The organism is Sphingobium sp. BHU LFT2 (genome assembly GCF_018604485.1).
Lineage (GTDB): Bacteria > Pseudomonadota > Alphaproteobacteria > Sphingomonadales > Sphingomonadaceae > Sphingobium > Sphingobium yanoikuyae_A.
On sequence record NZ_JAFCGW010000011.1, the window covers coordinates 1 to 57,671 of the forward strand.

Below are 57,671 nucleotides of genomic sequence, written 5' to 3' on the forward strand. Positions count from 1 at the left end.
ATGCGTGGTTTTGTCACTCACATCCAGTCCTGCATAGATCGACATGGTCACCCTCCTTAATCGAAGCGTTCATGCGATTTTGTACCATGTAGGAGTGCGCCTACATCAATTACGCGGTGTCCCATCCTCAGCCAAAAGCTGACAGGTAATCCGGGTCGCACCATCCAGATAAAAAATGGCTTCCGACGATCATCGAAAGTCGGAAGCCATCTTGCCCTTGGAAACGCCTTTCCACGGACGGGTCGCGTATAGCTCCGTAGAGGTCGGCAGAGATTTAGTCGATCTCCCAATTTTACTTTTTGAGGAAAAAGACCGGCTACATGTCATTCAGCCAATCTTCGCGAAGAATTGCTCTTCGAAGGCCATTGCTCGAGATATTCAGCCCACCGCGCCATAAGGCTTCGGCGTTTGTCGAAGAAATCTGTGCGACGGTACGCTGCTTCAACCTTGTTCGAAAGCTTGTGGGCCAGCGCCTTGTCCGCGACTTCTTTGGGGAAGCGGGTCCGCTCAGCGGCCCAGTCGGTGAAAGCTGATCTGAAACCATGCACCGTCACCCCTTTGATACCATCGTCTCTGAGTAGTTTGGTCATGGTCATATCGCTGATCGGCTTTTCGCCATCGTTGCTGAAAACCAGACCGGTGTCGCTGCTCCGCTGGTTCCAACGATTGCGTAGCAATGCGACGGCCGCCGGTGACAACGGCACAACATGGGTGTCACCCGCCTTCATCCGCTCTCCTGGTATGGTCCAGACAGCCTTCTCAAGATCGAACTCGCTCCAGACCGCGAAGCGCGTCTCATTCGAACGCACGGCATTGTAGATCGTGAAGCGCAGCGCATCGCGCCCGGTCGTTGATGCCGCCGTCGCCAGCCGGTGCATAAGAGAGGGTACGTCGGCATATGGCATGGCTTCTAGGTGTCCGGCCTTTTCCGCCTGACGCGGAAGTCCCTTCCGGACCGAACGAAGGGATACCTCTTCTGGAAGCCAGCCTTTGATGTGCGCGAAATCCAGAACGGCTCCAATACGCTGCAGGATGCGGCGGGCAGTGTCCGGTATGTCCAACCAAATCGGAGACAGCACTTCCACAACAGTAGGGCTGTCTACTTCGTTGATGGGCCGGGCGCCCATCAACGGAAAGACGTGGTTCTCGAGGCTTGCGATCCAGCTGGCGTGCCGCTGGTTCTTCCAACCCTCTTTCATCGCTTCGTAGCAGTCCCGCGCGGCCGTCTCAAAACTAGGCACAACTTTTCGAGACCTGCGTTTCTCCGCTACAGGATCGACGCCTAAACGCACCTGACGGCGCAGTGCCATCGCGGCATCACGCGCTTCAGCAAGTGACACGTCGAATGTCGAGCCCAAACCGTAGTCGCGACGACGCCCATCCTTCTGCATCCGCAAAACCCAAGATCGCGCACCACTTGGTTTGACGACCAGGCATAATCCCCTACCATCGACATGACGGCCCGGCTGGGCGTTCTTCACTTTCAAAGCTGTCAGAGCCATCGGTTCTAATTCCCGCCTGAAATGGTCCCACAATCGATCCCACACATTGATGGGATTTCAGGCAAATTAGGGCGACCGACCGCGAATACCCTACAAGACAAATCTCTGAAATTACAGAGGACTTAGGAACGTCCTGAACCTGCCTGAGATTTAAGTTATACGCCCGTAGGGGTCACCATTTCGGCGATTTTCCGCAGATTTGCGAGAAACTCCGGCAGGTACGCCCATATCACGAGGTCAGGCGGTCCATTTAGGCGGTCCATATGAGCACTCGATTGCTCTCCCCCCTTAAGGCGCAAAAACTCCTCGCAATATCGGTTCCGCATGGTCGTACCGCCCCATTATCGGGGGTAGGTCGGCAAGGCAGAAATCAAGCAGTCACTCTGCACGGACGACCTCGGCGAAGCCCGACGACTGGGCACTGCTCGCCAACATGACTGGCTGAAAAAGTTCGAACTGATCGAGCTTGGACTCAAGGCACGGGACACGCTTGCCGGCACGGATACGATCGATGGCTATCTAACAGACTGTCCGTCGAGTTGGGCAGTATGGACAAAGCCATTTCTCACGAACGCGATGGGATCGCTCTGGCTGAAACAGACCATCTGAAATGCCCTATGACGGAGGAATTGGGTCTTCAGTCCGGTGATAGCCATCCTCTGGCGGGCAGTCCCTACCCTGCCTATCGCCACCCATAGATGCAGCCGCTCATCAATTCACGGCACAATGCGACGACCGCGATGCGGAAAGGCGCAGCTTCCGGCAAGGGTGTACGAGGACTGGGCCGCCAAGCAGCCCGCTTCGGCGCGAAAGCGTTGCGATGAATGGCGCGTTTCGATCCGTCGTTTCGCCAAACTATTCGGCGACATCGATGTCGCCGATGTCTACCGGGACATGGTCATCGATTTTCGCGAGGCGATGGCACGGCTGCCAACGCGGCCGAAGAAGCATGTGGCATGCTTGCCGCTGCTGGATCAGATCCGGCCGGGCCTACATGACGCTGGTTCGTTCGGCGCATAAATTTCTGGTCCATCGGATGCTGCAAAATCTTAAGCGGCATCTCGATGATGCGGACGCGATCTGAGAGCCTGAATCGGCCTCCCTACTCGCCACGACCGAGATGCGCTGCTGAACCGCCTCATGGCCGACGTTTGCGCCGCGCGAGGTGGGACGTTATTCGGTCTCCTCGACCGTCGACGCATGCTGGAGGGTGAGAGGCGGCAATTGAATGCCCAGCGCGTTGAGAGTGCCCGCGCAGTGAACCACGGTGAGCGTAAGCATGGCATCGCGATGGAATGATTTCGTATAGCTCAGTACCCGCTGCGCCTGCGCCAGCCAGGCCAGCAGCGAAAGCTCGTCACGGCCGAGCCAGGTAGTACCGGGCACATTGACGCGCATGCCAGCGCGGTGCGCCAGATCACGGAGCCGACCAAATTGCGCCTCGTAAAGGAACAGGGCCTGATCGTCGGTCTGGTCTCCCCGCAGCATGCGGATGACGCGCTGTTCGATAAACGAACGGCGCTTGAGCGCCATCGCCGTTCGACGCGGCGATCCTCGGGCGATTGTTGTCAATGCGACACTCTCCCAATGAGGGTTTTCAGGCCCAATGAGGGTTTTCAGGACATGAAAAATTCGACGGGAACCACCAGTTCGATGCTGTCGCCCTTCACCTCTTCAGGCGGTCTGGGCAGCGGCGAGGCCCGCTTGGGCAGGCTGAGAGCCTCGTCGTCGAGGGAGCGGACGCCCGAGGACCGCTCCAGCCGGACAGACAAGACCTTGCCATCGCGGTTCATGACGAAGCGGATATAGGGCACGCCCTGCTGGCGCCGGAACGCCGCCTCGCGCGGATAGCGCTTCACCTTGTTGAGCGCGCCCAGCACCTGGCCTTCCCAACTGGGTTTGGCATCGCTGGCCTTCTGCGCGGGCGGCGCCGGCTTGGTTTCCGGCGCCATGGTCTTTTCGATCGGCGGGCCGGGATCGATGACAGGCTTGGCCGCAACCAATGTGACCGGGTTCTGGCTTGGGATCTCGATTTCGGGAACCTCGATCCTGGGGCGATCGGGCTGCAGCTGCGCCTTTTCCTTCTGGACCTGTTCGGGGCCTGGAGACACCTGCCGCTGTGGTTCGGGCGGTGCGGCGGGAGCCGCAATGTCGAACACGCTGAGCGCGGGCGTTGGCTTTACTGCAGTGTAGACCTGCCAGGACAAAAACAGGCCAGCGGCTATGACCATGGCGACGCAGCAAACCCCGGCCATTCCGAACAGCCGCGTCTGAAGGCTCATGGGCTGGTCCGCGTAGCGACCGGATGGCCGCCATGCTGACGCTGCTGATATCGCCCCCATCTCGACGAGGCCCGTCTGGCGGGCAGGATCGTCCGACGCATCATAGGCCAGAGGAGCCACCCGCGCGCTGCCGCGATTGACCGTCATGCTCTCATTTCCTCACCCAACGGGCTCGGTCGCTTGCCCTCGGCAGGCTGATCTCATCATGTTCGACGATCGCCTGATGGCCGGGCCCTACGTCGAACAGGACATAATAGGGGCCTTTGGGCCGCGCGAAGGTCAGCGTGCCATCCTTGCCCAGTTTTCCGGCCAGCAGCCTCCTGTCAGCATGATCAATTACCTCAAGGCGCTCCCCCTGTGCTGTCTCCCCTTCGGCGTAGCCTCCCCGGCACCGGACAGTCGCCGGGTCCAGCAACACGCATTTGAGGATCGGTTCATGCGCCAGCGCAGGCATCGAGAAACCACCGGTGATGACGGCCAGCCCACAGGCTAGAGATCTTCTCACGGCTGTCATTTCGTGCGCTCCTGATTGGCGAACCAAGTGACGGTCGCAGGCGAGACGGCGGCCATCGGCCATGAAGCCTGATGGACGGCGCCGTCCTTGCCCACAACCGTCATCCATAATTCACTCCTGGCCGTGAGATTGGAGGGCAACTGGATCTGTGCCGAACGCTCCCAGCGCGCGCCCTCGAACGCGACGCCCGAAGCGCGCATGGCGCGTGGGCGATTGACCTTGAGGGTGACGCGCAGGATCTGGCTGTCGCAGCTTTCGCAAAAGCGCAGGCGATAGGCTTTCATCGGCACATCCATGTCGACCAGTTCCGGGGCATCACGGTCAGTCTCGGCAAAAGTGAAAGTCCAGGGGCCGACCTGACCATGTATCGCATCCTCGCGTTGCAAGGGCTTGGTCTCCACCTGAGCAAAGGCAACGACGAAGATCGCAGCGGTCGCAGCCAGCAGAAGCCAGCCGATCCAACGCCGCGATTGGCGGATCGGCTCTTCGGTCACCAGCGCGGTCTTCTTGCGCGGGCTACGCTCCGTGCTGGCCTTGACCGGCGGCTGCCACGGCCATTTCGGCAGGGCGAAGACCAGTGCGACCGCAGCGAGGCCAATCCATCCGGTCCAGATGGCAATGCCAACTCCGGCCGTCACAAGCCCGGCGATGCCAAGCGCCAGTGCGCCTGCCAGTAGCGCCCAGCCACCAGTTCGCGCGCCCAGGCGCCAATGCGGCGCGGGCACGATGCGCAGCAGATGTTTGGCATGGCGCTCCATGCCCACGGCCAGCGCCACGAAGCCAAGGAAGCTCAGCGCCAGCATGGCGAGATGCACGCCGCTCACGCTGCACCTCCCGCACCGAGCAGCCATGCCGCCGCGCTCAGCAATGCCGTGCCGCCCAGCACGACGCCCCAGATCCACCGCAGGCGACGGACATGGAAGGCCCAGATGACGAACCCCGCATAGAGCGCAAAGCTCAACATGGATGCGCTCAGCACCGCTTGCGCCTTGGGAAGCGGCCAGACGAGCGCGAGCAGCACGGTTGCGGCAGAGATCAGCGCGTAACCGCCCAGAAATGCGCCTGCGACCCGCGATGCGACCGCCAGGCGGTAGCCAACGGAAACGGACTTGCCCCGGCTCATGCCTGCACCGCCCGCAGCACGGGTTGCCGCGCCGGAACCGTCACTGGGCGCAAGCGCCGCTGCACCTTGCGGGCTGTGAAGGCGAAGGCACCGGCGAGGCCCAGCATGGTGAGATCGAACCCGGCGAACACCCAATCTCCCTCGCCCAGCGAGACCGGCAGACCCCGCCCGGTCGTCAGCGCATTCAGCAGCGGCACGCAGGCGAAAGCGGCGCAGCTTGCCCAGAGCAGTTCAACCCACGCCCTGCGCAGCGGACGGCCTAGTGCATAGAACAACGTGCCCAGCCACAGCGCGAACAGGCTGTGATATTCCCAGGCCGCACGGTCCATCATGTCGATCGGAAGCAGTCGGTTGGCCCAGAAGAAGCCCGCTACCGCCAGCGGCAGGCCCGCAATCGTGGCGACGTTCAGGCTCTCGACCAGACGCACGCCGAACTGCTCCTGATGCCCGCGGTCTTCGTTCAGATGAAAGCGGCGCCGCTTGACCGACCACAGCACCAGCCCCGTACCGACCATCGCGCAGCCAAGCAGGCCAGACGCAAAATAGGCCCAGCGCCCCCAGATATCGGCGTAGAGGCCTTCGTGCAGGTTGAACAGCACGCTCTGCGTCACGCCCGGCGCGCCGCTGGAGGCCGGCTCATCGGGCAGGCGCTGGCCGGTGTCGGCGTTGAACCGCATGGTTGCCGCATCATTGCGCCCAAGGCCCATCGGGACATGGGTGAGTTCCACTGCCGGCCCCTCGCCTTCCATCCGCTCGACGGTGATCCAGGCGATCTGGTCCATGCCCCACGCCTTGCCGGCCTGTGCGATCATGGGCGCGAGCGGTGCTGCCGGGCGGCCTATCGGCGCATGCTTATGCTCGCCGCCTTCGTACAGTTCATCATAATAGGCCCCGCTCGTTTCCGGGTCGGTGCCGTAGATCACGTCCTTGCCGGCGGGCATGTAGGCGAAGAGAAAGAAGACCAGCCCGCTATAGGTGATCATCAGGAAGAAGGGCAGCGCCATCACGCTGACCACATTATGCGCGTCCAGCCAGGAACGCTGGCCCTTGCCGGGGCGGAAGGTGAAGAAGTCCTTGAAGATCTTCTTGTGGGTGATGACCCCGCTGACGATTGCCAGCAGCATCAGCATCGTGGCTATGCCAACGATCCGGATCGCCCAGTCATAGGGCAGGTAATGCAGTGCATAGTGCATGCGGTAGAGGCCAACGCCGCCCGCCGTCTCTCGCGGTTCGGGATCGGGCGGCAGGACGGCGCCGCTGGCCGGGTCAAGGCGCTCATTGCTGCTAGCGCCATAGTCATGCGTCCCGCTCGGCATTTCCTCCCAGCGAATGGAGAAATTCTGCCAGTCGCGGTCCCCCTGTTGCCGGTAGGGGAAGATGATCTGCCAACTCGCGGCGACCGGTGCGACTGTGGTCAATCGTTCGATGGCCCGGTCGGTCAGGATCGTGCGATCGACCTCGACCGGCGCCACCGTGACCACCCGCTCAGGCTGCATCCAGCGGCTAATCTCCTGCTGGAAATAGCCCACCGTGCCGGTCACGAAAACGAAGAACAGCAGCCAGCCTGCCACCAATCCAACCCAGGTGTGCAGCCAGGCCATCGACTGGCGGAATGCGTCTTTCATGCGATTGCTTTTCAATACCGTTTGGAGAGCGTCTGTCAGTTAGACGTTTGACCGCTGCGGATTTTCACATTTTCTCTCGCAACGTGACAGGGTTCATGCCCGCGCGTGGCTTGCTTGACCGAGCAGAGCGGCCTTTGGAGCGGGGCCTTCGCCGCCATATCCCGCGCGAAACCTTCGACTGGGAATGTCGGAGGTTTCGCGCGGGTCATCGGCTCAGTAGGTTCCGCGCAGCGTCACCATGAAGTTGCGGGGATTGCCATAAGTCGCCGCGCTGCTGGTGGAAACGCGATACGTCTTGTTTGCCAGATTATCGAGGTAGACACCCAGCGTCAGATGCCGGTTGATCTCGTAATCAGCACTGGCGCCGATCACGGCATAGCCCTTGCGCAAGTCCGAGTTGCCGAACACGCGGACGCCGGCACCAAGGCGCAGCCCCTCCAGCGCATCAGGAAGCTGATAGGTGCTCCACACCCGCGCCGAATGCTTGGGTGCCCAGAGCAGGATCGGGCCGCCTTCGTCGTCTTCCTTGTTCTTGGTCACGTTGAACGTGTATCCGGCGGAAACCTGCCAGCTCTGCGTCAGCGCGCCTTTCAGTTCGGCGTCGAACCCCTTGCTGGTCTGAAGCTTCGCCACGCGCTGCATATAGGTGGTGCCATAGCCGGGGATGACGACTTGCCCCTGCGTTTCATCATTCACGTAGACGTTGTTCTTCTCGATGTAGAACACCGAAAAGGCCGCCTGCAATGCACCTCCGTTGAGGTCACCCTTGACGCCGCCCTCGAAGTTGCGGCCGGTGGTCGGCTTGTCCGAAAAGCTGATCTGCGTGGCATCCTCGTGCCACTGACCGATCGGCACGATGTTCTGCATCGGCTCGAAGATTTCGGAGTAGCTGGCATAGGTCGTCCAATCGGGCGAGACGTCGTAGGTGACGGCCGCGTAAGGCACGAACTTGCCGATCGTCTGCCCCCGGAAATTCTCGTTGCGGCTGTAGCGCCCACCGATAATCACCTTGACCGGATCGGCAATATGCATGCCCAGCGTGCCCCAGAATCCGTAACGGCTCGTGACCCAGCCGTCTTCGCCATAGACGCTGCCCCAAGTGCCGTAACCGCTCCAGGTGGCGATTTCGGCCTTGGTCGGCTTGGCGTAGCGATAATAGGTCAGATAGTCTTCGACCGTCACGCCGGCGATACTGCCGATCGGGTTGGTCGAATTGGCGTCGCTGCGCGACCAGTTCGCGCCGACGGCAACGTCGTGCTGTCGGCCGAACAAGGTGAACTTGCCCTTCAAATTGGCGTCCGCCATCGTCTGGTTGGAATAGCCGTGCGACATCCAGCGCATGAAGAAACCGCTGGGGACTGCCGCATCGGAATTGATGCCGATGCCATAATAGCCATAAAGCTCGTCAGAATCGACTTCGCTGCGGGTGACGTTTACGGTCAGGTTCCAGTCGGGGCTGAAATCGTGGCTGGCCTTGGCGAAATATTGCAGGGTCTGCGCCTTGTCATAGGACCATTCGGGCATCCAGGAATCCCGCTTCGACAGGATCGGCAGATTCTCCGGCGTGCCGAGACTGCCCGAACGCCATGCCAATGTGCGTTCATATTTCTGCGTGTTCAGATCGTCATAGCTCAAGCCCGCCGACAGCGTCGTATGCGCGCCTGCGTCCCATTCAATGATGCCATAGCCGAACTTGTCCTTGGTATAGGCGCCGGTGAAATAGGAATCCGCGTCCTGCCAGCCCGCCACCACGCGCGCCCGCAATGTGCCCGAAGCATTGAGCGGCCCGCCCACGTCAAGCTCGGCGCGGTAATTGTCCCAGCTTCCCGCATAGGCGGCGAACTTGATCTGGCGCTTGGTCGTCGGGCGCTTGCGCACAAGGTTGACCGTGCCGCTGGCGTCCCCGTTTCCCGAATAGAGCCCATCCGCACCGCGCATCACCTCGACATGGTCATAGGCGAGCAGATTGGGCAGGCCGACCCCGTTGATGATCGATTGCAGGCCGTCATGCATGCGCATGGGGCTACCGCCGTCTATCGTCAGGTTCTGCATCAGAAAGCCGCGCGAATAGAATACGGGGGTACGGGCATTATAGGAGGCCACGTAGACGCCGGTCACCTGATCGAGCGCGGCGGTCACGGTGGTGATATCCTTGTCCTCGATCTCCTGCGCGGTCAGCACCGTGACGCTGCGGGGGATGTCGCGCAGGCGCTGCGCCGACTTGCCACCGACCTGTGCATATTGCCCGGCAAGGGACTTCGTCCCCTCGGTCATCGTCAGGGCAAGGTCCGCGCCATCGGTGCCGTTGGCCGTCATGGTTGCAGTTGCGCCCTCTACCCTCACCGGCCCCAGCTGGACCGCCCCTTCAGCCGACCTGGGCGCTCTTTCAAGTGTATAGGAGCGCGCACCGCTCTGCCGGAAGGTGAGGCCTGTTCCGACCAGCAGGCGCGATAGCGCCTCGGCCGGGCCATAGCTGCCCTGAAGGCCCGGACTGGCAATGCCGTTCGTCAGGTCTGCATCATAGATGATTTCGATATCGGCTGCCTCGCCAAGGCGGTTGAGCGCAACGGCCAGCGGCCCGGCAGGTACATTATAGCTGCGCCCCTGGGCATAGGCGCTCGTTGGCATGACGATCCCGGCGCCCAGCGCGGTCGTCGCGAGCAACGTTGCCGGAATGACAGTGCGAAATCCCGCCACAGCAGCCTTGCCGGCCTCTACAATCTTCACGTCTTAACCCCCAAAATTCAGGCATCTGATATGAATGGCAATTCGCTAATGCGAAGCGCCTTCAGGAACATGACGTCTCAAATCTCGAAGTGAGAACCGGGGAGCCGAATTTTTTTGTGGGTTCAGCCGTGAATGAAAATCACCCGGTCGGTGAGACGGATGGAAGCCAACTTCAAGGATGCCTGGAGTGTGTCGAGCGCGGCGACGGGATTGTCGGTGCGGAAAATCCCGCTGACGCGCCGGTTGCCCAGATCGGTGCCGATGATGCCGATATATCCCGGATGATAGCGATTGAGTTCCGCCACCACGGCTCGCAGCGGCTGGTCCACGAAGACAAGCCGTTTGCGGGTCCAGGCGGAGACCGCATTTGCATCGACTATGCGAACGGAACCAACGCCGTTCCTGTCATATCTGACGGACTGCCCTTCCTTCACGATCGCGATGGAGGCCCCGGCGCCCGGCGCTGCCACGCGAACGCTGTGCAGGGTAACGGTAACCTGCGTCCTGTCGGCATGACGATCGACGATGAACCGCGTGCCCAGCGCCGTGATCGTTCCGCCTTTCGCTTCGACCGAGAATGGGCGCCGGGGATCGCGCGCCACCGAAAAGGCGGCTTCGCCTTTCAGCACATGCACGATCCGGCGATCCGGCTGGTAATCGATGGATATGGCGCTGTCGGTATTGAGCTGGACCTGCGATCCATCGGCAAGGGTCATGGTGCGCTGTTCGCCCGTCGCCGTCATCGCATCGGACCGCAGCGCTGTCGGCCAGTCCCCGATCGCGCCCGCGACAAGAAGGGCGACGCTGGCCGCGACGGCCGGCGCAGTCCATTTTCTTTTGCCTTCCGGTCGGCCGACCGGCGGATAGCCCGGCAATGGCGGCTCGCTGAGCCTGCGCTGCGTCACTTCCGAACGAATGGCCGGATGCCCCATGAAGCGCCACGCCGCACGGGCCTTCTCAAAGGCCGGCGGGTGACGGGGATCGCTGCCCAGCCATTGTTCCAGAGCCGCAATGCCATCATCGGTCAGGCCGGCATCCTGTTCGACCGCCCAGCGCGTCGCGGCATCCTCGATCGGATCCGGAGCATCGTCGTCAGCGCCCATAATGCATTCCGATCGCTTCTCCCGCCTCAACCATGGAAATTTCACACTTTCCATAATCATTGACGTTCGAAAGCGGCATCCGGACACTCCGCAAGCCAACAAATCGCCTCATTCACTTTCCCCTAGTCGGGTCATGCAATGCTGCAAAGCCTGCTGGAGATGTCGGACGACCATGCTGCGGGAAATCCCGATCCGATGCGCAATGTCGTCCAGAGTAAGCTCGTCAAATTTGCGCAGGATGAAGATTTCTCTGGTTCGCGCGGGGAGTTCGTCGATGGCGGCCATCGTCACGGCCAGACGCTGGCGATCGGACAGTTCGGTATCGGCTCCAACCATGTCGGCCGGGATTTCCTCGGGGAGCGTATCGGCGGCGTGGAACAGGGCAGCATATCTGCCGTCCGCCCTGATGCGATCCTTCGCAAGATTGGCGGCCAGCCTGAACAGATAGGCCCGCTTGTTCAGGATTGGCGGATCATCCTCGATACGCTGCACCCTGAACCAGAGGCTTTGCGTGACGTCCTCCGCTGCCGGCCGATCGCGCAATATGCTTTCGACAAGTCGCAGGAGCGACGTGCGCTCTTGCAGGAGCAGGCGCGTAAGGGCGGCGGCGTTGTTGAGCATCGCTATCTGCCGCCGCATTACGTGCATTGATAATCGTTCGCAACAACTCATGTGCCGCTTGTTCATGACTGCTAACGGGGCGGTGTGTTCAGCACCTGAGCGTCAGGGACAGCCGCATACCGGCCGTCCAGGCATGACCAAATTCCACGTTCTACGAATTTCTTGCTATCCTGTTCGATAGCCCATAGTTCCCAGCCCGTCCCCTACCGGGGGACAAGATCGCGTTGGTGCTTCGAAAGAGGCTTAAAAGGGAACGCGGTGGAGGGGTACTGCCCCTGAAGCCGAGGCTGTCCCTGCAACTGTAAGCGGATAGCGCGATGCATATCTCGGCAGGCCAAGGATGCCTGTCGCAGCCACTGGGCCGGACGCTAACTCCTGCGAGGCCTGGGAAGGCCGTGCATCGTGCAATGACCCGTGAGCCAGGAGACCTGCCAGCGTCCGGTCGCTCTTGCCTTGGTCCAGGGGATGGCCGCGGCACGGTGTATTCCGTCTGAGCGACGAACTTGCGGCCAGGCCGCAACGGTGGGTTCCGCCGGTCGCTCGTTTGCGCCCGGTCTCCACCGCTGCGCCCGTGCGAGGAGACGTCCTCCTGCGCGGGAACCTGTCCGTTCGACTGGAAAACGCAACGGGGGTTACACATGAATACACGATCGCTTCTTTCCGGCCTGATCCGTTCCGGCGCATCATGTTGCGCACTGGCGGCAAGTGTCACCGCAACGCATGCTCAGGAGACCGCCGACGCCGCGCCCGGTGGCACGGAGAACATCGTCGTCACGGCGCGCAAGGCCGGCGTCCTGCAACTTGGCCAGCAGGCCGATGCCTCCAGCCGCCTTGGCCTGACGCCTATGCAGACGCCCGCAAGCGTCGATGTCATCACCAAGGAGATGATCCGCAGTCTTGGTGACCGCACGGTCGTTGCGGCGGCGGCGCGCGCGCCGGGCCTGATCAACAATTCCTCGGCATTCGCCTATTCCCTGAGTTCGCGCGGGTTCACCGGCTACACCTCGGTGATGCAGCTCTATGACGGCATGCGGGTCTATACGACGACCACGCAGACCTTCCCCGCCGATCCCTGGATGGCCGAGCGCATCGAGGTGCTGCGCGGCGCAGCGTCCGTGCTCTATGGCGAAGGCGGCATCGGCGGCGCCATCAACGTTGTGCGCAAAAAGCCCAACACCGAAGAGTTCGAAGGTGAACTACGCCTCAGCGGCGGCTCTTTCGATACATATGCAGCGGCCGGCGGGATCGGCGGGCCAATCGGGGACAAGCTGTCCTACCGCGTGGATCTCAGCTACAACCGGTCGGACGGCTGGATGGAGCGCGGACGCTCCCGTAGTCTCGCCCTGTCGGCCGCGCTGCGCTACCAGGCCAATGACGATCTAGTGCTGACCCTGACGCATGACCGCGCCGATCTCGATCCGACGATCTGGTATGGTACGCCGCTGCGGGATGGCAAGCTGGTCCGCGATATCCGCAAGAAGAACTACAATATCGCCGACCGCTCGTTGCGCTTCGACGACGCCTGGACCCAGGCCAAGGCGGAATGGACGCCGGCGGACGGCGTGGCGATCACCAACGTCGCGTACTATCTCACCGGTTTCAAGCACTGGCGCAATGCGGAGGGCTATGCCTGGTCCGGCGATCAGATCCGCCGGTCGAGCTATCTGGAAATCTTCTACAAGACCAAGCAGTGGGGCGACCGCTTCAACGCTGTGTTCGACCACACATTGCTGGGCATGAACCACCGCCTAAGCCTGGGCGGAGAGTATAACAGCGGATCGCTGCTGCGTACCGACAGTTCGCCCAATTCCCGCTCCGATCTGGTGGATCCCTACGACTACGCGCCCGGCACGTTTCTGGATGGCGCCTTCGGCACACGCTACAAGTACAAGACCAATGTACAGCAATGGGCGCTGTTCGGCGAAAGCCGCCTCTCGCTGTCGGATCGACTGTCGCTGGTGACGGGCCTGCGCTACGATCGCCCGAAGACCGAGCGCCATGATGCGCTCGATCCGAGCGCCAACTACACCGCGCGCTATCCCAGTACCAGTTGGCGTGCGGGGCTGGTCTACAATCCCACGGACACGATCTCGCTTTACGCGCAATATTCCGCGGCCGCCGATCCGGTGACGGCGTTCCTCACCGCTACGCTGGCACAGACGAGCTTCGATGTATCGACCGGGCGGCAATGGGAAGCGGGTGCCAAGGCGACCTTTCTCGACGGGCGCGGCGAATTCACGCTGTCGGGCTATCGCATCGTCAAGAAGAAGATCCTGACACGCTCCGCCAATGATCCCACGGTGTCTGTGCAGGTCGGCCAGCAATCGTCGTACGGCGTCGAGGCATCGTTCGGACTGGCCGTGACCAGGACATTCAGCATCCTGACCAACGGAACGATCCTGAACGCGCAATATGACGACTTCGACGAACTGATCGGCACGGCGCTTGTCAGCCGCAACGGCAACATGCCGATCGGGGTTGCCGAAAAGGCAGCCAATCTGTGGCTTTCTTGGCGGCCGGTGCAACCGCTGCACCTCGACACCGGCCTGCGCTATGTCGGCAAACGCTATTCGGACGCCGCCAATACCCGTCGCATTCCGGCCTATACGCTCGTCGATGCTTCGGCCCGCTACGACCTGGGCAAGAAGACGAGCGTGACGCTCAACCTGCGCAATGTCTTCGACCGGATCTACGTCCAGAACAGCTATTCCACCTCGCAGTGGGTGCTGGGTGAGCCGCGCAGCGTCGCGGTGACGTTCGAGCAGCGGTTCTGATCGTGCCGGCGAGGCAGGAGCCGGGCTGGCGCACCATCGCGCCGCGCGTGCTGGCATCGACGGTCGGCACCTATGGTCTGTGTTATGCGTGGATTTGCGCGGCGGTACGCCTGCTGCCGATGGATGCGGTTGACGCCAACATCCTTGCGACCTGCCTCGCCTTCATATTGTTCGTTGCGGTGATCCTTCGCGCCTTCGCGGTGCGCAGCGTCACGCGGATCTGGGGCGAACTGCTGGTGGGCACGGCCCTCCCCTTCGCCCTGATGCTGGGGGTCGCCAGATGAAGGATAGCCTGCGCCAATCCATGGGCTGGTTCCATACATGGTGTGGGCTGCTGTTCGGCTGGGTTTTGTTCGGCATCCTGCTGACCGGATCGCTGGCGGTGTTCTATACCGAGATCAACCTCTGGACCACGCCCGAACTGCGCTCTCCGGTGGCCATCGACCGGGGACGAGCCATAGCGATGGGACGGGATTATCTCACCCGCATCGCTCCGGATGCCAGGCAATGGCGTATCGTCATCCCCACTTCGCGCGAACCTGTGCTGCGGCTGGTGTGGACCGACGAAGCGGGCAAGGCCACCACCCACCGCCTCGATCCGCAGACCGGCGTCCGCATCCCGCGCGATATGGACGCTGGGTTCTTCTTCATGCGCTATCATTACACGCTGGGGATCGATCGCAAGTCCAGCCCCATCGGCTTCCTGATCGTGGGCGCTGCAGGCCTTGCCATGCTGGCCGCATCGATCAGCGGTGTCATCATTCACAAGCGCATATTCCGCGATTTCTTCATCTTCCGCCCCTGGGCCTCGCGCCAGCGGGCGTGGATGGATGCGCACAACCTTCTCTCGGTGCTGCCGCTGCCGTTCCACATGATGATGGCCTATACCGGCCTCGTCCTGATCTATTACGCCTATATCCCCGCCGGCGTCGCGACGCTGAACGGCGGCGACGTCAAAGCCTATCAGACTGCGGCTGCGCAATCGCGCTACATCGATGTGGAGACACCCGCCGGATCGCCACAGGCCACGGTTGCGCTGATGCCGCTGGTGGCGCGCGCCGAGCGCGCCTGGGGTGGCGGAGCGGCCGTCAACATCTATGTGAGCCATCCCGATCGTGCCAATGCCGCAGTGGAGATCTGGCGACAGCGCGACGATCGCATCGCCAATTTCCCCGATCGCGTCGACTTTGCAGGCACCGACGGCAGCTTGCTGCGCATTCTGGCAAAGCGCTCGCCAGCCCGCGAGACCCAGGCCTTCCTTGCCGGACTGCACTTCATCGAATGGGGCGGAATCGCTGCCCGCTGGCTCTATTTCCTGACCGGGCTCGCCAGCGCCGCGATGGTCGGGGCTGGCCTTGTCCTCTTTACCAAAAAGCGGGCGCGCCGGGGCGGATCGGCATTTCACGCCATGGCAGGCCGGATCACCATCGCCGCTGTGGCTGGAAACATCATCGCCTGTGCGGCTTACCTTCATGGTGAGCAGTTGCTGCCTTCCGACATCCAAGACCGGCGCAGCATGGCAGCATCTATCTACTTCCTGGCCTGGCTGCTGAGCCTCATCCATGCCGGTGTACGGCCCTGGGCCAGCGCGTGGGCAGAGCAGTTGCGTGCGGCGGCATTGCTCTGCCTGACTATTCCCGTGAGCACGGCTCTGGCGGGAATGCCGCTGACGTCGACGCTGGCTCATGGCGATGGTATCCGCTCAGGCGCAGACCTGACGGCGCTGGCGATGGGCGTCATCTTGTGGATCGCAGCAGGCAGGATCGCTCGCAGGCCGGCCGGAGGCGCTGCGCAGTGATCGTGAACCTGGCCCTATCCCTGGTCCTTGCGGTGGCCGGCTTCGATGCCATCCGGCGCGGCACATCCCGAAGACACATCGTCTATCGAGCCGCCTGGTGCGCGAGTGGAACCGCATTGCTGGTTCTGGTGATCCTTCCCGTCGCGCAACTGGCCACGACCAACCTGATCGCTTCGCTGCTCTGGTTCTTCTGTATCCTGCCGTTGGCCGGGCTCATTGTCGTTTTTGGAAAACCCATTCGCCAGTCATCTGGGCGTCCCGATATTGACTGAACGCGATTGCCCTCTCGATGTCATGACCTGCATATCGATCCTGAAGCAAAGGCTGACTATCACTGCCTCGGTCGTGACGCACAATTGGTTCAACCGTCTCTAGATGATACGGGTCGGTCCGGCGCATAAATTGATTGTCCATCGGATGCGGCAAACCGTTTCCTGCGCCATTGCAGGCGTCGAGATTATTGCTGGCCCACTCACCACACTCGCCGTGGCGAGCGACACGGAGATCGACCGCACGGAAACCTTGCCTTGTTCGAGGCCCTTTGAATTCAGCACTTCTAACTCCCTCCATTCGACATTCGGGATGGAGGCCCATCTGCTATTGAGAATACCTTGCGATTCATACGTTCGCATGCGGTCAAACGAGAGGTCGAATTTCAGAAAAATAATTTCAGGCGAAAATCACGATCAGACTACGGGACAATTGCACGGATCGCAGGCCGAGAGATTTCTGAAGCCGGGATATGGCTGCAACCGGATCGTCGATGCGAAATACGCCACAGACGTGCAGGGATGATGCGTCGCCCACTATAGTCATGTAGCCGGGATGATAGCGGCCGATCTCGGCCACGACCTGACATAGCGGCGCATTCTTGAATACGAGCACGCCGTCCGTCCAGGCGGTGGCCGCTTCCGTATTGATGGAACGAGGAGCATCGATACGGCCATCGGCGCCATAGCGGATGGACTGGCCTTCCCGCAGAATGAGGCTGGCCCCCTTGCCCTCTCCGCTGACGAGCATCACGCTGTGCTCTGTCACGGTAACCTCAGTGTCGGCGCCCGTCCGGCGGACCGAGAATTGCGTGCCCAGCGCCATCGTTTCACCGATTGCTGCCTGGACGGTGAAGGGGCGGGAACGATCGGGCGCAACCGTGAACAGCGCCTCGCCTTTCAACAACCGGATTCGGCGATCCGTCGAGCGGATCTCGATCGTGACCGCACTAGGGCGGATCAACATTCGGGATTCCCAAAGCGGATGATCGCTGATTCATAGGACGCCGTGTTGATGCGCGGAGTGGATGATGGCGGCGAAGCGGTACGAGTTGAACGAGGTGCAATGGGAGAGGATTGCGCCGTTGCTACTGGGCAAAGCGACCGATCCGGGGCGGTCGGGAACGGATAACCGTCTGTTCGTGAACGGATGTTTGTGGGTGCTGCGGTCAGGAGCGCATTGGTGCGATCTGCCGGAGCGCTATGGCAAGCGGAAGACGGTGCATCGCCGCTTCAGCCGTTGGTGCCATGCGGGTGCCTGGTAACGGGTGTTCGACGCACTGACGGCCGACCGGGACAACCAGTATTTGATGATCGACAGCGCCATCGTTCGCACGCACCAGCAGGCGGCGACCGGAAAGGGGGGGCGTGCGATCAGGCGCTGGGGCGATCCCGAGGCGGACTGACCACCAAGATACACATGCTTGCGGACGCGCTCGGCCGGCCGCTGCGCTTCATCATCACGCCCGGCCAGACTGGCGACGTTACTCAGGCGCCGGCCCTGCTGCACGGACAGGAAGCCGTCGTCGTGCTCGCCGACAAAGCTTATGACAGCAATGCTTTACGGACAATCATCGCGAAAATGGGCCCGAAGCGGTCATACCTTCAAACCGCTGCCGTAAGGTCGTCATCCCGCATGACGCGCTGATCTACAAACACCGCAATCGTATCGAACGATGCTTCGGCAGGCTCAAACACTTCCGCCGCTTCGCAACACGCTACGATCGCCGCAACATCCACTTCGCCGGCTTCACAAACCTCGCCGCCGCCATGATCTGGTTACGCTGAATGTCGATCCGCGCTAGCCGAAAAACAAACTGCGGTCCGGGACCGGATTGCACATCGGTCGAAAATCTGATGGTCCATGACCACCCAAAATCGCCCATAAAAAAATCAAGTATGTTTTTGTTAAATCATAACTATCTTAAACCCTCAGCGCCCACGGGGTCACCAGAAAATCTCTCGACATCCCTATTTATAACGCCGCTCATCGGGTGCTTCCCCTATGGCGTGCCATCTTGATCCTAGATAGGCTTCATCCCGGACAATCTGGGGGATCGGATCATGGGCGCCTTGCGCGATTACGCTGTTCGCTTTGCCACCATTCTGCCATTGCGCTGATGCTCCCCCACCCCGCCCTTGCCCAGGGCGATCGCGCCACATCGCCGCCGGAATTCGCCCGCCGTGCCGACAATCTGAAGCCCGGCCAATGGGTCTGGGCGCCACAGGTATCGCCGACCGGGCCGCTGCTCGTCTATGTCGATCTCTCGCGCCAGATCGCGACCGTCTATCGCAACGGCGTGCGCATCGCCGTGTCCACCATCTCCTCGGGCAAGGAAGGCCATGCAACGCCCACCGGCGTCTTCACCATCCTGCAAAAGGACAAGGACCATCGGTCCAGCACCTATAACAACGCGCCCATGCCTTATCAGCAGCGCCTGACCTGGGACGGCGTCGCGCTCCATGCCGGCGGCCTGCCGGGCTATCCCGAAAGCCATGGCTGCATCCATTTGCCCTATAAATTCTCGCAGGAACTGTTCGCCATCACCAGCCTGGGCGCGACCGTGGTGGTTCAGGGCAATGCCGCCACCCATATGCGCACCAGCCAGGCAAGCCTCTTGTCGCCGATCAACGACAAGGGCGAACAGGTCGAATATCGCCCGCTCAAGGATGAGGAATATCGCTGGCAACCCGAACTGGCGACCAGCGGCCCGCTGACCATCATCGTCTCGAAGAAGGAACAGCGGATCGTCGTGCTGCGCAACGGCACGGAAATCGGCCGCAGCGTCGCCGAGATCAAGGAGGGCGATCCCGGCTCCCATGTCATCACCCTCACCACGGGCAAGGATGGCAAGACCCACTGGCTCTATGTCGGCCTGCCGGGCCATGAAGATGATGTCGAGAATGTCGTGGACGAAGCGGTGCTGAACCGGGTGCGCCTGCCGCGCGGCTTCTACGACAAGATCCGCAGCCAGTTGAAGCCCGGCACCACCATCCTCGTCACCGATTCCAGCGTCGGCGCCTCGACCGGCGAGAAGCTCACGATCATGGACGCGGTCGCCCCCCAGCCCTGACCGGATTTCCCGCATCGCCGCCAAGCATCGCCACGGCGGAGCCCTCTATGCTTGCGGGCGTCCATCCCCATGCGCACAAGCTGTCGGAAAGAGCAGCATGCCATAGCAAAGGATGAGGATAATGCCCCGCTTCACCGCCGAAACCGCCATTGCCGCGCTGGAAATCGAGCAGTTGGTGATCGACTGGGGCTATGATCTCGACCTCAACGGCGGCATGAACGTCGCACCGCTCTGCACCGACGATTGCCATTATCTGGTCGGCGGCACGCTGCACCAGGGCCATGGCCCCATCACCGCCTTCTACACCGCCCGCAACGAACGGGTCGCCACCCAGCAGAAGGACGGCGTCCGCACCCAGCGGCACACCATCACCAACATGCGCATTCAATTCCCGGCTGCCGACCATGGCAGCGCGCAGTTCATGCTGGTCAATTATTCGGGTGAGGGCAAGGCGCCGATCCTGAACCTGGTCGGCCCGACCATCGTCGCCGATTGCCGCATGGAATTCCGCCGGGATGCGGACGGCGAATGGCGCATCGCGCTGTTCGACAGCACGCCGATGTTCATCGGCAATGATCCGTTCCTCAACGCCGCCGTCGTCCGGAAATAGGGAAGTTCGCCGCCCGGCAAGGCTGACATGGAAATGCCGAACCCGGCGCACAATGTTACAGACATCGCCGCAATCTGAAATCGCCGGGCAAAATCACACGCAGACACTCCGCCTGACCAGCGTCAGACCCGGAGTGCAGCGTGATACAACAGCCGATCAATTTCCCGGCCCGGACCGACCAGACAGACAGGAAGACGCAGTCGATCTGCTTCTTCTTCAACGCGCAGATCCATCATCTTCTGCACGCCATGCCGCTGGCACTGGAATTGTCGCATGATCCGCGCTTTCGCGTCGATATCATCGCGGCCGGCGCCGATCATATTGCGCTGGCCCGCGACCTGGCCGCTCGTCATGGCGGCGGCCGGCTGAACTTCATCCATCTCGACAAAATCTGGCTGCGCAGCCTGTCCCATCTGTCGGGCCATGCCAGCCCGCCCAAGCTCGCCACCCTGCTCGCCGCGCGCCGCCGCCTCGCGCGCTATGACGCGATCGTCGTGCCCGAACGCACCTCGCTGCTGCTGCGCCGTCTCGGGCTGGCGGACAGCCGCTTCATCCACACCTGTCATGGCGCAGGCGACCGCGCGGTCGGCTATGATCCGCGCATCGCGCTGTTCGACTTCGTCCTGCTGGCGGGCGAGAAGCAGCGCCGCCGGATGCTGGCGCAGGGCCTGATCCGCGAGGATCATTACGCCATTGCCGGCTATGGCAAGTTCGACCTGACCCAGGGCCAGCGCCCGGCCAGCCCCTTTACCGACAATCGCCCGATCATCCTCTACAACCCGCATTTCTCGCCGCGCCTCTCCTCCTGGCAGGCAATGGGAATGGATGTGCTGCGCCAGTTCGCGGCCGATGATCGCTTTAATCTGATCGTCGCGCCCCATGTCCGCCTGTTCGACAATCGCCGCAAGCGCGCCGCGGCCGAGCGCATGCTGGCTGAATTTGCCGCCCTGCCGCATGTCCATGTCGACCTCGGCAGCCGGGCGAGCGTTGACATGAGCTATGTCCAGCTTGCCGCCGCCTATATCGGCGACGTGTCGAGCCAGATCTACGAATTCATCGCCACGCCGCGCCCCTGCCTCTTCCTCAACGGCCATGCCGCGCAGTGGCGCGACGATCCCAACTATGCCCATTGGCATTATGGCCCGGTCCATGAATCCGCCGATCGCATCCCGGACAAGGTCGCAGCCGCCATGGCCGCCCATGGCATGTATGACGCCGCCCAGCGACGCGGCCTGTCCGATACCTTCACCAACAGCGGCGCACCCGCCTCGGCGCGCGCAGCCAGGGCGGTCGCGGATTATCTGACACGCGGCGCGCCAGCAGCGCGGCCCGTTCCGACACCCTATAAGCTGCGGGAGGCACTGCGCCATGGCTGATGCCGATCGCCGCCTCTGGCTGGTCGCCCGCGTCCATGCGCCCGATGAAGGCGGGGTCCAGACCTATGTGGCCGAAACCGCCCGCGCCTATGCTGCGCTGGGCTGGCGCGTCACCCTGTTCGCCAAATCCTCGGCCGGTCCGCGCCGGGCCAGCAGCGACGGCGTCGAACTGATCGATGTCGGCCCGACTTCGCGCATGCGGGTCTATGGCCGGCTGTTCCGCGCCATGGCCGGCGCCTGGCTGCGCGGCGAGCGCCCACAGGCGATCCATGCCTGCACCTGGCGTGCGGCCCTGCCTGCCCTCGCCTTTCCCCGCCCCCTCATCGTGACGATCCATGGCCGGGAAGTCGGTCGCCCGGCCGGCGGTGCCTTCGCCCTGCTGCGGCTGGTGCTGCGCCGCGCCCGGCGCATCGTCGCGGTCAGCGCCGTCACTCGCGACCTGCTGGTGCAGCGCCTGCCCGATCTTGCCGCGCGCACCATCGTCGCCTGGAACGGTGTCCGCATGCCAACCGACCGCCCCACCACCGCCTTCCAGAATGGCGCCGCGCCGGCCCAGATCCTGACCGTCTGCCGCCTGGTCGCGCGCAAGAATATTCCGGCCGCGATCGACGCCGCAGCCGCCTGCCTGCGCGAGGAGGCCTCACTCCACTACACCATCGTCGGCCGCGGCGTGGATGGCATCCGCATCCAGCAAACCGTGCGCCGCCACCAACTGGAGGATCATGTCCGGCTGGCTGGTTACGTCTCCGACGCGGAGCTGGCCGCGCAATATCGCGATGCCGACATTTTCCTTCACCCCCAGATCGCGCTGGAGGATGGCGCCGAGGTGGAGGGCTTCGGCCTCAGCGTCGCCGATGCCATGGCACAGGGGCTGGCCTGCATCGTCGGCGCGGATGGCGGCCCGGCCGAACTGGTCCGCGACGGCGTCACCGGCCTGGTCGTCGACGGCAATTCCCCCAGCGCATTGCGCGCGGCGCTCGCGCTGCTGGCGCGCGATCCCGCGCTCTGCCGCCGACTGGGCAATCAGGCGCGGATCTGGGCCGCGAACAACCTGTCGTGGGAACGGCATTGCCGCCTGATCCTGCATGAACTGTCGCCCCGTCGGCCCGCCCCGTCTCGCAGCACGCCCGCACTGACCGAAGGAGGATAGGATGCGCAACTACAGGGGCCCCATCATCCATATCGGCTATCACAAGACCGGCACCACCTGGTTCCAGGATATTTTCTATCCCGCCGTCCGCAATCGTCGCTACCTGCCCCGTGCCGTTGCGCGGGCCGCCTTTCTGGAAGCCGGTGCGCTGCATTTCGAGCCTGACCAGGCCCGCCACAGACTGGGACAGGACCGCGACGACATCATCCTGTGCGAGGAAAATCTGAGCGGCGGGCTGCATAATGGCGGGCTGGCCGGCAATCTTTCCAAGGATGTCGCCGGCCGCATCCGCGATACGCTGCCCGGCGCGCAGATCGTCATCTTCGTGCGCGATCCCTGCTCGGCCATCGCGTCCGCCTATCTCCAATATGTGAAGGGCGGCGGCACTTTTGGCATCCATCGCTACCTGTTCGGTCGCGATCGGCTCGGCCCGGTGGCGCCGGAGCGGGACGAGGCGCCCGGCTTCCGCCGCGAACATTTCGACTATGCCCGGCTGATCGCTTATTATGATCGGCTGTTCGGCGCGGACAATGTTCATGTCTTCCGCTATGAGGATTTTCGCGCCGATCCGCGTGGTTTCGCCGCCGCTTATGCTAGCCGTTTCGGGCTGGATGTCGCGCTCGATCAGCTGGACTGGGGCACACGCAACCCCTCCCCCGGTCGGCTGCTACTCTGGGCCTTTCGCACGGCCAACCTCTTCACCCGGCGCGCCGTCGCGGACAAGGACTGCCTGCTCCATCTGCCCGGCTGGTATGGGCTCAGCCGCAAGCTGCTCCGCCGCGCCAATGCCTCGGGCCGCTTCGGCCGCCCGCTGCGCATGCGCGACATATTGGACGAAGGCGCCATCGCCCATTTCAACGACTATTACCGGCATGGCGAGGCCGCCATTGCCGACCGACTGGAACAACAGACATGCCGCGACGCGAAATCACGCGACGGGATGGCCGCAACGGCGCCGTCCTATGCTCGATCATGCAGAACAGCCACATCCTCCTTGCCGACGATGACGCAGCACTGCTGACGTCGCTGTCGGACTATTTCGGCCGCTATGGCTTCGACGTCGACACCGCCGCCAATCTCGCCGACATGCGCCGCCTTTCGGAAGAGGGTCATTATGACCTGTTGATCGCCGAACCGATGATGCCGGGCCAGCATACTGCCGGCCTGCTGCGCGAATTCGCGTTCGAGCGGCGCATCCCGGTCATCATCCACAGCCGCGCCAGCAGCGACATCGATCGCATACTGGGCCTGGAAATGGGCGCGGAAGATTATCTGACCAAGCCCTGCAACGCCCGCGAACTGCTCGCCCGCGCCAATGCGGCCCTGCGCGCCCGTCGCCGCCAGGCCGATGCCGGCACCATGGCTACGGCCCCGCGCGACAATAGCTGGGTCGCCTTCCAGGGCTGGCGCTTCGACCTCACCACCCGCCAGTTGTTCGATCCGAGCGGCGGCACCATCTCGCTGTCGGAGGGCGAATATCAGTTGCTGCGCGTCTTCGTGGCCAATGCGCGCCAGGTGCTCAACCGCCACCAGTTGCTCGATCAGGTCTATGGCGCGTCGAGCGACCATTATGACCGCGCCATCGATGTCCAGCTGTGCCGTCTGCGCCGCAAATTGTCGGCTGGCGGGCTCAAGGGACAGACGATCCGCACCGTGCGCAACGAAGGCTATATCTTCGTCCACCCCGTCACGGCTGGCAACGCCGCCAACTGATCAAAATACAAGTCAACTTTATCACCCCGCATATGGAGATATGCGGGGCATTTTTCGTTATAAATACAATATAATTTTCTAATTTCTCAAATAATGAAATACCCTGAAACATACGCAACATTTCACAACATGATCAAATCTATCGCCATATCTGTTTTTTATTGGCAACAGCTTTGTTAAACCTTTGTGAAACACGGCAAATCGCGTTGACGCACTTCGTCGCACGCATACAAATCTCTCCATCGGCTCGCGTCATCCCAAGGACAAACCAACAGGGCGCGGGCCGGGATAAAAATCCCAAGGGAGATTATTTTCATGCCGTCTCACATCATGCGGCGCCTCTCGGCGTCGACCATCCTGCTCGGCCTGGCGACCCCGGCCTTCGCGCAGACCAGCGCGGCGGATGGCGGCGCGACCAGCGACACCATCGTCGTCACCGGTTCGCGCATCGCCCGCCCCGACCTGCAACAGGCATCGCCGATCGCGATCGTCAGCGCGCAGGAATTGAAGCTCAGCGGCAAGGTCAACGTCGAATCGATCATCAACGACCTGCCCCAGCTGATCCCCAGCACGACGGCGGCATCCAACAATCCGGGCGGCGGGGTGTCCACGGCCGACCTGCGCGGCCTGGGCGCCAACCGCACCCTGGTGCTGGTCGATGGCCGTCGCTACGTCTCCTATGACTCCAACCAGATCGTCGATCTCAACACCGTTCCGGCGGGCCTGATCGACCATGTCGAAGTCGTGTCGGGCGGCCGTTCCGCCGTCTATGGTTCGGACGCGATCGCCGGCGTCATCAACTTCGTGACCAAGCGCGACTTTTCCGGCGTCGAAGCAAACGCCAATTATCGCATCAACCAGGCAGGCGACGGCGGCACCTTCAACACCAACCTGCTGATGGGCGGCAATTTCGCCGACGGTCGCGGCAACGCCACCTTCTATATCGATTACACAAAGCGCGACGCCGTGCAGCAGTCGGCACGCAGCTACACCAAACAGGCCTATACCGATGACGGCGATGGCGGCCTGGCCGCCGGCGGCTCGGGCTCGATCCCCGGCACCCGATTCGCCCTTTCCGGCACCCAGTATAAGTTCAATCAGGACGGCAGCTATTCGGCCTATGACGCGACGACCGACGCCTACAACTATGCGCCGGACAATTATCTGCAGGTGCCCCAGAAGCGCATCCTGCTGAGCGCCCAGACCCATTATGACGTCAACGATCACCTGACCGTCTATGCCGAGGGTCAGTTCATCAACAACCGGGTGAAGAACCGCCTGGCGTCCACGCCGTTCACCGGTTCGGTCTCGCTCGACGTCGACTCCTCCTTCCTCTCGCCGGAATCCCAGGCGCTGCTGTCGGCCGCCGACACCGACGGCGACGGCTATGCCACCGCCGCCATCTATCGCCGCCTCAACGAGGTCGGCGCCCGCATCTCCAATGTCGACAACACCGCCTATCGCACCCTGATCGGTGCCAAGGGCCAGATTGCCGGCGACTGGAACTATGACGGCTATTACAGCTATTCGCGCACCAAGCAGGTCGAAACCCAGACCGGCAACGTATCGCGCAGCCGCGTGGAGCAGGCGCTCAAGACCACCTATGACAGCGACGGCAATCTGGTCTGTTCGGACACCAGCAATGGCTGCGTTCCGCTGAACATCTTCGGCGAAGGCAATATCAGCAGCGAAGCCGCCGCCTTCATCTCGATCCCGGTCAAGAATGTCAGCACCGTGACCGAACAGGTCGCCAGCTTCGCCGTCACCAACGGCAATCTGTTCGATCTGGGCGCCGGCCCGGCCGGTATTGCCTTCGGCGCCGAATACCGCTCCGAACATGGCAGCTATGATCCGGACTATGCCCTGTCCTCGGGCGACGTCGTCGGCTTCAACGCCGGTGAAGGCCTGTCGGGCGGCTATAATGTGAAGGAACTGTTCGCCGAAATCGAAGTCCCGCTACTGGCCGACCAACCGTTGGTCCACAAGCTCAACTTCAACGGTGCCTATCGCTACTCGCACTATTCGACCGCAGCGAAGAATGTCAGCACCTTCTCGGCCGGCCTCATCTATGCGCCAGTCAAGGACATCACCTTCCGCGGCCAGTATAGCCGGGCGGTGCGTGCGCCGACCGTCGCCGATCTCTATTCGGGCCAGTCGCAGGATTTCCCGACCGCCATCGATCCCTGCTCGACCGAGGACGCGACCACCAATGCCAGCCTGGCGGCTAGTTGCGTCGCAACCGGCGTGCCGTCGAGCGCGCTCGGCACCGACATCAACGGCGGCAGCTCACAGATCGACTCGATCACCGGCGGCAACCCCAACCTGCGGGAAGAAAAGTCCGACACCTGGGGCGTTGGCGTCGTGCTACAGCCCAGCTTCCTGCCGCGCCTGTCGCTGACTGTCGATTATTACAATACCAAGATCGACAACTACATCTCCAGCGTTGGCGTCTCCTATCTGCTCAAGGCCTGCTACGGCGAAAAGAAGAATAGCTGGATGGCCTATGACAGCAGCTATTGCGCGCTGCTCCCGCGTAACGAGAACAGCTACGCGATCGAAGGTGCTGTCAATATGCTGAGCAACACCGGCGGCCTCAAAACCTCCGGCGTCGATTTCGAACTGAACTACAGCGTGCCGCTCAACTTCGGCGTGTTCGGTGCCAAGACCGGCAAGCTCTCTTTCCGCGCGGCCGGCACTCGCCTGATCAACTACACGCTCAACCCGATCGGTTCGATTTCGGAACTGCGCCAGGATTGCGCTGGCAAGTTCGGCATCAACTGCGGCGATCCCTATTCCAAGCTGCGGCTCAACAACCGCATCACCTGGAGCAGCGGTCCGATCACCCTGGGCCTGACCCATCGCTATCTGTCGAGCGTCCGCGACGATGACGATGACAACACCTACAGCGTCGAGAAGATCAAGGCCTACAACCTGTTCGACCTCGGCCTTCAGGTGCAGGCGACGGAAACCTTCGGCTGGTCGCTGGGCATGAACAACATGTTCAACAAGAAGCCGCCGATCATGGGCGACAACCAGCAGCAGTCGAACACCTATCCGTCGACCTACGACGTCTATGGCCGCGCCTTCTTCGTGAACGCCTCGGTCAAGTTCTGATCATATTGCCGGACGGGCACTCCTCGCCTGTTCGGCACCTGTCCCACAAAAAAGCGGCCGCCCTTTCGGACGGCCGCTTTTTCCTTGATCGACCGGCGCCTCAGCGTGGCGGATTGACCACCACATATTGCACCGACGATCCGACATATTGCGGCTGATACCAGTTATTGCCACACTGCGAATAGCTGATGTCATTGACCACCACGGTCGAACAATCCGGCGGCACGCTGCGCACGATCGATCCGATCGCCGCCGCCGTCAGCGTCACCGCGGCCGCGGTCGCCACCGGATGCCAGTGATCGTCCCAATCATCATCCCACCGGTCATGGCGATGATGATCATAATGGTCGTAGCGGCCCGGACCGCCCCCATGATGCCCACCGCCATGGTTTACATTCACATGGACATTGTTGACCGTGTTGTGATGCCGGTTGTGATTGACATTGTTGATCGATCCGCCGCGCACGCCCGGCCGCCCGCCCGGATGGGACTTGCCCGGCCGCGCCGCATGGCCGCCGCCCGAGGGCCGCGCCGGTCGAGCGCGCCCGCCGCCGCCGCGATGGGGGCGCTTCCGCGGCGGCGCCGCCTCCGCCGTCGATGCGGCCATGCCCAGCACCAGCGCCGCCGATGACAACATGACCCGACCGATGACGACCGGTTCGGCCATCAGGGCAAGCGACGCGATGATGGCCAGGCCCCGTTTTGCCTCCATGCTCATTTCGCCTCTCCCTTGCTCAGGTCCACCATGCGGATCGGATTGGCGCCGGCCGGCGCAGTGAAGGCGAGGTCAGCCGCCGAAGGTCGCGCGCTGCCGTCCCAGCGCATCAGCGCGCTATATTGCGGCATCGACGGATCATTCGTGTCGGTGATCACCATCTTTCAGGGCAACTGGCTGCTGTCCTCGATCCATATCTGCCAGTCGACCTTTTCCTGGCGGAAGGCATAATGGGTGCAGGTCCGGCCATCGATCGTCTCGGGGCGGATGACATAGCCCGATTGTATGCGATTGCGCAGCGTCTGGTCCGTGCCCCAGGTGAACAGATCGGCCAGCGGCAGTTCGACGCCATAGGTGGTGCGCAGACTGTCGAGCGACTGGCCGATCGAACCGGTCACCGGCACGCTGGCATAATAGTTCAGGCGCGGCGCCAGCACCGTGAACTTGCCGCCGCCGAAATAATATTCGCGGTTCTGGATGTCGGATGTGGCGACGATCTTGAACGCGTCGGGCTTGTGGACCTGAATGTCCAGCGCACCGGTAAATTGCAGCTTCTGCCCGGTATCCAGCACCACTTCGGTCGTGACATCGGCCTTCAGCGCGAAGCCGGGCAGCGAGATCAGCTTGGCGCTCATCTTGTCCATCGCGTCCATTGCCGCCGGCTCGACCACGCCCGCCGCCGGCGCAGCAGTCTGCGCATGGGCGGTCGATGCGGCCAGCAAAGCCAGCGGCACACAGAGACATTTTATCCTAGACCTCATCACAAGCTCCTTCTGCCCGGATCGGACGCGCGGCGAGATGCGCGATGCGGCCATTGGACGCCATCTCCCTTGCTGCGGCCGACTATCGCCGTTCCCACGACGCGGCCCATCGGGATAATTGCCGATTTGGCCGCATTTCTTTCCGAGCAACCCCTGAGCCTGACGGAGCATCAGGCGGAAAGTGCAGTCCTTCTTCCCGCCTGATGCATGACCACACCCAGGGGGATGGGTGGCAGTCATTTCATGGGCCGGTAGTCCCGGCCGATCCCTGCTACCGGGTGGTCATTTCCGCACCATCCCGGCTTTGTCCTGTCGCTATCAAGCTAGAGCGCCGCCGGGGCCGGCCAAGTCGGGATTTGCCCTGATCGGCCTTTTGCGCCGACGCCCGTCATCCGGCGCGACCATAACATGCTGCTATCCAACGCTCCGCGCCCCTTCGCGCCCGCGCACCGGGGACAGATCCTCACTGTGCCGTCCCAGGGTTTATCATGATCGCCAATCCCCGACGGCACGCCTAGGATCATCGCAAGATTTCTCGCTGACGGAGCGGCGATCATCATGGAAGACATTCCCAATCTGCCAGCCGATCTGGGTGCAAAGCGCACCGTCATGGCCGCCGATCGCACCTTGATGGCCTGGATCCGCACCTCGCTTTCGATGCTCAGCTTCGGCTTCACCATCTACAAATTTCTCGACGCCGCGACGGAGAAGACGGGTCATGGCGATTCCCAAAGCCCGCAGCATATCGGCCTGTTCCTCGCCGGCATGGGCACGCTGGCCATCCTGCTTGGCACATGGGGCTACTGGATGACGCTGTCCGACCTCAAGCAGACCAACCAGTTTCATCTGGGCCGGCCGGTGCTGGTCATGGCGCTGATCATGTGCGTGGCCGGCATCGCCCTGTTCGCGGCCATTGCGACGCGCGCCGTATAGGCGCATCAACAGGATCGACAGACAAGGAGTATCGGTTGACCGTGCCATCCCCCCTCGCCCCTGCGGCCACTGCGCCGGACAATATGATCCATATTCCCGGCGGTCGCTTCATCATGGGGTCGGACCATCATTATCCCGAGGAAGCCCCTGCCCATCCGGTCGAGGTCGATGCCTTCTGGATCGATGCCACCCCCGTCACCAATCGCGACTTCCGCCGCTTCGTCGAGGCGACCGGCCACCGCACCACGGCGGAGATCGCCCCCAATCCGGACGATTATCCCGGCGCCCAGCCGGAGATGCTGCGCCCCGCCTCTTTGGTCTTCACGCCGACCGATCGCCCGGTGCCCCTGCATGACTGGAGCCAATGGTGGCGCTATGTCTTCGACGCCGACTGGCGCCGCCCGCTCGGCCCCGGTTCCTCGATCGACGATCTCGACGACCATCCCGTGGTCCATGTCACCTATGACGACGCCGCTGCCTATGCCGCCTGGGCGGGCAAGGCGCTGCCCACGGAAGCGGAATGGGAATTTGCCGCGCGCGGCGGCTTCGATGGCCAGGAATTTGCCTGGGGCGACGAACTGTTGCCCGGCGGCAAGGCGATGGCGAATTTCTGGCAGGGCAATTTCCCGTCCGAAAATCTGCTGATCGACGGCTATGAACGCACCTCGCCGGTCGGCAGCTTCCCTGCCAATGGCTATGGCCTGTCGGACATGATCGGCAATGTCTGGGAATGGACTGAGGATTTCTACGCCGCCCGGCACCAGGCCGATCCCTCCCGCCCCTGCTGCGCCCCGCGCAACCCGCTCAACCAGGCGCGCGAGGCCAGCTATGACCCGCAGCAGCCGCACATCCTCATCCCCCGCCGTGTCCTTAAAGGGGGCTCGCACCTCTGTGCGCCCAGCTATTGCCGGCGCTATCGCCCCGCTGCGCGCCATGCCCAGGCGATCGACTCCTCGACCAGCCATATCGGCTTTCGCTGCGTGATCCGCGCGGCGTGACAGACACGAAAGGGCGTCGTGCCGATCCGCACGATGCCCTTTCCTGTCAGAACCCGACCTGCATGAAGACCGCCGGGCCGCTGAAGCGGTATCTCATCCGCCCGGCCCAATTATCCTTGTCGACATCGACCCGATAATTGACGTAGCGCCACATCGCACCGATCCCCACATTCTTGGTAAAGCGCCAGGTCATGGCGGCTTCGGCATTGAGCAGCCGCCCCTTATAATCGTCGATCTTGAGCGACAGATAATCCGCCCGCGCGCCCAGGGTCAGGTCGGTGGCGATCCGCTGCGTCGCGAACAGCCCCACCGTCGGCAGCGGGGCCAGCGCCTTGCGACGGCGCTGCGTCCCGCTCACCTGCGTCTCGCCCAATCGGGCATCCCCCTTGAGCGTCAGGGTGAAATCGGTCGCATGCAGCCCCAGCGCCGCGTCGACGCGGGTATCGGGCGTGCTCACGAACGCATAGCCGAAGGTCAACCGGTAGACGTCGCTATCGAAGCCGCTCTCCACCCGCACCCCGGCCGGATAGGTGACATCGTCGAACGTGATATCGCGCGTCACCGTCTTTGACCCGTTACGGCTCAGCGAATAATATTCGCCCATCACCGACCAGTTGCCGCCCAATCTTATCCCCGCCGCGACCTGTGGCAACGCCTTGTGCTTGTCGAGATCGAGGTCGGATTCCAGGTCGATATTCGTGCCGCCATCCGGATTGGACGCGGGTGCGACCCGAACATGGGAACTGACCGATGGCCAATAGGCCCCCACCTCGATCCAATATTTGTCGTCGAGCGATTGCGCATGCACGGGCGCTGCGGCTGCCCACGTCATCACGACACAAATGCCGCCAAGCCTGATGCTGTGACGCGCCATTTCGTCCTCCCTGTGGCCAGCGGCCGCTCATTTGATATGGTGACCATGCCGCCTGCGCCCTTGTGCGCCCTCGCGTAGAGCTTGGGCATCGGGGTCATTGCCTAGGAGCGCGGAGAATATTGCCGGGGTAAACCCGATGTCGCCATCACAATTGGCCTGTAAAGCGGCCGGAAAATATCGTGCAGGCCGATCCCCCCTCTCCGGGTAAATACCCGGTCGTCAAATCGGGCCTCTCAACCATCCATCCGACATGCGCGACTCAGGAGGGTCGAGCAGGCCGACGACCACATCCGCGCGTTACAGTAGGTATATTTCCTTAGACCTAAAATTATACATAAAACCCACATTTCTTCAAAGTATACAATGTCATACTTTAGTCCATTAACCCTGTTAAACGCCCATTTCACATAGGTTTCGTGGCAACAACCCGCCAAACATCCATCAATGCAGAAAGCGTCGAAAGGCCAGGAAAAACTCTGATTTTTACACAGGCTTGACCATTGCTACATAGAATCACCACCGGTATACTTACCGATAACAGGGTCGCTCGTTAGTTAGTCCATTTTCACGCGGCATTTGCCGCGCAGATGATCTTTACGCGCCGGGACTTTCGCCCCGGTCGAATGATACAGGGCATTTTAGCTGGTGAGGGAGACGTCATGCTCGAACTACATCAAGCGGGGGCACCCTATTATCCGGAGTTTTTCGGTGACGAACGTGGCAGTGCCACAGTTCCCGCCCCGATCTACCTGGTTCCACCCAGTCAGCCCCAAATGGCGTCCCGCGCAGACCTGCAGCGGCTGATCAACAGCATTCCGGTCAAAATCGTCGTGGTGGATCGCAATGCCTCGTGGCCATCAATGGCGCCTGCCAGCCCTATCTCCGCGCCGTTGGCCTCGACCTGCATCTCGTGGCAGGCCAGAGCTACTATGCCGTCAAGGCGCGTTTCGCCGCGCCGCCGCAGGATGCCCGCAGCGTAAGCGAACATGTCGCCGCCCTCTGTCAGCACAACACGCCCTTCAGCCAGACCCTCAGCTTCCCGCTCGCCGGGCAGGACATCCGCATGGTCGTCCATGGCGAACGCCTGCCGGGCGCTGAGGATCTGTTCATCCTCAGCCATCTCGACGATGAAGATCCGGAAAGCGAAACCGCCAATCCCCGTCGCTACCACCTCTCGATGCTGCAGGCGGAGGAAGAGGAGCGCAAGCGGATCGCCCGTGAACTGCATGACGAAACGGCCCAGCAACTGGCCCTGATGCAATTCAACCTCATGACGCTGCGCAACAGCGACATGAGCCCCCAGGCCAGCGACGCCTATCAGGCCATGGAAATCTCGCTCAAGGCGATTCAGGACCAGGTGCGCACGCTCAGCTATCTGCTGCACCCGCCCGAACTGGCGGAGGATGGCATTGAGGCGGCCCTCGCCCATTTCACCTGCGGCTTCGCCCGCCGGTCCGGGCTCCAGGTCGAATTTCGCTGCCTTTCGGGACCGATCAAGCGCGATCCGGACATGGAAATCGCCTTCTATCGCGTCGCGCAGGAAGCACTGGCCAATGTCTACAAACATGCCGATGCCCGCCACGCCGTCGTCCGCCTGCGACGGACCCAGACCAGCTTCACCCTGGAAATAGAGGATGATGGCCGGGGCGTGCCCGAACATATCCTCAACGGTCAGGGCCGCGACATCGTCGGCGTCGGCCTGTCGGGCATGCGGGAGCGGGTCGCGGCCCTCGCCGGCCAGTTGGAAGTCCGCCGCACCGGCGCCGGCACGCTCGTCACCGCGACCATACCGCGCCGACGTCAATGTGACTGAACCAGCCTGATCGGCGGCGCAGGATCAGGCCGGCCCGCCGATCGCCCGCCGATCAGGGTTCGACGATATTGTTGCGCACCGCATAGCGCACCAGCTCCGCCGTCGTTCCCAGCTTCAGCTTGTGCATCGCCGCCGCGCGATGGGTCTCGACCGTCTTCACGCTGATATCCAGCAGATGGGCGATCTGCTTGTTGATCTTGCCCTCGGCGATCAGTTGAACGATCTCGCGCTCGCGCGGGGTCAGCGTGGCGACATTGCTGCCGGCCACGCTGCTCTTCACATAATGGTCGAGCAATGTTTCCGAGATCGCTGCCGAGAAATAGGGCTTGCGCAGCGACAGCGCCTCGACCGCCGACTGCAGATGCTGGCCGCTGTCGGATTTGAGCACATAGCCACGCGCGCCCGCGCGCAGCACCTCGACCAGCAGATCTTCCCGATCATGCATGGTGTAGATCAATATCTCGATCCGCGGGAATTCCTGCTTGAGCGCGCGGGTCAGTTCCAGCCCGTTCATCAGCGGCAGCGAATAATCCAGGATCGCGATGTCCGGCTGGGTATCGCGCGCCGCCTTCAGCGCGTCATGCCCGTCCGATGCCTCGGCGACGATCTGCCAGCGATCCTGGGTTTCGAGGAAAGTCCGAACCCCCTGGCGCAAGGCCTGATGATCGTCGGCAATCAATATCCGCGTCAATGGCTTGCTCATCCCTTACCCCTGTCCACTCCCGATGGCGCCCATGATGAGCCTGCCTATCTTTGCGGCCCGCCCGCCTGAAACAATGGGGGTTTTCCCCCGCATCGGCCGATATTGCCCCGACAGCGCGCAAAGCCGCCAATATCGGCCTTTCCGTCATGGTCCACGCGGGGCCTGGCAGCGGAAAATCTGCCATGTCCCACTTTGCTTGGCGAGAGGAAAGCATGGTTATCGTGCATTTTCCTGATCTTAGCATCGATCACAGGGTTTTCTGCGATGCGAGCGTCCCCCAACCGGGTCGGGGATTATCCCGATGGCCCCACCCGCCGCGCCGATGGATGATGGCACCGGGCTTCATGGCCTTCAGGGAAAATGGGGACAGATGATGCGCAATGTGAAGACCTGCCTGCTGGGCGCTATCCTGCCGCTGGCCGGTGCGATCAGCACCCCGGCGAAGGCCGTCGAGGGCGCGGCCAGCCTCTATGTTCCCGGCACCGGCGGCCCCGCGACCGCGGTGATGCCGCCGCTGGAGGGTGTCTATTTCGACGACACCATCTACATCTACAATGGCAGCGCGAGCGCCAGCAAGGAATTCGTCGTTGGCGGCAATGTCGTCGCCGGCCTCGACGCGACAATAGTCGCCGATTTCCTGACGACGCTGGTCGTTCCCTCCACCAACATCCTGGGCGGCACCCTGTCCATGGGCGTGACCGTGCCGGTCGGTGCGCCAATGATTGATGCCAATGCCGTTGTCACCGGCCCGTTCGGCAATCTGCGCAGCCTCAACGTCCATGATTCCGCGCTGGTGGTCGGCGATCCGGTGTTCAACACCATGCTCGGCTGGAAGGCGGGCAAGCTCCACATCCAGGCCAGTAGCATGGTCAACATCCCGGTCGGCCATTATCGCGAGGACCAGCTGGCCAATCTGGCGCTGCATCGCTGGGCGGTAGACACCTCGCTGGCGCTCAGCCTGCATGATGATGAAAGCGGCTGGGATCTGACCGGCAAGGCCGGCGTCACCTTCAATGGCAAGAATGATTACACGAAATATGACAGCGGCAACGAGTTCCACCTCGAAGGATCGGTGGAAAAGGCGCTGTCGAAGAAATTCTCCATCGGTGCCCAGGGCTATTGGCTGAAGCAGACCAGCGATGACAAGAGCAGCGGCGCCCTGCTCGGCGCCTTTCGGGGCGAGGTGGTCGGCGTCGGCGGCACCGCCGCGCTCAATGTCACCATGGGCCGCTCGCCCGCGACCTTCCGCCTGCGCGCCTTCAAGGAACTCGACGCCACCAACCGGCTGAAGGGCGAGGCCTTCTTCCTCAGCCTCAGCCTGCCGCTCTACATGAAGATGCCCCCGCAATAGCGCCGGGGCATCCTCTCTATAGCTGCCGCAGCGCGCGCGCGGGCCGCACCGACATCAGCGGGATCGATCCGGCAAGGCCGATCCCCAGCGTCAGCACCGCCCCGCCCGCCAGCGTCGCCAGCACCACGCCCCAGTCCGGCGCCCAGCCAAAGCTGAACAGCTGCACCACCACATACCAGGCCGCCGCCCCGCCCAGCAGCAGCGCCACCAGCGCCAGCAGCCCGGCCAGCACGCCATATTCCAGCGCCTGCGCGCCCAATATCTGGCCGCGCGTCGCCCCCAGCAGCTTCAGCACGACACTGTCATAGCTGCGGCTCTGCCGCCCGGCCGCGATCGCCCCGATCAGCACCGCGACCCCCGCCAGCACCGTCACCGACGCCGCCGCCAGGATCGCGCCCGACATCTGATCGAGCAGGCCGGACACCTGGCTGATCACCTGTCCCACCTCGATCACCGACGCGCCGGGGAAGGTCGCCAGCAGTGCGCTGGTCACCCCCTGCTCCTGGCGCTTGTCGGGCAGGCTGATCGTCGCGGTCAGGCTGTGCGGCGCCGACGCCAGCGTGCTGGGCGAAAAGACCATCACATAGTTGAAGCCCATCGTGTCCCAGTTGATCTTGCGCAGCGACGCGACCCGCGCCTCGATCTCGCGGCCCAGGATCGACACGGTGATGCGATCGCCGACCCAGATGTCCAGCGCCTTGGCCTGGTCGGCATCCAGCGACACCAATGGCGGTCCCACATAATCGCGCGGCCACCAGCGCCCTTCGACGATCTCGCTGCCCTCGGGCAGGGTCGCGCTATAGGTGACGCCGCGCTCGCCGCGCAGGATCCACGCCCCTTCGGGCTTTTCCTTCAGGTCGGCGACGCGCTTGCCCGAATAGCCGGTCACTGTGCCACGCAGGATCGGCACAACATTCAGCTTCGCCGCCGGCACGCGCATCGCCATCAGCGCACGAAACTGAGCCTCCGCCCCGGCCGGCATGTCGAGTATGAACAGGTTTGGCGCCTGTTTCGGCACGGTCCGGCCGATCTCCGCCTGGATACTGGTCTGGATCGCCGCCAGCGTGACGAACAGGGTCAGCGCCAGCCCCAGTGCCACGGTCAGCGCGGCAGTCTGCGCGCCGGGCCGATGGAGGTTGGCGAGCGCCAGCCGCAGCAGCGGCCGCCGCGCATGGGGCATGCGCCGCGCCAGCAGCCTGATCCCCTGCCCCATCGCCAGCAGCAGCAACAGGGTCGCCATGATCGCGCCCAGCATGGCCGCTGCAAACAGAGGCGTACGCGCCGTCAGCAGCACGACCGCGACCAGCAGCGCGATCGCACCGCCAACCAGCGCCAGCGTGTGCCGGTCGATCCGTCGCCGCCCGTCGACCAGGGTGCGCAGGATCGCCGCCACCGGCTCGGTCCGAGCACGGGCGAGCGGCGGCAGGGTGAAGATCAGCGCGATCAGCAGGCCATAGGCGGCACTCGTCACCAGCGGCAACGGATAGAGATGGAATCCCGGCGACACCGGCAGCATGTCGCCCGCCGCCCAGACCAGCAAGGGCGGCAACAGCGCGCCCGCCACCAGCCCGGCCAATATGGCCAACCCCGCAACCACCCCGATCTGCAGCAGATAGATGCGCTGGATATCGGCCGAGGTCGCCCCCAGCACCTTGAAGGTCGCCAGCGCACCGCGCTTGATCGCCAGATAGGACGCGACGCCATTGCTGACGCCGATCCCGGCAATCACCAGCGCGGCGAGGCCGATCAGCGACAGGAACTGGCCCATATTCTCGATGAAGCGGTTGGTGCCCGGCGCCGCCCGTTCACGGTCCTTATATTCCCAGCCCTGCTCGACATAGCGCTTCTCCAGCCGCTCGCGCAGCGCCTGCGCATCCGCCCCGGCGGGCAGGCGCAGCCGATATTTGGCGCGGTAGAGGCTGCCCGGCTGGATCAGCCCGGTGCGGTCCAGCCCGTCCATCGACACGATCGCCACCGGCCCCAGGGTAAAGCCCTCACCCACCCGGTCCGGCTCGTCGGCGATGATGGCGGCGACGGTGAAATCGGCAGTGCCATAGCGCAGCGCGTCACCGACGCCGATCGCCATCCGCTCTGCCAGGGCCGGGCTGATCAGGATGCGGTCGGCGGCCAGCGGCGCATAGCGTCCATGCTGCAACGCCAGCGTGCCATAGAGCGGATAGGCATCGTCCACGCCTTTCAGCTCGGTCAGCAGCGGCGCCGCGTCGCGCGCGCCGCTCTTGTGGACCATCGCGCGCAGCCGCACCGTCTCGCTCGTCCGGCCCAGCCGCGCGATCGCCTGCTGGTCGCGCGCGTCCATCACCCGCTGGGTCATGGCTATCTCGACATCGCCGCCCAGGATCATCTGCCCCCGCGCCGAAATCTCGCCGGTGATCGCGCTGGTCAGGCTGCCGATCGCCGCCAGCGTCATCACGCCCAGGAACAGGCAGACGAACAGCAGCCGCAAGCCGCGGAATCCGGCATGCAGGTCGCGCCGCGCGATCCGCCAGCTTGCCCCCCACCCCAATGTCGTCACGCGGCGACCTCGCCGCTCAACTGGCCGTCCCGCATCTCGACGGTCCGGTCGCACCGCGCCGCCAGCGCCGGATCATGGGTGATGATCAGCAGGGTCGCGCCGCTCGCCTGCTGCCGGGCGAACAGCAGGTCGATGATCGCCGTGCCGGTCGACTGGTCCAGATTGCCGGTGGGTTCATCCGCGAACAATATCGCCGGATCGGGCGCCATGGCCCGCGCGATCGCCACACGCTGCTGCTCGCCACCCGATAGCTGGGCGGGATAATGGGACAGGCGATGGCCCAGGCCCACCGCCTTCAATTCCTGCGCTGCCCGCCCGAACGGATCGGCCAGCCCCGCCAGTTCCAGCGGCACGGCGACATTTTCCAGCGCCGTCATCGTCGGCAACAGGTGAAAGGATTGCAGGATGATGCCGATCCGCCCGCGTCGCGCCCGCGCCAGCCCATCCTCGTCGAGCGCGCGATAATTGACGCCCGCCACGCTGACCGTGCCGCCGCTCGCCTGTTCCAGCCCCGACAGGATCGCCATCAGCGATGACTTGCCCGATCCCGATGCGCCCAATATCGCCAGGCTCTCGCCCCGGCGAATATCCAGGTCGATGCCCTTCAATATCTGCGTATTGCCGAGCGAGAGGGTGACATTGCGCGCCTGGATCGCGATATGGGGGGCATCGATGGTCGCATGCATGAAGAAGGAAGGCTCCTTGGCGAACGGTTTCCGGCTATATGGGTTCTCGCTGCTGCTTGTCCAACTGCTCGCCGCCTGTTCCCCAACGAAGCAAGAGGCGCTTCCCGCCGCTGACGATGGCGCCGCGAACATGACAGCGAAGGCGACACAGCCAATCGCCGATGGCAAGCTGGTCGTCGTGTTCGGCGACAGCCTCTATGCCGGCTATAATCTTCAGCAGGATCAGGGCTTTGCACCCATTCTTGAACAAGCCCTGTCAAAACAGGGGATCAAGGCCCATGTCGTCAATGCCGGCGTGTCGGGCGACACCAGCGCCGACGGCCTCGCCCGCCTCGCCTTCGGTCTCGACGGCCTGCCGCGCAAGCCCGACCTGGTCCTCGTGGGCCTGGGCGGCAACGACATGCTGCGCGGCCTCAGCCCGCAGGCGACCCGGACCAATATCGACACCATCCTGACCGAACTTGCCAAGCGCGGCATCCCGGCGATGCTGACCGGCATGATGGCCTCGCCCAATATGGGGCCGGACTATGCCGCCGTCTTCAACGCCATCTACCCCGACCTGGCGAAGAAGCATGGCGTGCCGCTCTACCCCTTCTTCCTCGACGGCGTGATCGGCGAGCGCAGCTTGCTGCTGCCCGACGGCATCCACCCCAACCCGCAAGGCGTCCAGCGCATCACCGCCAAGGTCGCGCCGTTGGTGGCCAGGCAGTTGGGGGAGTAGACCGCGGGAGAAAATCGGGTGTCCGTCAAAATGGCTAAAATGGGTGGGAACAAGACATTCCTCCCCGGCACGGGGAGGGGGACCGCTCGCGTAGCGAGTGGTGGAGGGGCACAGGCCGGATAGCGCAGTGCCAAGAGGCACCTGCCCTTCCGTCAGCGCTTCGCGCTGCCACCTCCCCGTTCCGGGGAGGAACGTCCACTTCTGGTCGCTTCCTGCCCGCCCAAATTTGCCCTCACGGCCCCGCTAGATCAGTCCTCGAACGATCCAGCCCGGCAGCGTCGCGATCGCCAGCAACGTCCCCAATGGCACCCGGCTCTGCCCCTGCACAGCCCGGCCCAGCGCCAGCGCGACCAGCGCCCCCGCCAGCCCCAGCGAGGCGGCGATCAGCAGGATGAAGGGCAGCGCCTGCCAGCCCAGCCAGGCGCCGATCGCGCCGAGCAGCTTCGCGTCGCCCAGCCCCAGCCCCTCACGCCCGCGCAGCGCGCGATAGCCGAGCGCGATCGCCAGCAGCCCCAGATAGCCCGCCGCCGCGCCGATCACCCGGTCGACCAGCGCGACGTCGGTGGTCCACAGCCCCAAGGTGAAGCCGAAGAAGGCCAGCGGCAGGGTCAGCGCATCGGGCAGCCAGAAATGGCGCCAGTCCAGTAGCGCCAGGGTCAGCAGCAGCCAGCCGAGCAGCGCCCAGCCGACGCCGCCCAGATCGGGCACGAAACCCAGCGCCAGCGCGCCGATAATGGCGCAGCCCGCCTCCCCCCGGCCATGGAGCGGATCGATCGCCGCGCCGCAGGTCCGGCATCGGCCGCGCTGCACCAGCGCGCTCAGCATCGGCACCAGATCGATCGGCCCCAGTAGCCGGCCACAGCCATCGCAGGCCGATCGTCCGCGCATCACACCCCGCCCCTGCGGCCAGCGCAGGATCAGGGTGGCAAGGAAACTGCCCGCGATCGCACCCGTGACCGCGCCGACCAGGGCCGTCCAGGGATGGATCACAACGTCCCTTCGACCTTCAGCACATAGGCGCTACCGACCGTGGCGAAGCCCGCCTGCCCCAGCGTCCCGGCCAGCGCCGGGTCAGCGGTTTCCACCCGCATTTCCGCAGTATAGCGGCCCGACCGCCAGATGCGCAGATTGATCTTCTCCATGCCCGACTGGCTGACCAGCGGCAGCAGCAGCGCGTCACCATCACAGGCCACCGTGCCCGACAGCCCCTGCGACAGGTTCAGCCCGGCAATCTGCGTCGCCATCCGCGCCCGCACTCGGCCTTCGGCATGGCCGCAGACATCGCCGCGATAATAGCCACTGACATCCTCCATCATCAGCCCGCTGACCGGCAGCGGCGCGAAGGTGCGGCCCAGCGGTACCGAACCGGTCACGTCATCTATGCCGATCCGGTCTAGCCCGACGGTCAGCGCCCCCTGGATGTCGTCGGGCTGGCCGCGATGCCGGGCAATGTCGAACCGCGCCCGGCCGACCAGCAACGATAGCGGCGACAGGCCGGCGCGCACCGACCCCATCGGCATTTCGCCCAGCATCAGCTGGTCGATCCGCCCGCTCCACACGCTGCCGCGTATCTCGCGCGCGGCCAGGCCCAGCCGGTCGAGCTGCGCCAGCCCCAGCGCGACGCGCATCGGAATGAAGAGGATCAGGCCGAATATGAACAGCACTATCAGGATGATGCGCATCCGGCGCGACAGGATCAGCCCCTTCATTGGCCGCCTCCCCGCACCAGCACCGCCTGCACTGACACGCTGCCCGCCGTCGGCGAAGGACGTGCACTCATCGTCTCGACGCGCAGGCCCTGCGCCTCCAGCCCCGCGATCCAGCTCATCATCGCCACCGGTCGGACCGAGGCGATGGCGATCTCCATCCGGTCATTGCCCTGCGGCTGCGCCCGTTCCAGCGTCAGCCCGGCCTCGCCCGCGCTCTGGCCGACAAATTGTTCGATCGGGACGGCCGGGCCGGTCGGCGCGGGCCTGCGCGGCAGATGCTTGAGCAGTTTCACCTTGGCGCGGATCGCCGCGTTGCGATCGGTCGCCTCGCGCAAAGCATCGCGGGCGGAAACCTGCGCATGGGTCAGCGGCCGGGCCACGCCCAGCCACAATATCACCACCGCCAGTAGCGCGAACATCACGCCCAGCATCCATTGCTCGCGCGGCGACCGCTCGATCCAATAGGCTTTCATCCTGTCCATCATGACCGCACCGTAATATCTGCCAGCGTGCGCCCGCCCGGATCCTGGGACGGGGTCGCCGTGATCGTGTAACCGGCCGCCTGCAGCGCCAGCAGCACGATGTTGATGTCATCCGCCTTGGCGGCGGCCAGCGTCGCCCGCAGCATCCCGTCGGGGTCGCGCGACAGCGCCGTCAGCGACACGCCCGGCGCATCCTGCATCGCGCTCATCAGGCCGGCAACCGGCGCGGTGAAGGCATAGGCTCCGGCCCCGCGCGCGGCGAGTTGCCGGTCCATCTCCGCTTCGACCTGCATCACGTCACTCGCCTCCGGCAGCACCTGCCGTGCCAGCGCCAGGCTCTCGCCATCGACCTGGCTGGCGGCGACATTCTGCCGCACCAGGGTCACCAGGCTGATGAGCAGGCTGGCCAGCAGGATCAGGCCGCACCAGATCGCGATCCGGCCCAGCGCCCGCGTATCGATCTGCCGCCGCACCCGCTTGGCGAAATCGCCCTGGCGCAGGTCGATCGGCGGCGCGTCGAGCGCCGCCACCAGCCGCGCTTCGATCTCGTCCGCCGCGACCGCCCGCACCGGCGCGTCGCCGATCAGTTCGGGCAGCGCCATGTCAGCGGTCAGCGCCATGTCCGCGCCGCGCAATACCGATGCCCTACCAATCATTCCGGATACGAAACCATTATCGCTTTCCGGCAACAGCAGCGCCGGCGGCACGATGATGTCCGGGTCCAGCCCATGATGCTGCGCCCAGAGCAGCCAATGCTGCATGTCACTGCGCGCCGCGACCGCCACGATATGCGGGCGGGCGGGATCGTCATTCTCGTCCGCGGCGGCAAACAACTGGTCGGACGGCAGGATGGCGCCGGCCAGCGCGCCCAGCCGCGCCGCCGCCCGCCCCTGCCGCGCTGGCAGGTCGGGATGCGACACCCAGTGCAGCGCCACCAGCGCGGCCGGCGGCACCAGCATCACCCGCGCCTTGTCGGGCAGCGTGGCCAGGCCACAGGCGGCCAGCCAGTTGGCACCGGCGCCGGTCTGGACGATCGCACCATCCACCACCCGCATCCATGTCGGCGCGTCCTCCGCCCCCTCGGGCAGGGCAATGATCAAGGCATCGGCCGAACTCATGCGCCCGCCCCCCAATCGCGCCGCACCAGCCGGATCGGCGGTTGCCGGGCATCGATCAGCCCGCGCTCCACCACTTGCGTTCCCCCTACATTCACCGACACGTCCACTCTGAAAAATCCCGTCGTCAACTTGACCTGCTCGGCCACCTCGGTGAGCGGGCTGAGCCCGACCAGAGAGGGTGCCTGCCAGAATTGCGGTATGCTGCCGTAGCCTTCCGCCGGCCGTTGCGCCAGCAATTGCCGTGCCTGCGCCACGCTCAACTGCCCCGGCAGCAACATCGCGAACAGGGGTGCCTGATCGGGCAGCAAGGTGTTGATATTGATCGGCGACATGTCCGACACCGGCAGCGCGCAGACCCACGGCCGGACCAGATCATAGACCGCCGGCGTGATGCCGTTCACCGCCCGCAGCTCGCTGGCGTCGACCATGAAGCGGTTGGCGGTGCGATAGGGCCGCGCCGCGCGGGCATAGGTCACGTCCTCCGCCCCAGCCGGTTGGGGCACGCTGTCGGTATCGATCCAGTCGGCGAGCGAAGCGGCGGCGACCTGCGCCTGGCGCACATCGACGCCCAGCGCCTGCAACAACGCCTGAAACTGCGAAACCGCCACCGGGCGCACCTTCAGGCTGTTCTCATTATTGCCGGCGACCACGCTGTTGAGGTTGAAGCAGTTGCTGCCGTCGGTCACCCGCGCCGTCGCCATGCCGCCCGGCACCGGGATCGCCTGCGGCGTGCCCATCCAGTTGCCCGCCAAGGTCGTCTTGCCGGGGCTGGCCGCGACCAGATCGCCGATCTTGAGGCGCGCGATCACCATGCCCGCATCGGCGAAGGCCCGCCCTTGATCGACCGCGCCGCCATTGCCGGTCATCCGCGTCGCCAGCGCCACCCGCTCCAGCGCCGTAGCCGCCACCACCGCCATCACCGCCACCAGCAGCAAGACGGTCAGCAGCGCGGCGCCGCGCTCCTCGGGACGGTTGGGATCAGGTCGCCGCATTGGCTGCCTCCTGATCGTCAAGCGGCGCTTCCTTGGGACCGGGCGCCACCAGGAAGCGCAGCGTGACCGGCGGCTCGCCGGTGCGTTTGACCACCATTTCCACCGCGCGCGGCATCAGGTCGGGCTGGCCCGGCGTCCACTCCTCGCGCCACTCGCCCTCTACGTCGCGGAAGCGGAGCGTCACCTCCTCGACATGGTCGAGCAGCGCCGCCGGCTCGTCGCCCGCCGCCCCGTCGATCTGGGCATAGCCGCGCCGTTCCAGCCGGCCTTGCCGCACCCAATATTCGACCTTCTGCAAGGACGGCCGGGGCAGATCGCCCAGATTGTCCCATCCGCCGCGCACGAACTGCATCACCGGCTGTTCCTCGCCATCGCGATGCGCCCAGAAGGCCGGCGCCAGCGTCCCCGCCTCGGTGCGACTGATGCGCGGCACCGCCTGGCCAAGATCGGCCGACAGCGCGCCCGCGGCCCGCTGGATCGCCGCCATGTCGTCCAGCCGCGCCTTGACCTGCGCCTGCGCCGACACGCTGTTGCCCAGCAACAGCACACCCGCCGCCGCCAGCATCGCAAAGATCATCAGCGCGACGAGCAGCTCGATCAGCGTGAAGCCGTGTTCGGCGGAACGCCTGAAAGACGTGAAGCCTTGTTCACCCTGTGGCTTCTCCGGCCTCATCACTCTACCTCCCGCAGGAAGCTGAGCACCACCGGCGACGCACCCGGCTGGCCGTCGACCACCAGATCGACCTGCAACAGGCGCTTGTCCTCGGTCGCCTTGACGGTGCGGGTCCAGTGCCAGCGGCGGCCGCCATTCTCGACCTCGCCGTCCTCCTCGCCGACCGAGGGCGGGGCGACGTCGCTCTGCACCTCGACCATCAGGTTGCGGGCGACGATCTGGCCCAGCGCCTTGCTGTCGAGATCGGCGGCAGTGCGCAGCGTCACCCCCTGCAACCGCACCAGCGCCAGCGCCGCCAGGCTGAACACCGCCAGCGCGACCAGCATTTCGAGCAGCGTGAAGCCGTTTTCGGCGGAACGCCTCAAAGACGTGAAGCCCTGCTGGGCGGAACGCGACAAGGGCGCGGCGCCGTTTTCATTGCGCCGATCAGCCACCGACCACGACCTTTCCGGCCATGTCGACGCTGACCTGCACCCGCTCCGCCTCGCGCGCCAGGGTGATGGTCAGCGGATCGGTGGGCAGGCCGGTGCCGTCGAAGGCGATCTGCTGGCGGCCATCCTGGCCCACCAGCGCCCGCGTGCCGGTCTTCCAATTGGCGCTGACGAAGGGTTTTTCCTCCATCGGCACCCACTGGCTGCCCTCGCGACGCTGGAACCCATAGCCCGAGGCGGAGACCCACACGCCCATCGGGCGCGCGGTGACGACCGCTTCGTCGCGCGCGGCAGCAACGCGCGCGGCAAAGCGATCGGCATCGTCAACGATCCGGCCGCGCGGATCGGGAATGGCGATGACCACGGCAGCCGAAATGAAGCCGATGATCGTCAGCACGACCATCAGCTCTATGAGGGTAAAGCCGTTGCGTGGCGGAACCGATCCCCCATCGCCGTTCGGGCTGAGCCTGTCGAAGCCCCCTGCCGAGCGGAGCGAGGCAGCTCGCTCCGCTCGACGTGCGGCATCACATTTCGCTGGAATAGATGTCCGCATTCTCATTCTCGCCGCCCGGCTGACCGTCGGCGCCCAGCGAGCTGATGTCGAACGCGCCCTTCTTGCCCGGCACGGTGTAGATATAGGCGCGGCCCCACGGGTCCTGCGGCAGCTTCTTGATATAGCCGCCCCGGCGGTAGCGCTGCGGCTGCGCCAGCGACGCGGGCGGATTGAGTAGCGCCTGCAGCCCGTCCGACGCGGCGGGATAGGTCAGGTTGTCGAGGCGATATTGCTCCAGCGCCTGCTCGATGGTCGAAATATCGGCCTTGGCCTTTTCGACGCGGGCAGTATCGGTTGCAGGAATGACGTTGATCGCCACGATCGTTGCCAGCAGGCCGATGATGACGATCACGACCATCAGCTCCACCAGCGTGAAGCCGTGTTCGGCGGAACGCCCCACTTGCTTGTCGCAACGCGCATGAGAGTGGGAGAGGATCTTTCGCATATTCTACTCCTTCAAGCCCCGGTCAGGCTTTGCAGCTGCAGGATCGGCAGCAGGATGGACAGGATGATGACGGCGACGATGCCGCCCATCAATATGATGATGATCGGCTCCAGCATGGCGAGCGCGGCCGAAGTGAAGGCGTCGAACTCGCGCTCCAGATAATCTGCCGCGCGTTCCAGCATCGCGTCGAGCCGCCCGGCACTCTCGCCGCTCGCCGCCAGATAGACGAGCAACGGGGGAAACACCCCTGCCCGCTTCAACGCCGCCGACAGGCTGCCACCGCCCCGGATCGCCTCGACAATCTCGTCCGACGCCTTGCGCAGCACCCGATTATGCACCGTGTTCGCGGTCAGCGACAGGCCCTCCATCAGCGGCAGCCGGCTCGCCACCATGGTGGAGAGTGTGCGCGCCATCCGCGCGGCGTGCAGGTCGCGGATCAGCCGGCCCAGCACCGGCAGCCCCAGCAGCATGGCGTCGAAACGATAGCGGAAGCTGTCGATCTTGAGCGCGCGCCAGAAGCCGAAGGCGCCAAGCCCGATCAGGATCAGCAACAACCACCAATAGCCCGCCAGGAAGGCGGAAATGCCCATCACCATCCGGGTGAGCAGCGGCAATTGCTGGCCCACCGTGTCGAACTGCTCGACCACCTTGGGCACGACGAAGATCATCAGCGCCGCGACCACGAACACGGCGAAGGTCGCCAGCACGGAAGGGTATGCGATCGCGGTCAGCACCTTGGAGCGCATCACCGCCTGCCGCTCCATCAGTTCCGACAATCGCTCCATGATGGTCGGCAGGCTCCCCGAGCTTTCGCCGGCCGAGATCATGGCCCGATAGAGGGCGGGAAAGCTTTTCGGCTCCGCGCCCAGCGCATCGGCCAGCCGCCGTCCCTCCAGCACGCCCGAATGGACCTTGCCGACGATCGCCCGGACATGATCCTGCTCGCTCTGCCGGCTGATCGTGCGCAGCGACTCCTCCAGCGGGCTCACCTGGATCAGGGTGGAAAGCTGCCGGGTGAACAGCGTCAGTTCCTTGGCCGACAGCTTGGGCGCGCGCAGCGACAGGCCGGCCCGCTTGCGCGCGACCGACACCGCGCCCGGCTCCAGCCGGACGACGAACAGCTTGCGCGCATCCAGCTTGACCCGCGCCTCGTCCAGGCTGTCCGCCTTGACGCTGCCCTTGCGTTCCTTGCCCGCCGGGTCGATCGCGACATAGTCGAAATCAGCCATCGGCAATGGTTTCCACCTCGGTCGCGTCGCGGCGCGACACGCGGATCGCTTCCTCGGCCGTGGTCTGGCCGTCGCGCACCAGCGCGCGGGCGGCCGATCCCAGGTTCGGCGCATTGAGGAAGGCATGGCGGGCGATCAGCGACTCGTCGCCGCCATCGTTGATCAGGCGGCGGATCGTGTCGTCGACCCGGATCGCCTCGAACACGCCGATCCGGCCCTTGTAACCGGTGCCGTTGCATTCGTCGCAGCCGCGCGCCCGGTAGATGATCGTGCCCGGATCGAAACCCAGCAATGCGCTTGCCGACTTGTCGGCCTGCACCGGCTCGCGACAATGCTGGCACAGCCGCCGCACCAGCCGCTGGGCGACGACGGCGCGCAGCGTGGAGGCGAGCAGGAAGGGCTCGACCCGCATGTCGCGCATACGGGTGATCGCGCCGACCGCGTCATTGGTATGGACGGTCGACAGCACGAGATGGCCGGTCAGCGACGCCTGCACCGCAATCTCGGCGGTCTCGCGGTCGCGGATTTCGCCGACCATCACGACATCGGGATCCTGGCGCAGGATCGCGCGCAGCCCGGCGGCAAAGGTCAGGCCGACCTTGGCATTGACCTGGGTCTGGCCGACGCCCTCCATCGCATATTCGACCGGATCTTCGACGGTCAGGATATTGCGGCTACCGTCATTCAGGTTGCGCAAGCCGGCATAGAGCGTCGTCGTCTTGCCCGAACCGGTCGGGCCGGTGACCAGGATGATGCCGTTGGGCTCGCTCAGCCCCTCGCGGAAGATGCGGTCGGGCGCGCCGGTCATGCCCAGCAGGTCAAGCGTGATGCCGGCATTTTCCTTGTCCAGGATACGCAGCACCACCCGCTCGCCCGCCCGGCTCGGCAGGGTCGATACGCGCACGTCGAGCAGCTTGCCGCCCAGCGTCAGGCCGATACGGCCATCCTGCGGCACGCGCCGTTCGGCAATGTCGAGCCGCGCCATCACCTTGATGCGGCTGACCACCACCGGCGCGACATGCGGCGGCATGCGCAGCGTCTCGCGCAGCACGCCATCCACGCGCATCCGCACGATCAGGCCCGTCTCATAGGGTTCGATATGAATGTCCGACACGCCCTGGCGCGCGGCCTCGGCAATGATGCCGTTGATCAGGCGGATCGCCGGCGCATCGTCCGCGCTGTCGAGCAGATCGTCGGCGGTCGGAATATCGGCGGCCAATATGTCCAGCTCGTCCGCGCCGACGTCGATCGACCCGGCCATGGCGGCGGCGCTGCCCTCCATCGCATAATGATCGGACAGATGCCGGTCGAACTGCGGCGCCTCGACGAAGCGCACGTCGAAGCTGCGGGCGAGATGACGGCGCACCTCCAGCAACACGCGCGGATCGCTGCCCTCGCGCACCGCGATCGACAGTCGCTCGCCATCCTGCGGCAGCATCACCACGCCATGCTTGCGGGCAAAGCCATAGGGGATGTCGACCGGTCGTGGCGGAAGAACCGACGGCATTACCGTCACATGCTCCTGTTCGCTCACTTCTGCTCTCCGCTTGGCGGCAGGTCGACCGGGCGGACGACGCCGCTCGACTGCCGCACCGTGGGTTCGATGACCTGGACCTGTCCCGGTGCCGGCGATGTTGCCGGCGAAGCGGCGGCACCGGCCTGCGGCTCGACCAGCATGTCGCCGGGCTGTGGCGCGATCGGCGGCTGCGCGCCCATATAGTCGCGCACCAGTTCGTCGATGGTCGGCTCGCTGTCGGGGCTGCGCTGCAACTGCATGCCGCGCACATAGCCATAGCGCTGCTGGGTCAGGCGCTGCGCATCTTCCTTGGTGCGCAGGATGGTCGGGCGGATGAAGACCATGAGGTTGGTCTTGGTCCGGCTCTTGCTGCGCGACTTGAACAGCTCGCCAATGCCCGGAATGTCGGACAGCAGCGGGATGCGCTCGATCGTCTTGCGCTCATTATCGTCCAGCAGGCCACCCAGCGCCAGGATTTCGCCGTCATCGACCGTGACCGTGGTCTCGATCTCGCGCTTGTTGATGATCAGGTCGCTGCTCGAATTGCTGACCGGGCCGGCCACGCTCGACACTTCCTGCTTCAGGAACAGCTTGATCGCGCCGCCGGTGTTGATCTGCGGCTTCACCTCCAGCTTGATGCCGACATCCTGGCGCTGGACGGTGCGGAACTGGTTGTCGAAATTTTGACTCAGCGCCTCACCGGTGGTCACCGGCACCTGCTGGCCGACCAGGATCGATGCCTTCTGATTGTCCAGCGTCATCACCGATGGCGTGGACAGCAGATTGCTCTCGGTATCCGATTTCACCGCATTGATGATCGCGCCGAAAATGCCGTTCTTGCCGATCTGCGTGCCAAGGCCCCCGACGATGCCGGTCGCGCTGGCCAGGCTGTCGACCGCCGCCTGGGTCAGGCTGCTGGCCAAGTCGCTGTTGGTCTGCGTCTCGGTCGTCGTGGTCGTGCCGTCGGCCGCCACCACCGTCGTCTTGGTGGTGCCCAGCTTGGTCGCGCCATAGGCGCCGGCGATGGTGATCAGGCTGGGCGACGCATTGCTGTAATTGGTCGCGGCAAAGCCGGTCGATGTGCTGCCGAGCAGGAACTGCACGCCCAGCTTCTTGGCCGCCGCGTCGCTGATCTCGACGATGATCGCCTCCACCAGAACCTGCTCGCGGCGGGTATCGATCTGGCGGATGGTCTCGCCCAGCATGCGCTGCACGTCGCTGTTGGCGGCAACGATGATCGCATTGGCGCCTTCATAGCGGGTGACGATCGCCGGGCCGCGGGTCGAAATGCCGCTGCCGCTCGATCCGCTGGAGGCGGCCGCGACCGGTGCCGCCGCCGCGCTGGCCGGGGCCGCACCGCCGCCAGCGCCGCCGCTGGCGCCGGCCGCCGGCACCGACGAGGTAACGGGCGAGCTGCTCGACTGGCCGATCAACTGCTGCAACACCGGCAACAGCTTCTCCGCATCGGCATGCTCCAGCCAATAGACGCGGATTTCCGTGCCGCTCGCCGCCTGACGGTCCAGCTCGCGCGCCATATTGGCGAGGCGCGTGACGGTATTCACATCGCCGCGAATGGCGATCGCATTGCTGCTGTCGATCGGCACCACGCTGGCGGCCGCCGGCGCGCCATTCTCGCCGCCGCCGCTCTGCACCAGCGCCTGCAGCGATGTCGCGATCTCGCGCGCGCCGGCATTTTTCAGCATCACCATCTGGGTCGAGCTGGTGTCGCGGTCGACCCGCGCAATCACCTGACGGATGCGCGCGACATTGTCGGCATAGTCGGCGACGACGATGCTGTTGCCGGCGCGATTGGCGGTGACCGTGCCTTCCTTGCTGATCAGTGGGCGCAGCGTTTCCAGCACGCTTGCCGCGTCGACCGAGCGCAGGCGGAAGACTTCGGTGACGAAGCTGTTGCGGGTCGCTGCCCGGCCCACCGCGCTCGGCTGGCCGGCCGCGCCGTCCGCCGGCTGGATGCGATAGGCGCCACCGGGCGCCGGCACCGCGACCAGGCCATTGGCGCGCAGCGTCGACAGCACGATCTCGAAATATTCCGACTTGGACAGCGGCCGGTCGGTCACCACCGACACCTTGCCCTGCACCCGGTTGTCGATGATGAAGGTGCGGCCGGTGACGCGCGCGGCATCCTGGATGAAGGCGCGGATATCGGCATCGCGCACATTCAGCGTCTGCTGCGCATAACCGGGGACCGGGGCAGCCAGGACCAGCGCGAGGGCGGCGGAATATTTGAGGATATGTCTGGTCATTGGCCTTGCAATATCAGGTTGATCGGCACGGTGACGGCGCCGCGCTCCACGGTCAGGGACAGACGTGCGCCGGGCACGATCTGGTTCTGCAATGATGCCAGGTCACCGGCCGATCCGATCGGCTGGCCGTTGATCTGGGTCACGATGTCGCCGGCCTGGAAACCGGCATTTTGAAAGCCCGGCCCCTTGGGGCTCAGCACCAGCCCGGTCACCCGGCCATTCTGGGTGCGCGGGGAAAAGCCGATGTCCCGCTTCACCGCATCGGCGCTCGGCGCATCGCGGCCCGGCACCGGCGAGGGCGCTCCTTCGCCCGGCGCCATATCCCCCTCGGGCGCGCCGCCCGGTCCACCGGCCGCCGACGCCGGCTGCGACTGGTCGAGGAACACCTGCTCCTCCGCCCCGCCGCGATCGATCGTCACATGGTCGAACAATACCGCCTTCAGCACCACGCCGGGCATGATCTCGTCGCCCACGGCATAGCTGTTCTGGATACCATCGGGCGTCGCCAGGATCGCCGATCCCTGCCCCGTCCCCTCGTTCAGCCGCACGCCATAGAGCGTCAGCGCCAGCGATGTGACGACGCCATTGCCCGCCTGCGGCGCGCCGGTGCGGAAAAAGGGATCGAAGCTGGCGAACAGCGCCTGCCGCGCACTGGCCGACAGCACCTGCGCCTGGCGCCCTTCCCAGGGGCCGAAGGCGCCGACTGGCGTCAGCAACACCCACACCAGCCGGGCGAGCTGCAATGCCAGCACTGCCAGCAACAGCTTCTCGACCAGCCCCAGCCAGTCGACCGGCCGCGCATAGCGCCGCCACCCTTGCAACTTGTCGCCGAACGGCACACGCATGAGCCGAAATGTCCCCCTTGGTTCGCCCGCCTGCTAGGCAACTCTTCTTACTGCCAGATGACGTTTATGTTACCATAATATGACAGGTAGCAATGGGGCCGCGACGATGCTTGCATTTCGCAGGGTCAACGATAGCTAGGGCCACGGAAACCGGCCTGTAGCGCCGTCATTCGCGGAAATGCCCATGACCTTGTCCGACCCGATCCTGTCACCGCCCGCCGCACCCGACGCCGATCCGGCCTGGATTGCCAGCCATCCGCGCGTCCAGCGGGCACCCAGCAAGGATCTCACCCTCTTCATCCAGCGTGATTTCCTGAGCCCTGACGAATGCGCGCAGGTGATCGCGCGGATCGATGCGGACCGTCGCCCCTCGACCATCGCCGACGCCAATGGCGATGGCTATTTCCGCACCAGCGAGACCTGCGACCTCGACCATGGCGACCCGTTCGTCGCTGCCATCAACGCCCGGCTCGACAGCTTCGCCGGCATCGCCACCCAATATGGCGAACCGATCCAGGGCCAGCGCTACGGCGTCGGCCAGGAATTCAAGGCGCATACCGATTATTTCGAACCCAAGGGCGCGGACTATGACAGATTCTGCGCGGTCGCGGGCAACCGCACCTGGACCTTGATGGTCTATCTCAACGAACCTGCCGCCGGCGGCGCAACCCGCTTCACGAAGATAGGCAAGACGGTGCAGCCCGAAACCGGCAAGCTGCTCGCCTGGAACAACCGCATCACCCCGGATCGCTTCAACCCCGCCAGCATCCACCACGGCATGAAGGTCCGCAGCGGCGTCAAGCATGTCATCACTAAATGGTATCGCGAACGCCCCTGGGGCTGAAGGCGATGCCACGGGCGGCGCACATATTACAGCCGCGCTGGGTGATTTTCCGCCAGCGGGGTGGGCGTTCGCAACGTCCGCCCTGCAAGGCAACTATGACACCGCCCCGCGCCTGGCGCGCAGGGCGGGGCCCTTCTCCCGTCAGAAGTCGACCGTAGCCGAGAGCCAGAGGCGGCGCCCTTCCTGGTTGATCGAATAGGCCGGGGTCCAGGCGGTCGTCGTGCCGGTCTGATAGGGCACATAGACCGCATAGTCGGTGTCGAGGATGTTGTAGAGCGTCGCCGACAGGCGGAAGGCCGGCGCGACCTGGTAGGAACCGCCCAGGTGGAAGACTTCATAGCTGCGGAAGTCGCCCACGGACGTCTGCTGCGCATTGGCGCCGCGATAACGGCTCGACCGCACTTCAGCCCGTGCCCAGACGCTGGCCTTGTCGCCCAGCTTCCAGCGCAGATTGCCGTTCAGCATATGCTTGGGCATGCCGATCAGCGGCAGCCCCTCTTCCGATCCGCTGAGCTGCTCGGTCTCGGTATAGGTATAGTTGGCCGACAGCGACAGGGTGGAGGTCAGCGCGAAACGGGTTGCCACCTCGATGCCGCGGGTGCGGGCCTTGTCGATGTTGATCGACTGGCTGAACATCTCGACATTGGGGAAATTGCCGACATCGACGCAGCCCGGCAGGTTGGGCGCGGCCGAGAACTGGCAATTGGGCACCCCCGGCCCGCTGGCGATCTTGTCGGTGAAGTCATTGTTGAACAGGGTGACATTGCCGCTGAAGAAGCCGTCGCCGTCATAATAGAGGCCCGCTTCATAGCTTGTGCTGGTTTCCGGCGTCAGGCCCGGCGATCCCAGCAGCGGCACCCGCCCCTGGCTGCCGAAGCCAATGATGCCTTCGGCAATCTGTTCGACGCGCGGCGTCTTGAAACCGCGGCTGACACCGCCCTTCAATGTCAGCACATCATTGATGTTCCATACCGCGTAGGCGCGCGGCGACCATTTGTCGCCAAAGGTCGAGTGATTGTCGTAGCGCGCGCCGCCGGTGATGTTGAAGCCGTCGATGACGGTCAACGTCGCTTCGGCAAAGCCCGCCCACTGGGTGAACTTGAACGGTTCGGGGGCGACGCCCTCGACCATCCGCGCCTTCCAATATTGGCCGCCGACGGTGAAGGCCAGCGCGCCCGCCTTGCCGGCAAAGCGGGAATCGATGATGTCGTTGCGCGCCTCCAGCGTGCGCGGGCTGCCCGGCACCGCGCCCGGCGTGCCATTAGGGATCAGGCGACCGATCGTCTCGGTCTCGTTGCGGGTCAGGGTGGTGTCGAGCTGGCCGAAGCCCATGCGCCAGCTGTGCGCGATCACATAATTGCTGCGGTTGAACCGCTGTTCGGGGGCATAGCCGCCCGATCCCAGCGTGCCGAGCTGGCCCCGGCTATTGTCATAGCGTTGTTCGTTGCGATCATATTCGAACCACAGGTCATGATCGGCATGGGGCGTCAGCGTCAGCCGCCCGCCATAATTATAGATGTCGGATTCCACCGGGTTGCGGCCCAAGGTCAGCGCCGGATCGCCGGGGATCTCGATATCGGAGCCGGCGCGGTGGAAGACACTGCCGCGCAGGGTCAGGCCGGCCAGCCCCTTGATGATCGGCCCCTGGGCAAAGCCGTTGACCGACTGGATATTGCCGAAGCGGTCATCGCCCTGGATCGTGCTTTCGGCGGTGGCGGTGCCGACCCAGCGATCGCCGACCTTGCGCGTGATGATGTTGACGACGCCGCCCATCGCGTCCGAGCCATAGAGGGTGGACATCGGGCCACGCACCACCTCGATCCGGTCGATCGCGGAGAAGGGCGGCAGGAAGCTGGTGGAGGTTTCGCCAAAGCCGTTGGGCGTGACGCCGCCGGGCGCATTCTGGCGCCGGCCGTCGATCAGCACCAGCGTATAGTCGCTGGGCATGCCACGGATCGAGATGTTGAGGCCGCCGGTCTTGCCCGCTTCGCCGCCGACATCGACGCCTTGCACATCCTGCAGCGCTTCGGCCAGGCTGCCGAACCGCTTTTCCTGCAATTCCTCGCGGCCCAGCACAGTGATGCTGGCCGGTGCCTCGATGATATTCTGTTCATAGCCGGCCGCGGTGACGACGATCGCGCTCGACTGCGCATCGGCGTCGGGCGCGGGCGCCTGCGCCTGGGCGGCAACGGGCAGTGCGAGCGCACCGATCAGGGCAGCGCCCCCCAGCAGATGGGCACGCGTCGAGAATATTGCAGGAAATGGCATTTCAGACCCCCATTGAAATAATAGTGCGACTTAGTCGCATTAGAATTTCACGGGCTGATGTTGAGGAAGAAGGTAGCGGTCAATCAATGATGATATGCCCAGCCGCCTGCGCAACAATTTCTCACAATCGCGACACCGGCGGAGCGCAGGCCTTTTCTTTACGGGACATGTTGGAGCCGCCTGGGCAACATAAGAAGGGTTGCAGACATCATGGTGGCACCCAATATCCGCTTCGACACTCGTCCGCCGCTACGGATCGCCGCCGCTCCCCGCGCAGCGAGCGCCGGGGCGATCCGGATCGGTGCATCCGGGCCTATCGGGCAGCTTGCAAGCCGGGCGATCTTGGCCTACGCGCGACCCGTCACCGCCCCAGGTCGGTCCATAAAGCCGTCCGGTGGTGCCACGCCCGGATTCATACACTTTATGGCATTGGATTTATAATGAGCATCTACCTGGATTATCTGGCCGAAATCGACAGCAGGAAAGTCCAGGGGCTCGCACCCAAGCCGATCGACGACGGCGCCCTCGTCGCCGAACTCATCACCCTGATCCAGGATGCCGGCAGCGAACATCGCGCCGAAGCGCTCAAATTCTTCATCTACAACACCCTGCCCGGCACCACCAGCGCCGCCGGCGTGAAGGCCGACTTCCTCAAGAAGATCGTGCTGGGCGACGTCACCGTCGCGGAAATCACCCCCGCCTTCGCGCTGGAACTGCTCAGCCACATGAAGGGCGGCCCCTCGATCGCCGTGCTGCTCGACATTGCGCTCGGCGATGACGCCGCGCTGGCGGTTCAGGCGGGCGACGTCCTGAAGACCCAGGTTTTCCTCTACGACGCCGACATGTTCCGCCTGCGCGATGCCTTCGCGGCCGGCAATGCCGTCGCCAAGGACGTGCTGGAAAGCTATGCCAAGGCCGAATTCTTCACCAAGCTTCCGCAGGTCGAGGACGAGATCAAGGTCGTGACCTTCATCGCAGGCGAAGGCGATATCTCGACCGACCTTCTCTCGCCGGGCAACCAGGCCCACTCGCGTTCGGACCGCGAACTGCACGGCCTGTGCATGATCTCGCCCGAAGCGCAGCAGGAAATCGTTGCCCTGAAGGCCCAGCATCCCGACGCGCGCGTCATGCTGATCGCCGAAAAGGGCACGATGGGCGTTGGCTCGTCGCGCATGTCGGGCGTCAACAATGTGGCGCTGTGGGCCGGCAAGCAGCAGAGTCCCTATGTCCCCTTCGTCAACTATGCGCCCGTCGTCGCCGGCACCAACGGCATCTCGCCGATCTTCGCGACCACCGTGGACGTCACCGGCGGCATCGGCCTCAACCTCAAGAATTGGGTCAAGAAGACCGACGGCGAGGGCAAGGCGATCATCAACAATGACGGTAATCCGGTGCTGGAAGAGGCTTTCTCGGTCGCGACCGGCACGGTGCTGAAGATCGACGTCAAGAACAAGAAGCTGACCGACGAGGCCGGCAAGGAACTGGTCGACGTCGCCGCCGCCTTCACGCCCCAGAAGATGGAATTCATGAAGGCGGGCAGCAGCTACGCCATCGTCTTCGGCAAGAAGCTCCAGACCTTCGCTGCCGAGACGCTGGGCATCGAAGCGCCCAAGGTGTTCGCCCCGAACAAGGAAATCACGGTCGACGACCAGGGCCTGACCGCCGTGGAGAAGATCTTCAACCGCAATGCCGTGGGCGTGACGCCGGGCAAGGTGCTACATGCCGGTTCGGACGTGCGCGTGAAGGTCAACATCGTCGGGTCGCAGGACACCACCGGCCTGATGACCGCGCAGGAGCTGGAGGCGATGGCCGCCACCGTCATCTCGCCGCTGGTCGATGGCGCCTATCAGTCGGGCTGCCACACCGCGTCGGTGTGGGACAAGAAGGCCCAGGCCAACATCCCCAAGCTCATGAGCTTCATGAACAATTTCGGCCTGATCACCGCGCGCGACCCCAAGGGCGTCTATCACGCGATGACCGACGTCATCCACAAGGTGCTGAACGACATCACCGTGGACGACTGGGCAATCATCATCGGCGGCGACAGCCACACCCGCATGTCGAAGGGCGTGGCCTTCGGCGCGGACTCGGGCACGGTTGCGCTGGCGCTGGCCACCGGTGAAGCGACCATGCCGATCCCGCAGTCGGTCAAGGTCACCTTCAAGGGCCAGATGGCGCCCTATATGGACTTCCGCGACGTCGTCCACGCCACCCAGGCGCAGATGCTCCACCAGTTCGCTGGCGAGAATGTCTTCCAGGGCCGCATCATCGAAGTCCATATCGGCACGCTGCTGGCCGACCAGGCCTTCACCTTCACCGACTGGACCGCCGAGATGAAGGCGAAGGCGTCGATCTGCATCTCGCAGGACGAAACGCTGATCGAGTCGCTGGAAATCGCCAAGTCGCGCATCCAGATCATGATCGACAAGGGCATGGAAAATGCCGCCGGCACGCTCAAGGGCCTGATCGCTCTGGCCGACAAGCGCATCGCCGAGATCCGCTCGGGCGAGAAGCCGGCCCTGTCGCCCGACGCCAACGCCAAATATTATGCCGAAGTCGTCGTCGACCTCGACCAGATCGACGAACCGATGATCGCCGACCCGGACGTCAACAATGCCGACGTGTCGAAGCGCTACACCCACGACACCATCCGCCCGGTTTCCTATTATGGCGGCACCAAGAAGGTGGATCTGGGCTTCATCGGATCGTGCATGGTGCACAAGGGCGACATGAAGATCCTGGCCCAGATGCTCAAGAACATCGAAGCCGCCGAAGGCAAGGTCGAGTTCAAGGCGCCGCTGGTCGTCGCCCCGCCGACCTACAATATCGTCGACGAGCT

Annotated in this window: 48 protein-coding genes, 3 pseudogenes and 1 riboswitch (1 of these 52 running past the window's edge); of the genes and pseudogenes, 20 read left to right on the forward strand and 31 right to left on the reverse strand. The window is 64.1% G+C overall.

The genetic code is table 11. The features are described from left to right. Positions 1 to 323 precede the first annotated feature (323 nt). The gene (locus JQK15_RS18270) at positions 324 to 1,502 is read right to left on the reverse strand and encodes a tyrosine-type recombinase/integrase (protein WP_214866728.1); all 1,179 of its coding nucleotides are present in this window, start codon (positions 1,500 to 1,502) and stop codon (positions 324 to 326) included. A gap of 768 nt (positions 1,503 to 2,270) precedes the next feature. Here JQK15_RS18270 and JQK15_RS18275 point away from each other — a divergent pair. Continuing rightward, entirely contained in the window at positions 2,271 to 2,522 is a 252-nt protein-coding gene (locus JQK15_RS18275; RefSeq protein ID WP_097383458.1) for a hypothetical protein, read from the forward strand. 153 nt (positions 2,523 to 2,675) lie between these two features. On the opposite strand, the gene JQK15_RS18280 is transcribed toward JQK15_RS18275, so the two are convergent. The 9 genes from JQK15_RS18280 to JQK15_RS18320 all read right to left on the reverse strand — a co-directional run bounded on the left by JQK15_RS18280 (position 2,676) and on the right by JQK15_RS18320 (position 11,563). Further along, entirely contained in the window at positions 2,676 to 3,035 is a 360-nt protein-coding gene (locus JQK15_RS18280; RefSeq protein WP_214866729.1) for a hypothetical protein, read from the reverse strand. Between the two features lie 83 nt (positions 3,036 to 3,118). Next, entirely contained in the window at positions 3,119 to 3,931 is an 813-nt protein-coding gene (locus JQK15_RS18285) for an energy transducer TonB family protein (protein WP_214866730.1), read from the reverse strand. Between the two features lie 4 nt (positions 3,932 to 3,935). Then, positions 3,936 to 4,298, reverse strand: coding sequence for a hypothetical protein (locus JQK15_RS18290; protein ID WP_214866731.1), 363 nt, complete (start codon positions 4,296 to 4,298; stop codon positions 3,936 to 3,938). Next, positions 4,295 to 5,122: a DUF3325 domain-containing protein gene (locus JQK15_RS18295; protein WP_214866732.1), complete on the reverse strand. Its 828-nt coding sequence runs from the start codon at positions 5,120 to 5,122 to the stop codon at positions 4,295 to 4,297. The genes JQK15_RS18290 and JQK15_RS18295 overlap by 4 nt, the downstream gene beginning before the upstream one ends. Next, a complete protein-coding gene (locus JQK15_RS18300) occupies positions 5,119 to 5,421 on the reverse strand; it encodes a hypothetical protein (protein ID WP_004207408.1) in 303 nt (100 codons plus the stop codon). The genes JQK15_RS18295 and JQK15_RS18300 overlap by 4 nt, the downstream gene beginning before the upstream one ends. After that, positions 5,418 to 7,046: a PepSY-associated TM helix domain-containing protein gene (locus JQK15_RS18305; RefSeq protein ID WP_214866733.1), complete on the reverse strand. Its 1,629-nt coding sequence runs from the start codon at positions 7,044 to 7,046 to the stop codon at positions 5,418 to 5,420. The genes JQK15_RS18300 and JQK15_RS18305 overlap by 4 nt, the downstream gene beginning before the upstream one ends. A gap of 213 nt (positions 7,047 to 7,259) precedes the next feature. Beyond that, on the reverse strand, positions 7,260 to 9,773 hold the full coding sequence (locus JQK15_RS18310; protein ID WP_214866734.1) for a TonB-dependent siderophore receptor: 2,514 nt from the start codon (positions 9,771 to 9,773) through the stop codon (positions 7,260 to 7,262). 122 nt (positions 9,774 to 9,895) lie between these two features. Further along, entirely contained in the window at positions 9,896 to 10,876 is a 981-nt protein-coding gene (locus tag JQK15_RS18315; protein ID WP_214866735.1) for a FecR family protein, read from the reverse strand. Between the two features lie 108 nt (positions 10,877 to 10,984). After that, a complete protein-coding gene (locus JQK15_RS18320; protein WP_353047223.1) occupies positions 10,985 to 11,563 on the reverse strand; it encodes an RNA polymerase sigma factor in 579 nt (192 codons plus the stop codon). Positions 11,564 to 11,705: 142 nt separating this feature from the next. After that, positions 11,706 to 11,947, forward strand: a riboswitch (cobalamin riboswitch). A 188-nt stretch (positions 11,948 to 12,135) separates the two neighbouring features. Between JQK15_RS18320 and JQK15_RS18325 the strand changes: the two genes are divergently transcribed. Genes JQK15_RS18325 through JQK15_RS18340 form a run of 4 tightly spaced genes read left to right on the forward strand, consistent with a single transcriptional unit; the run spans position 12,136 to position 16,341 of the window. Continuing rightward, positions 12,136 to 14,271 carry a TonB-dependent receptor gene (locus tag JQK15_RS18325; protein ID WP_214866737.1) on the forward strand — a complete coding sequence of 712 codons (2,136 nt, stop codon included), beginning with the start codon at positions 12,136 to 12,138 and terminating at the stop codon, positions 14,269 to 14,271. A gap of 2 nt (positions 14,272 to 14,273) precedes the next feature. Next, positions 14,274 to 14,555: an iron transporter gene (locus JQK15_RS18330; protein WP_169861071.1), complete on the forward strand. Its 282-nt coding sequence runs from the start codon at positions 14,274 to 14,276 to the stop codon at positions 14,553 to 14,555. Then, a complete protein-coding gene (locus tag JQK15_RS18335) occupies positions 14,552 to 16,069 on the forward strand; it encodes a PepSY-associated TM helix domain-containing protein (protein WP_214866738.1) in 1,518 nt (505 codons plus the stop codon). Before JQK15_RS18330 ends, JQK15_RS18335 begins: the two co-directional genes overlap by 4 nt. Beyond that, entirely contained in the window at positions 16,066 to 16,341 is a 276-nt protein-coding gene (locus tag JQK15_RS18340) for a hypothetical protein (protein WP_214866739.1), read from the forward strand. Before JQK15_RS18335 ends, JQK15_RS18340 begins: the two co-directional genes overlap by 4 nt. Before the next feature lie 397 nt (positions 16,342 to 16,738). Here JQK15_RS18340 and JQK15_RS18345 read toward each other — a convergent pair whose 3' ends face one another. Beyond that, on the reverse strand, positions 16,739 to 17,305 hold the full coding sequence (locus JQK15_RS18345; RefSeq protein WP_214866740.1) for a FecR family protein: 567 nt from the start codon (positions 17,303 to 17,305) through the stop codon (positions 16,739 to 16,741). A 64-nt stretch (positions 17,306 to 17,369) separates the two neighbouring features. Here JQK15_RS18345 and JQK15_RS18350 point away from each other — a divergent pair. The 8 genes and pseudogenes from JQK15_RS18350 (at position 17,370) to JQK15_RS18385 (ending at position 27,375) form a co-directional block, all read left to right on the forward strand. Further along, positions 17,370 to 18,126, forward strand: a pseudogene (locus JQK15_RS18350) (IS5 family transposase). Positions 18,127 to 18,458: 332 nt separating this feature from the next. Then, a complete protein-coding gene (locus JQK15_RS18355) occupies positions 18,459 to 19,412 on the forward strand; it encodes a L,D-transpeptidase (protein WP_214866741.1) in 954 nt (317 codons plus the stop codon). A 121-nt stretch (positions 19,413 to 19,533) separates the two neighbouring features. After that, positions 19,534 to 20,022 carry a nuclear transport factor 2 family protein gene (locus JQK15_RS18360; protein WP_214866742.1) on the forward strand — a complete coding sequence of 163 codons (489 nt, stop codon included), beginning with the start codon at positions 19,534 to 19,536 and terminating at the stop codon, positions 20,020 to 20,022. Between the two features lie 140 nt (positions 20,023 to 20,162). Beyond that, complete coding sequence (locus JQK15_RS18365; RefSeq protein WP_214866743.1) at positions 20,163 to 21,398, forward strand: CDP-glycerol glycerophosphotransferase family protein; 1,236 nt, start codon at positions 20,163 to 20,165, stop codon at positions 21,396 to 21,398. Further along, entirely contained in the window at positions 21,391 to 22,548 is a 1,158-nt protein-coding gene (locus JQK15_RS18370; RefSeq protein ID WP_214866744.1) for a glycosyltransferase family 4 protein, read from the forward strand. Before JQK15_RS18365 ends, JQK15_RS18370 begins: the two co-directional genes overlap by 8 nt. A gap of 1 nt (position 22,549) precedes the next feature. Continuing rightward, positions 22,550 to 23,569 carry a sulfotransferase gene (locus JQK15_RS18375; protein WP_214866745.1) on the forward strand — a complete coding sequence of 340 codons (1,020 nt, stop codon included), beginning with the start codon at positions 22,550 to 22,552 and terminating at the stop codon, positions 23,567 to 23,569. Continuing rightward, positions 23,521 to 24,261, forward strand: a complete 741-nt coding sequence (locus JQK15_RS18380; protein WP_026109479.1) for a winged helix-turn-helix domain-containing protein — start codon at positions 23,521 to 23,523, stop codon at positions 24,259 to 24,261. The genes JQK15_RS18375 and JQK15_RS18380 overlap by 49 nt, the downstream gene beginning before the upstream one ends. Positions 24,262 to 24,576: 315 nt before the next feature. After that, positions 24,577 to 27,375: a TonB-dependent receptor gene (locus JQK15_RS18385; RefSeq protein WP_214866746.1), complete on the forward strand. Its 2,799-nt coding sequence runs from the start codon at positions 24,577 to 24,579 to the stop codon at positions 27,373 to 27,375. Positions 27,376 to 27,475: 100 nt separating this feature from the next. Here JQK15_RS18385 and JQK15_RS18390 read toward each other — a convergent pair whose 3' ends face one another. Together JQK15_RS18390 and JQK15_RS27495 are read right to left on the reverse strand one after the other, a co-directional pair. Further along, positions 27,476 to 28,093: a hypothetical protein gene (locus JQK15_RS18390; RefSeq protein WP_214866747.1), complete on the reverse strand. Its 618-nt coding sequence runs from the start codon at positions 28,091 to 28,093 to the stop codon at positions 27,476 to 27,478. Beyond that, positions 28,090 to 29,091, reverse strand: a pseudogene (locus JQK15_RS27495) (DUF2092 domain-containing protein). The gene JQK15_RS18390 and the pseudogene JQK15_RS27495 overlap by 4 nt, the downstream one beginning before the upstream one ends. A 318-nt stretch (positions 29,092 to 29,409) precedes the next feature. Between JQK15_RS27495 and JQK15_RS18400 the strand changes: the two are divergent. After that, positions 29,410 to 29,784 carry a YidH family protein gene (locus JQK15_RS18400; RefSeq protein WP_251007852.1) on the forward strand — a complete coding sequence of 125 codons (375 nt, stop codon included), beginning with the start codon at positions 29,410 to 29,412 and terminating at the stop codon, positions 29,782 to 29,784. Between the two features lie 83 nt (positions 29,785 to 29,867). Then, positions 29,868 to 30,782 (forward strand): formylglycine-generating enzyme family protein, encoded by a 915-nt coding sequence (locus JQK15_RS18405; protein WP_214866931.1) that lies wholly within the window; start codon positions 29,868 to 29,870, stop codon positions 30,780 to 30,782. Between the two features lie 46 nt (positions 30,783 to 30,828). Here the strand turns inward: JQK15_RS18405 and JQK15_RS18410 are convergent, their stop codons facing one another. After that, positions 30,829 to 31,656: an outer membrane beta-barrel protein gene (locus JQK15_RS18410; RefSeq protein ID WP_214866748.1), complete on the reverse strand. Its 828-nt coding sequence runs from the start codon at positions 31,654 to 31,656 to the stop codon at positions 30,829 to 30,831. Between the two features lie 850 nt (positions 31,657 to 32,506). Between JQK15_RS18410 and JQK15_RS27500 the strand changes: the two genes are divergently transcribed. Continuing rightward, positions 32,507 to 33,469, forward strand: a complete 963-nt coding sequence (locus tag JQK15_RS27500) for a sensor histidine kinase (RefSeq protein WP_353047224.1) — start codon at positions 32,507 to 32,509, stop codon at positions 33,467 to 33,469. A 52-nt stretch (positions 33,470 to 33,521) separates the two neighbouring features. Here JQK15_RS27500 and JQK15_RS18420 read toward each other — a convergent pair whose 3' ends face one another. Further along, the gene (locus JQK15_RS18420; protein WP_004207433.1) at positions 33,522 to 34,172 is read right to left on the reverse strand and encodes a response regulator; all 651 of its coding nucleotides are present in this window, start codon (positions 34,170 to 34,172) and stop codon (positions 33,522 to 33,524) included. 301 nt (positions 34,173 to 34,473) lie between these two features. Here JQK15_RS18420 and JQK15_RS18425 point away from each other — a divergent pair, with 301 nt between their 5' ends. Continuing rightward, positions 34,474 to 35,523 (forward strand): SphA family protein, encoded by a 1,050-nt coding sequence (locus tag JQK15_RS18425; protein ID WP_214866749.1) that lies wholly within the window; start codon positions 34,474 to 34,476, stop codon positions 35,521 to 35,523. A 16-nt stretch (positions 35,524 to 35,539) separates the two neighbouring features. On the opposite strand, the gene JQK15_RS18430 is transcribed toward JQK15_RS18425, so the two are convergent. Together JQK15_RS18430 and JQK15_RS18435 are read right to left on the reverse strand one after the other, a co-directional pair. Further along, positions 35,540 to 38,056, reverse strand: a complete 2,517-nt coding sequence (locus tag JQK15_RS18430; RefSeq protein ID WP_214866750.1) for an ABC transporter permease — start codon at positions 38,054 to 38,056, stop codon at positions 35,540 to 35,542. Then, positions 38,053 to 38,742 (reverse strand): ABC transporter ATP-binding protein, encoded by a 690-nt coding sequence (locus JQK15_RS18435; protein ID WP_169861086.1) that lies wholly within the window; start codon positions 38,740 to 38,742, stop codon positions 38,053 to 38,055. Before JQK15_RS18435 ends, JQK15_RS18430 begins: the two co-directional genes overlap by 4 nt. On the opposite strand from JQK15_RS18435, the gene JQK15_RS18440 reads away from it, so the two are divergent. Beyond that, positions 38,741 to 39,463: an arylesterase gene (locus JQK15_RS18440; protein ID WP_214866751.1), complete on the forward strand. Its 723-nt coding sequence runs from the start codon at positions 38,741 to 38,743 to the stop codon at positions 39,461 to 39,463. The genes JQK15_RS18435 and JQK15_RS18440 overlap by 2 nt on opposite strands. Before the next feature lie 243 nt (positions 39,464 to 39,706). Here JQK15_RS18440 and JQK15_RS18445 read toward each other — a convergent pair whose 3' ends face one another. The 13 genes and pseudogenes from JQK15_RS18445 to JQK15_RS18505 all read right to left on the reverse strand — a co-directional run bounded on the left by JQK15_RS18445 (position 39,707) and on the right by JQK15_RS18505 (position 51,720). Then, a complete protein-coding gene (locus JQK15_RS18445) occupies positions 39,707 to 40,453 on the reverse strand; it encodes a prepilin peptidase (RefSeq protein ID WP_214866752.1) in 747 nt (248 codons plus the stop codon). Then, on the reverse strand, positions 40,450 to 41,172 hold the full coding sequence (gspN, locus tag JQK15_RS18450) for a type II secretion system protein N (RefSeq protein WP_214866753.1): 723 nt from the start codon (positions 41,170 to 41,172) through the stop codon (positions 40,450 to 40,452). Before gspN ends, JQK15_RS18445 begins: the two co-directional genes overlap by 4 nt. Beyond that, complete coding sequence (locus tag JQK15_RS18455; protein ID WP_029547544.1) at positions 41,169 to 41,657, reverse strand: type II secretion system protein M; 489 nt, start codon at positions 41,655 to 41,657, stop codon at positions 41,169 to 41,171. Before JQK15_RS18455 ends, gspN begins: the two co-directional genes overlap by 4 nt. After that, the gene (gene gspL / locus JQK15_RS18460) at positions 41,654 to 42,772 is read right to left on the reverse strand and encodes a type II secretion system protein GspL (protein WP_214866754.1); all 1,119 of its coding nucleotides are present in this window, start codon (positions 42,770 to 42,772) and stop codon (positions 41,654 to 41,656) included. Before gspL ends, JQK15_RS18455 begins: the two co-directional genes overlap by 4 nt. Further along, positions 42,769 to 43,764, reverse strand: coding sequence for a type II secretion system minor pseudopilin GspK (gene gspK, locus JQK15_RS18465; protein ID WP_214866755.1), 996 nt, complete (start codon positions 43,762 to 43,764; stop codon positions 42,769 to 42,771). The genes gspL and gspK overlap by 4 nt, the downstream gene beginning before the upstream one ends. Then, complete coding sequence (gene gspJ, locus JQK15_RS18470) at positions 43,751 to 44,437, reverse strand: type II secretion system minor pseudopilin GspJ (protein ID WP_214866756.1); 687 nt, start codon at positions 44,435 to 44,437, stop codon at positions 43,751 to 43,753. The genes gspK and gspJ overlap by 14 nt, the downstream gene beginning before the upstream one ends. Next, positions 44,437 to 44,802 carry a type II secretion system minor pseudopilin GspI gene (gspI, locus tag JQK15_RS18475; RefSeq protein ID WP_285236584.1) on the reverse strand — a complete coding sequence of 122 codons (366 nt, stop codon included), beginning with the start codon at positions 44,800 to 44,802 and terminating at the stop codon, positions 44,437 to 44,439. Before gspI ends, gspJ begins: the two co-directional genes overlap by 1 nt. A gap of 61 nt (positions 44,803 to 44,863) precedes the next feature. Continuing rightward, a pseudogene (locus tag JQK15_RS18480) lies at positions 44,864 to 45,310 on the reverse strand (GspH/FimT family pseudopilin); the annotation flags it as partial. 82 nt (positions 45,311 to 45,392) lie between these two features. Then, complete coding sequence (gspG, locus tag JQK15_RS18485) at positions 45,393 to 45,866, reverse strand: type II secretion system major pseudopilin GspG (protein ID WP_214866760.1); 474 nt, start codon at positions 45,864 to 45,866, stop codon at positions 45,393 to 45,395. 11 nt (positions 45,867 to 45,877) lie between these two features. Next, positions 45,878 to 47,095 carry a type II secretion system inner membrane protein GspF gene (gspF, locus tag JQK15_RS18490; protein ID WP_214866762.1) on the reverse strand — a complete coding sequence of 406 codons (1,218 nt, stop codon included), beginning with the start codon at positions 47,093 to 47,095 and terminating at the stop codon, positions 45,878 to 45,880. Further along, positions 47,088 to 48,602, reverse strand: coding sequence for a type II secretion system ATPase GspE (gene gspE / locus JQK15_RS18495; protein ID WP_010336568.1), 1,515 nt, complete (start codon positions 48,600 to 48,602; stop codon positions 47,088 to 47,090). The genes gspF and gspE overlap by 8 nt, the downstream gene beginning before the upstream one ends. Positions 48,603 to 48,625: 23 nt before the next feature. Next, complete coding sequence (gspD, locus tag JQK15_RS18500) at positions 48,626 to 50,875, reverse strand: type II secretion system secretin GspD (protein ID WP_214866765.1); 2,250 nt, start codon at positions 50,873 to 50,875, stop codon at positions 48,626 to 48,628. Continuing rightward, positions 50,872 to 51,720 (reverse strand): type II secretion system protein N, encoded by an 849-nt coding sequence (locus tag JQK15_RS18505; RefSeq protein WP_214866768.1) that lies wholly within the window; start codon positions 51,718 to 51,720, stop codon positions 50,872 to 50,874. The genes gspD and JQK15_RS18505 overlap by 4 nt, the downstream gene beginning before the upstream one ends. Positions 51,721 to 51,904: 184 nt before the next feature. On the opposite strand from JQK15_RS18505, the gene JQK15_RS18510 reads away from it, so the two are divergent. Further along, positions 51,905 to 52,564 (forward strand): prolyl hydroxylase family protein, encoded by a 660-nt coding sequence (locus JQK15_RS18510; protein WP_214866770.1) that lies wholly within the window; start codon positions 51,905 to 51,907, stop codon positions 52,562 to 52,564. A gap of 141 nt (positions 52,565 to 52,705) precedes the next feature. Here the strand turns inward: JQK15_RS18510 and JQK15_RS18515 are convergent, their stop codons facing one another. Beyond that, positions 52,706 to 54,832 carry a TonB-dependent receptor domain-containing protein gene (locus JQK15_RS18515; RefSeq protein WP_214866772.1) on the reverse strand — a complete coding sequence of 709 codons (2,127 nt, stop codon included), beginning with the start codon at positions 54,830 to 54,832 and terminating at the stop codon, positions 52,706 to 52,708. A gap of 440 nt (positions 54,833 to 55,272) precedes the next feature. Here JQK15_RS18515 and JQK15_RS18520 point away from each other — a divergent pair, with 440 nt between their 5' ends. After that, on the forward strand, positions 55,273 to 57,671 hold the 5' portion of the coding sequence (locus JQK15_RS18520) for a bifunctional aconitate hydratase 2/2-methylisocitrate dehydratase (protein ID WP_214866774.1). Its footprint extends 367 nt past the window's final position; only the first 2,399 of its 2,766 coding nucleotides appear in the window; its start codon is at positions 55,273 to 55,275; its stop codon lies off the right edge, out of view.

What these genes read in the sequence shown, in the direction of transcription:
- JQK15_RS18270 (WP_214866728.1), bottom strand. Translation starts at nt 1,502, where the DNA reads ATGGCTCTGACAGCTTTGAAAGTGAAGAACGCCCAGCCGGGCCGTCAT.
- JQK15_RS18280 (WP_214866729.1), bottom strand. Translation starts at nt 3,035, where the DNA reads ATGGCGCTCAAGCGCCGTTCGTTTATCGAACAGCGCGTCATCCGCATG.
- JQK15_RS18285 (WP_214866730.1), bottom strand. Translation starts at nt 3,931, where the DNA reads ATGACGGTCAATCGCGGCAGCGCGCGGGTGGCTCCTCTGGCCTATGAT.
- JQK15_RS18290 (WP_214866731.1), bottom strand. Translation starts at nt 4,298, where the DNA reads ATGACAGCCGTGAGAAGATCTCTAGCCTGTGGGCTGGCCGTCATCACC.
- JQK15_RS18300 (WP_004207408.1), bottom strand. Translation starts at nt 5,421, where the DNA reads ATGAGCCGGGGCAAGTCCGTTTCCGTTGGCTACCGCCTGGCGGTCGCA.
- JQK15_RS18305 (WP_214866733.1), bottom strand. Translation starts at nt 7,046, where the DNA reads ATGAAAGACGCATTCCGCCAGTCGATGGCCTGGCTGCACACCTGGGTT.
- JQK15_RS18315 (WP_214866735.1), bottom strand. Translation starts at nt 10,876, where the DNA reads ATGGGCGCTGACGACGATGCTCCGGATCCGATCGAGGATGCCGCGACG.
- JQK15_RS18320 (WP_353047223.1), bottom strand. Translation starts at nt 11,563, where the DNA reads ATGAACAAGCGGCACATGAGTTGTTGCGAACGATTATCAATGCACGTA.
- JQK15_RS18325 (WP_214866737.1), top strand. Translation starts at nt 12,136, where the DNA reads ATGAATACACGATCGCTTCTTTCCGGCCTGATCCGTTCCGGCGCATCA.
- JQK15_RS18335 (WP_214866738.1), top strand. Translation starts at nt 14,552, where the DNA reads ATGAAGGATAGCCTGCGCCAATCCATGGGCTGGTTCCATACATGGTGT.
- JQK15_RS18345 (WP_214866740.1), bottom strand. Translation starts at nt 17,305, where the DNA reads ATGTTGATCCGCCCTAGTGCGGTCACGATCGAGATCCGCTCGACGGAT.
- JQK15_RS18355 (WP_214866741.1), top strand. Translation starts at nt 18,459, where the DNA reads ATGCTCCCCCACCCCGCCCTTGCCCAGGGCGATCGCGCCACATCGCCG.
- JQK15_RS18360 (WP_214866742.1), top strand. Translation starts at nt 19,534, where the DNA reads ATGCCCCGCTTCACCGCCGAAACCGCCATTGCCGCGCTGGAAATCGAG.
- JQK15_RS18370 (WP_214866744.1), top strand. Translation starts at nt 21,391, where the DNA reads ATGGCTGATGCCGATCGCCGCCTCTGGCTGGTCGCCCGCGTCCATGCG.
- JQK15_RS18375 (WP_214866745.1), top strand. Translation starts at nt 22,550, where the DNA reads ATGCGCAACTACAGGGGCCCCATCATCCATATCGGCTATCACAAGACC.
- JQK15_RS18380 (WP_026109479.1), top strand. Translation starts at nt 23,521, where the DNA reads ATGCAGAACAGCCACATCCTCCTTGCCGACGATGACGCAGCACTGCTG.
- JQK15_RS18385 (WP_214866746.1), top strand. Translation starts at nt 24,577, where the DNA reads ATGCCGTCTCACATCATGCGGCGCCTCTCGGCGTCGACCATCCTGCTC.
- JQK15_RS18390 (WP_214866747.1), bottom strand. Translation starts at nt 28,093, where the DNA reads ATGAGCATGGAGGCAAAACGGGGCCTGGCCATCATCGCGTCGCTTGCC.
- JQK15_RS18400 (WP_251007852.1), top strand. Translation starts at nt 29,410, where the DNA reads ATGGAAGACATTCCCAATCTGCCAGCCGATCTGGGTGCAAAGCGCACC.
- JQK15_RS18405 (WP_214866931.1), top strand. Translation starts at nt 29,868, where the DNA reads ATGATCCATATTCCCGGCGGTCGCTTCATCATGGGGTCGGACCATCAT.
- JQK15_RS18410 (WP_214866748.1), bottom strand. Translation starts at nt 31,656, where the DNA reads ATGGCGCGTCACAGCATCAGGCTTGGCGGCATTTGTGTCGTGATGACG.
- JQK15_RS18420 (WP_004207433.1), bottom strand. Translation starts at nt 34,172, where the DNA reads ATGAGCAAGCCATTGACGCGGATATTGATTGCCGACGATCATCAGGCC.
- JQK15_RS18425 (WP_214866749.1), top strand. Translation starts at nt 34,474, where the DNA reads ATGGCCCCACCCGCCGCGCCGATGGATGATGGCACCGGGCTTCATGGC.
- JQK15_RS18440 (WP_214866751.1), top strand. Translation starts at nt 38,741, where the DNA reads ATGAAGAAGGAAGGCTCCTTGGCGAACGGTTTCCGGCTATATGGGTTC.
- JQK15_RS18435 (WP_169861086.1), bottom strand. Translation starts at nt 38,742, where the DNA reads ATGCATGCGACCATCGATGCCCCCCATATCGCGATCCAGGCGCGCAAT.
- gspN (WP_214866753.1), bottom strand. Translation starts at nt 41,172, where the DNA reads ATGAAGGGGCTGATCCTGTCGCGCCGGATGCGCATCATCCTGATAGTG.
- JQK15_RS18455 (WP_029547544.1), bottom strand. Translation starts at nt 41,657, where the DNA reads ATGATGGACAGGATGAAAGCCTATTGGATCGAGCGGTCGCCGCGCGAG.
- gspL (WP_214866754.1), bottom strand. Translation starts at nt 42,772, where the DNA reads ATGAGTTCGGCCGATGCCTTGATCATTGCCCTGCCCGAGGGGGCGGAG.
- gspK (WP_214866755.1), bottom strand. Translation starts at nt 43,764, where the DNA reads ATGCGGCGACCTGATCCCAACCGTCCCGAGGAGCGCGGCGCCGCGCTG.
- gspJ (WP_214866756.1), bottom strand. Translation starts at nt 44,437, where the DNA reads ATGAGGCCGGAGAAGCCACAGGGTGAACAAGGCTTCACGTCTTTCAGG.
- gspG (WP_214866760.1), bottom strand. Translation starts at nt 45,866, where the DNA reads ATGCGAAAGATCCTCTCCCACTCTCATGCGCGTTGCGACAAGCAAGTG.
- gspF (WP_214866762.1), bottom strand. Translation starts at nt 47,095, where the DNA reads ATGGCTGATTTCGACTATGTCGCGATCGACCCGGCGGGCAAGGAACGC.
- gspE (WP_010336568.1), bottom strand. Translation starts at nt 48,602, where the DNA reads ATGCCGTCGGTTCTTCCGCCACGACCGGTCGACATCCCCTATGGCTTT.
- gspD (WP_214866765.1), bottom strand. Translation starts at nt 50,875, where the DNA reads ATGACCAGACATATCCTCAAATATTCCGCCGCCCTCGCGCTGGTCCTG.
- JQK15_RS18505 (WP_214866768.1), bottom strand. Translation starts at nt 51,720, where the DNA reads ATGCGTGTGCCGTTCGGCGACAAGTTGCAAGGGTGGCGGCGCTATGCG.
- JQK15_RS18510 (WP_214866770.1), top strand. Translation starts at nt 51,905, where the DNA reads ATGACCTTGTCCGACCCGATCCTGTCACCGCCCGCCGCACCCGACGCC.
- JQK15_RS18515 (WP_214866772.1), bottom strand. Translation starts at nt 54,832, where the DNA reads ATGCCATTTCCTGCAATATTCTCGACGCGTGCCCATCTGCTGGGGGGC.